This is a genomic window from Streptomyces sp. NPDC090032, assembly GCF_044748025.1.
Taxonomy (GTDB): Bacteria; Actinomycetota; Actinomycetes; order Streptomycetales; family Streptomycetaceae; genus Streptomyces.
On sequence record NZ_JBIVFF010000016.1, the window covers coordinates 56168 to 113687 of the forward strand.

The window sequence follows — 57520 nt, forward strand, 5'->3', positions numbered from 1 at the left end:
CGCTCTCCGGCGTCACCGTGAAGGCCACGGGCCCCGCCTCGACCCGCACGGTCACGACCTCGGCCGACGGCACCTACCGGCTCACGCTCCCGGCAGGCACGTACGACTTCGCCCTCAGCGGCTACGGCTACGCGAACGGCTCCGCCTCGGGCGTCACCGTCACCACCGGCGAGCAGGCCACCGAGGACTTCACCCTGAACGCGGTCACCTCGCATGCCGTGTCCGGCACCGTCCTCGACGTCACCGGCAAGCCCCTCGCCAAGGCCACCGTCCAGGTCGCGGGCACGCCCGTCGCCTCCGTCACCACGGACGCATCCGGCCGCTTCACCCTGCCGAAGGTGGCGGAGGGTTCGTACACCCTGACCGCCACACCCACCGCGCCCGTCCTGTGCAACGGCGTCTACAGCGGCGCCCTCGCCGTCGACGGCGACGAGACACTGACCGCCCGCCTCCCCGCGCGCTCCGACGCCGCGGGCAACAGCTGCACCCCGGGGACGTACTCCTGGATCGCCGGCAGCGGCAAGGTCGCGCTCAGCGGGGACGAGGACGCGAAGACGATCGCGCTGCCCTTCCCCGTGAAGCTGTACGGCGTCTCCTACTCCACCGCGAGCGTCACCACGAACGGCCTGGTCAACTTCCTCGAGCCGCGCCTCGGGGACTACGACAACGTCGCGCTCCCGTCGGTGGACAAGCCCAACGGCACCGTCGCCGCCTTCTGGGACGACCTGACCCTGGACAAGAAGTCCACCGTGCAGACCTCGACCACGGGGACGGCCGGCAGCCGGAAGTTCGCCGTCGTCTGGAACAACGCCGCCTTCGCCGACGGGCGTTCCGGCCGCCTCACCTTCGAGGCCGTCTTCGACGAGGCCACCGGCGCCGTCACCCTCCAGTACCGGTCCGTGCCGGGCGCCGGAGCGAGCGCCACCGTCGGCATCGAGAACCAGTCCGGCACCGACGCCCTCCAGTTCTCCTTCAACGAGCCGGTCCTCAAGGACCAGGCCGCCATCCGTATCGCGCAGGGGACCAAGTGATGAGAATCAACTCCCGGCGGGCGCTGCGGCTCGCCTCCGCGCTGGTCGCGGCCGGCCTGGCGCTCAGCGCCGCGCCGCCCGCCCTGGCCGACGACGACGGCAGCTCCCTTCTCACGCTGACCGACAGCCAGGCCGAGAAGCTGGCGGACCACGCCCAGCTCGACGCCTACGCGGACGCCGACCGCGCGACGGTCGACCCGCAGGGCGCGACCGAGGGCTCCGGCACCTCCGGTACGGACGGCCATGGTTCCGGCTCCCACCTCGACGAAGGCACCGGTACCGGCACCGACGGCGCCGTCACCATCTCCACCAAGTCCACGCTGGAGGGCGTGCGTGGCCTGGCCGCCACCGTCCCCGCCGGAGGCAAGGACGGCGACTACTTCACCCTGCACAGCCTCGGCAGCGTCCAGCGCAGCAAGGCCGACGGCACCGCCCTGTGGCGGCGCGACAACGCCTCCCTGTACGCGGACTGGGGCGTCAAGAACTCCCGGCCCTGGCAGACCGAGCCGTACCCGGCGCGCATCGTGATGGGCTACAACGCGGTCAGCCCGTTCACGCCCGCCTCCGACCAGGGGTACGTGACCGGCGACCTGACCGGTGACGGCGTGGACGACGTGGTGTTCTCGGCGAGCGTCGGCGTGAGCCCGTACCGCCCCTTCACCTCGCCCGGCTCCACCCTCGCCAACGGCACCTTCGTCACGGTCCTCGACGGGAAGACCGGCAGGACGCTGTGGTCGAAGCTGTACGCGTACGCCTACAACGTGAAGCTCGTCGGCAAGACGCTCGTCGTGACGGACGCGCCGTACTACAACCTCAACTCCCCGGCCGACGCCACCGCCACCGTCTCCGGCATCCGCTTCTCGTACGCGGACAGGGCGCTCAAGCCCACCGACACGTGGACGTACGACACGGGAGTGCGCGCCGGTACCGCGTGGGGCGCCCTGGAGGACATCGGCGGCGGTCTGGTCGCGGCGTCCTACAACCAGCGCAGGACCGCCACGGCGGCGGGCCGCGGGCGCACCCTTGTGCTCGACACCGCCGACGGGAAGGTCAAGTGGCAGGCCGACAGTGCCCTTTACTCCCGCCAGCTGCACCTCGACAGCGCGCGCGGACGGCTCGTGGCCCTGGAGCAGTCCGACCCGAACGACGGCATGAAGTACGAGATCGACTCCTACTCCCTGGCCGACGGCAAGCGGACCACGCTCGACACCCGGATCAACGCGCTGCCCACCGACATGACGATCGGTGACCTGCGGGGCGACCGGAAACCCGAGTACGTGGTCAGCGAGTCCACCCTCGACCCCTACCTGTACATCAACTCCAACACCGTCCGGGTCGTGGACGGCGCGGACCCGGCCACACTGCTGTGGTCCTCCACCGTCAAGCGCGCCGCCGACAACGGCCATGACGGCCCGAGCGCGTGGAGCCTGGACGTCGTCGGCGGCAGCCTCGTGACGACCGCCCAGGACGACACCGGCATGAACTCGGCGGAGAACCCAGGGGGCGGGCAGTACGCCTCGCTCACCGTGTTCTCCGGCAGCGGTGACGTGCGCTGGCGGGAGAAGGGGGTCGGCGCCTCACCGATGTTCGCCCAGGTCTACCGCGACAGCGGCGGGCAGCACGTGCGTACCGTCGACCAGAACCAGAACATCCACACCTACGGGTTCGGCAACGGCAAGCAGCAGGCGGTGCTGCCGCTCCAGGGCGGCCTGTCCTCCTCTGCGTCCGCCGACCTCGACGGCGACCGGAAGAACGACCTGGTGGTCGGCGGCACGTCCGACGGCGTGTGGGCCTACTCGGGTCCCTCGCTGACCGCGGGCAGGCCGAAGCTCCTGTGGAAGGCCACCGTTCCCGGCCAGGTGCACCGGATCGAGAAGGGCGACGTCAACGGTGACGGCCACGCCGACTTCGTGGTGGCCGCGGACACGGCGGTCGCGGTCATCGACGGCCGCAGCGGCAAGGTCCTCGAACGCATCGACGGGAACGGGCAGTTCGTCCGCTCTGTGACGGTCGCCGACCTCGACGGCGACAAGCGGGCCGACATCCTCGTGCCCACCGACAAACTGCGCGCCTACCGGGGCAACGGCTCCGCGCTGTGGACCCACGCGGCGCCCACCGCCGCGGGCAGTGTCGTGTTCGGCGACCCCGCGGTGGGCGAGGGCCGGGTGTACGCGCAGTACACGAGCAGCAACTCCCTCGGCAAGGACTCGCCCGTGGTCGACGGCGTCGCACTCGACGCCAAGAAGGGCATCGTGCGCTGGACCGCCTCGCCGAAGGCCCCGGCGGATATCCCCGGCGGCAAGCTGTACGGCGCTGCCCTGAGCCGGGGCGTCTTCACCTCGCCGAAGATCCCGTACGCCGACGGGCACGCGGTCGTCTACACCTGGATGGGGGCGACCTCCACGACCGCTTCGGGCGCGCCGGACGCGACCAGCCTGAGCAACATCGTCGAGATCCGCGACAGCCGCACGGGTGAGGTCCTCCACCAGGGCCTGGCCGGCGGCGCCTGGACGCTCGGGAACTACTTCACCGGGCCGGAGGGGCTGAACCTCGCGGGGACCGCGTCGTTCCGCACCTACGCCGCCGGCGGCCAGGACTACTCGATCTACACACTGCCGACCGTGGAGACCGGTGGGTTCCTCACAGGGCCCGGCGGACGTCGCCTCCTGATCGGCGGCACCCAGGCAGGCGCCTACCTGTGGGACCCCACCGTGCTGACGGCGGGGCACAACTATCCCGACGGCATCGCCGACATCACCCTCCTAGGCGCCCGGGAGTACTTCTCCGGCGACCTGGACGGTGACGGCGTCGACGAGATCGTGAACCTCGGCTTCGACGAGACGGGCTTCGACCGGACGACCGCGCTGCTCGGCGGCCGGTATCTCAACCAGTTCACCGCGATCTCGCAGCTGACGGTGAACACCCTCTCCTGACCGTCACCATCGCCCGCCGGCCTCCCGGACCTCTGTTCGGGGGGCCTGTGGTGTGTCCGGAGAAGGGGGTTAAAGTGCGCCCTTATGGGCGCGGACGGCACGGACCACGGCACGGAGTCCGCTCCTCCACTGCTGCGTCTGCACCTTTTCGGCGGGTTCCGGGTGACTCGCGACGGCGGGCCCGCGCTCGCCGAACGCTGGCCGCGCCCCAGCGCCCGCGCCCTCGTCAAACTCCTCGCGGTCTCCCCCGGCCACAGCCTCCACCGCGAACAGGCCATGGACATCTGCTGGCCCGACGCCGACGCGCCCGCCGCGCTCGGCAGCCTGCGCGTCGCCCTGCACGCCGCGCGCCGCGCCCTGGAACCGGAGCTCGCGCCGCGCGCGGCCTCCTCGTACCTCATCGCGGACGGCACGCTCCTGCGCCTCGATCCCGGGGCGGTCTGGATCGACGCCGACCACGCGGAGCGACTGGCGGAAGCGGCGCTCGATTCAGGCTCCTCCTCTCAACTCGCCGCAGCGCTCCGCTCGTTCACGGGGGAACTGCTGCCGGAGGACAGATACGCGCCGTGGACCGAGTCGCGGCGCGTACGGCTCGCCGTGGTGTGCGAGCGGCTCCGGATCGCGCTCGCCGAGGCTCTGCTCGACGACGGTTCCGCCGACGAGGCCGGGACGGTGGCCCGGTCGGCGCTCGACGAGAACCCGGCAGACGAGCGCGCCCATCAGCTCCTCATGAGCGCCTATCTGCGCCAAGGACTGCGGCGGCAGGCCGTCCGGCAGTTCCACGCGTGCCGCGAGGCGCTCGACTCCGAACTCGGAGTACGGCCGGGGCCGGAGACGCAGCGGCTCCATCTGCTCGCACTCGACGCGGGCGGAGCGGCGGCCCGGGTGGCGCGGCCCGCCGCGGGATTCACGCCACCGGGGGCCGTGCGGGGGCCCGCGCCGGCGCCGCTGCGGGGACGTGACGAGGTCCTCGACCGGCTGCTCGCGCCGGACGCCCCCGCCGTACAGCTGATCCGCGGCGAGGCGGGGCTCGGCAAGACGCGCCTGGTGAGCGAGGCGGCACGACGCGCTCTCGGCGAGGGCGCCGCGGTGCTGTGGGGCGCGGGCCACGACGCGGAAGGGCACACGCCGTTCGGCGCGTTCGTGGAGGCGCTCGACGGCTGGCTCGCCGACCGGCCACCCGCGGAGCGCGCCAGGGCCGGTGCCGAGTACCCCGAACTGGCCTCACTGCTCCCGTCGTTGGGGCAGGCGGGCGGGGGCGCGGAGCGCAGTCCGGAGGAGGAGCGGGAGCGGCTGTTCCGGGCGGCGGCCGGGCTGCTCGGCGACCTCGCTCGGACGGCGCCCGTCCTGGTCGTCCTCGACGACCTGCACGCGGCCGACGCGGGCTCGTTCCAGCTGCTCGGCCATCTGGCCCGCCGCGCCAGGACGACCCGTGACCCCGTCCGCCTCGTGGCGACGTACCGGGCCGAGGAACTCACCGAGACCGACCCGCGCCGCACGGGCCTCGAATCCCTCGTGCGCCAACGACTCGCGCGCCACGTGGACCTGCCCCGCCTGGGCCGCGACGACTGCCTGACCCTGGCGGCGGACGCACTGGGCCTGCCGACAGGATCCGACGTACCCGAACGGGTCTGGGACCTCTCACTGGGCAACCCCCTCTTCGCCCTGGAACTGGCACGGGCATTCGGAGACGGGCGCGGGGGCGGGCTGGGCGGAGACGGGAGCGGCGTCGGGCTCGGCACGGACGCGGGCGGACGCGGCAGCGAGCTCGGAACGGGCGCGGATGCGAGGGGCGACGGCTTCGAGCCGCAGACTCCTTACGGCGTACGGCAGTTGGTGGCCGCCCGGCTCGCGCGGCTCGGGCCCGGCGCGCGCCGGGTCGTGGAGGCCGTGGCAGTGGCCGGCGGGGACGCCGCGCTCGCCGAAGTGCTGGACGTCGCGAGCGCGGGGCTGCACCCGCTGCTCTCCGTGGCCGAGGCGACATCGGGCGCCGACGCCGCGGTCGCCGCCTCGGTCCTTGCCGAACGGGACGTCGTCGCCGACGGGCGCACCGTGCCCGGCCTCACCTTCCGCCACCCCCTCGTACGCCTCACCTGCTACGAGCGCCTCTCCGCCGCCCGCCGCCGCCTCCTCCACTCGGCGTACGCGGAGGCCGTGCTGCGGCGCAGGCCCGACGCCGTGGACACGCTCGCCGCCCATCTGACGCGCGCCGACGATCCGCGCGCCACCGGCTACCTCCGGCAGGCCGCCGAGCGGGCCGCCGCCCTGTGCGCGAACGACACCGCAGACCACTACTACGCCCAGCTCACCGACCGTCTCGACGAGTTCGCCGCCGAGTCGGCGCGGGCCAGGATCGACCGGGCGGCCGTACTGCGCCGCATGGCGCGGTACGAGGACGCGGCGCGGGTGCTGCGCGAGGCGCTCGACGACGTGACGCGCCGCGGCGATGCGGACGGGCGCGTCCTTGCCTCGGCCCGGCTCGGCGAGGTCCTCGCGAAGACCCGGTCCACGGAGGAGGGGCTCGCCCTCCTCGACGCGGCGCCGCCCGCCGCCGGCACCGCGCCCGAGGCGGCCACCGCGCACCATCTCGCCCGCTCGATCCTGTGCTTCGTCACCGGGCGCTACCCGGAAGCCGTCACCGCGGGAGAAGCAGCGCACGCGGCGGCGCTACGGGTGACGGGTCCCGAGCAGCGCGGCCTGCTCGGACGTTCGCTCGCCACGCAGGCCACATCGCTGGCACTCGCCGGGCGCTTCACGCAGGCCAGACCGGTCGCGGACCGTGCTCTGCCGCACGCGGAGGCGTACGGGGATCCGCAGTTGCTCGGCTCGGTCCTCTCCGTCCTGCGGGAGCACGCACGCCGGTCGGGGCGACTGCGGGAGGCCGTCACGACGGGCGAGCGCGCCCTCGCGCTCGCCGAGCGCTCCGGCGACCCGACGGCGGCGGCCTTCGAGCGGGCCAATCTCGCCGAACTCCACCTGCTCCTCGAGGAGTACGACGCGGCGCTCGACCTCGCGCAGGACGCCGTACGCGAGTCGGAGCCGCACACGGGCTGGTGCGCGCCGTATGCGCTGGCCGCGCTGGCGCGGGTACGGATGCGGTCGGGTGACGCGGAGTCCTGCGCCGCCCTCCTGGACCGTGCGGGCCGTACCGCCGATGCGCAGGGCGACCGGCAGGCCCAGCAGGAAGTACGGCTGGCCCGGGCCGAGTTGGGCGTGCGCCGGGGCCGTCCCGAGGAGGCACTGGCCCTGCTGGCCGGCGCGACGGACGCGGGACATCTCACGGCCTGGGCCCACTTGGAGGCGGGCCGCGCGGCCCAAGCAGCAACCATTGCCGAGGCCGAGGCCACCCGCGCCCACGAGGCAGGCGAACGCCTGGCGGAGGCGGAGGCCAGGGCCATACACGGCCGCGCGCAAGCAGCACTGGGGCGTAGCTAGCCCCTCCGGCGTTTGAGGAGCGGGGTCCGGGGCGGAACCCCGGTTCGGGAAGGGGCCGGCCTGGGGAAGAGACCCCGCCCGGAGGACCCCCCACCCCCACCCCGCAGACCAACTCCCGCCGCCCCCACCAGCAACACACCCAGCATCAGGAACGGCGCCGCAACCCCGGCGACACCCGCCACAAGACCGGCGGCGGCCGGCGCCGCCACCTGCCCCAGCCGATTGCCGGTGAGCCGCAGCGCGAGCGCCGTGGACCGCGCCTCGTCAGGCGCCGCCTGAACCACCGTCGTCATCGAAAGCGGCTGCCCGACCCCCAGGCAGAACCCGAGCACGGCAAGCATCAGCGCGAGCGCCCACACCGGCACGGGCAGCGCGATCCCCGCGCACATGACCCCGGCGGCCAGACAGGTCGTGGCGAGAAGTGCCGCCCGGCCGAGGCGCCGCAGCATCGGCGTCATGACAAGCCGGCAGGCAATCGTGGCGGCGGCCCGCAGGCTCAGCAGCAGACCGACGACGGACGGCGCGATCTCCCGGTGCTCGCCGACGACCGGCAGATACGCCGTGAGGATGTCCGTCGCGGACAGCACGGCGAGGGAGATGAAGATGCCGCCGGGCACACCCCTGGTTCGCAGGATGCGGCCGACGGGGACGCGCGGCCCGGCGGGTACGGCCGCACCCGTCGTCGGACGAGGGTGCTCGATGCGCCACAGCGAGGTGAAGGAGACCGCGGCGACGGCGGCCGCGACGAGCAGCGCGAGCGCACTCGTGGACCCCAGGTCCGGCCCGCCGATGAGCGCGCCCGCGGCGATCGGCCCGACGAGCTGGCCCAGGGAGGCGCCGATCGTGAAGTGGCCGAAGTTGCGGTCCTGTTCGGCCGGGGCCGACTGGCGGGCGACGATCGACTGCGCGCCGATCACGAACGACAGATGGCCGAGGCCCATCACGCCGCTCCAGGCCGCCATCGCGGCGAGGGAGTCGGCCGTGCCGCTGAGCGCGCAGCCACCGGCGATGAGGACGACGCCGATCGGCAGCAGGGGCGCGCACCGGCCGTGGTCGGTGCGGCGGCCCAGCGGTACGGCCGCGAACAGCGGAAGGAGCGCGTACACGCCCGCGATCACACCGACCGCGCGCTCGTCCGCCCCGAGCGCGAGAGCCCGGTAGGAGACGGCGGGCCGCGCCATCGACACCGCCCCCTGCGCGAAGCTGAAGGCGATGACGAGGCGGAGCAGCCAGCTTCTCCTGCCGGGCTCTGTCGTGAGACTCATCGGGGTCAGAGGATCCCGAAGAGGAATCCGGCGCCGAGCATCACCAGCGCGGTGAGCGCGGCCCATTTGACCGTGAATTTCGTGTGGTCGCCGAACTCGACCTTGGCCATGCCCACGAGGACGAAGACGGCGGGGACGAGCGGGCTCGACATGTGCAGCGGCTGGCCGATGAGGGAGGCGCGGGCGACCTCCAGGGTGGAGACGCCGTGCGCGTTACCGGCCTCGGCGAGGACGGGCAGGATGCCGAAGTAGAAGCCGTCGTTCGACATGAAGTACGTGAACGGGATGGACAGGACGCCGGTGACGAGGGCCATGTGCGGGCCCATCCAGTCGGGGATGCCGCCGACGACCCACTTGGCCATGTGGTCGACCATGCCGGTGCCCTGGAGGACGCCGGTGAAGACGGCGGCGGCGAAGACCATCCCGGAGACGTTCAGGACGTTCTCGGCGTGGGCGGCGATACGGGCCCTCTGGTCGGGCATGTGCGGGAAGTTCACCGTGAGGGCGAGCGCGGCGCCGAGGATGAACAGGACCGGGATCGGCAGCCACTCCATGATCATCGCGGTGAGCAGCGTGACCGTCATGAGCGCATTGAACCAGTAGAGCTTGGGACGCAGGGTGGCGCGGTGCGGGTCGAGGGCCGCGAAGGTCTCGCCGTCCTCGTTCTCGTACGAGGGCGCGGCGGAGCCGCCGGAGGCCTTCTTGCCAGAACCAGAACCGGAGCCGGAACCGGAACCCGTACCACCGGAAGCACCGGCACCGGCGCCGACGAGCACCTTCTCGTCGGAGGTCTCGGTGACGGTCTCGGTGGCCTCGTCGAGGGAGAGGTAGCCGAGGCGCTTGCGCTCGCGGCGGCCCAGCACGTAGGCGAGGGCGAAGACGAAGAGCAGGCCGACGGCGAGCGCCGGGATCATCGGCACGAAGATGTCGCTGGCGTCGAGCTTCAGCGCGGTCGCGGCGCGGGCGGTGGGGCCGCCCCAGGGCAGCGTGTTCATGACGCCGTTGGCGGTCGCGGCGACACCCGTCATCACGATCAGGCTCATCTTGAGGCGCTTGTACAGCGGGTACATCGCCGAGACGGTGATCATGAAGGTGGTGGAGCCGTCACCGTCGAGGGAGACGATCGCCGCGAGGACGGCGGTGCCGACGACGATGCGGACCGGGTCGGCCTTGGCGAAGCGCAGGATGCCCCGCACGATCGGGTCGAAGAGTCCGACGTCGATCATCAGACCGAAGTAGACGATCGCGAACATCAGCATCGCCGCGGTGGGCGCGAGGTCACCGATTCCAGCGACGACGTAGTCGCCGAGCTTGGCTCCCTTGCCCACGAAGACGCAGAACAGAGCCGGGATGAGCACGAGCGCCGCGATCGGCGACACCTTCTTCATCATGATCAGCACCAGGAAGGTGGCAATCATGCCGAAGCCGAGGATCGTCAGCATGAGGTTCCTATCGTTCGCCGTCGAACTTTCGCCTGTGATGGCGGTCAGCGAGACGCTAGGGCTCACCACATCGCGTTAACAAGATGTTGACGTGCGAGCAATAAGCGCAAAACTCCAGGTCACGGGATCGAGGATGTGGCCGACCTAACGTTCGCCCGTCACTGCCCGGGAAACTCGTCCCGGACTTGCTACTCGCGTCGTCGATGGCTTCGACGGGGCCCGGCTGCGTCCAGCCCTACGCGATGAGCGCGAGGGCAGGGGCCTGTGACTCGGCCCCGCGAACCCATGCCCACCAACCGCGTGCGGCGATGTTCTGGGACGCATTCAGGTCGGCATGCTCAACGAGGCCGCAGACCCGGCAGGCGAACTCGGCCCGGGAAGGCCGGTTGCGCCGGTCGATGTGATGGCACTGGGAGCACTCCTGGCTGGTGTAGGTCGGATCGACGTACACCACAGGAACACCGGCCCGTTTTGCCTTGTAGACGATGGACTGACTGAGCTGACGGAAGGACCAGGAGTGCAGTCTGGCGCGTTGGGGCTTCCTTAGCCGTACCCGTTCACGAATGCCCGTGAGGTCTTCCAGGGCGATACCGCGTCCGGTGCGTTGGGCCTCCGCCACAATGCACTTGCTGATCTTGTGGTTGATGTCGCGAGCACGTCGGGATTCCTTGCCCGCATGCTTCTTCGCCCGCCGTTTCGCGGACTTGGTGTTCTTCTGCTGGAGCTTGGAGCGCAACTTTCCGTCGCGCTCACGGGTGCGGTTGATGCGGCGGCCGCCGTGCCGGACACCGGTAGAAACGGTCGCGATGTTGACGACGCCGAGATCCACCCCGAGGAACCCGTCCGGTGCGCCATTCGGTTCCGCCTCAGGGACCTCACACGTGGCCACCAGATACCAGCTGCCGCGCCGGTGGAGCAGATCGGACTCGCCTTTGCGATGGGCAGCCAGGAACGCAAGGTGATCGGGAGCGCCCGTGAAGCCAATGTTCTTCAGTCGCCCACGGGTGGTCCAGATCGAGACCGTCCTCTTGTCCGTCTGCCAGGACAAGCAGCGATCGTCGAACGGCTGCGCCGCTCCGGGCCGGAAGACGACCGGCTTGCCGACAGCGGCCTCGGTGCTGCGCTTGCTCGCTCGCCCGGCGTTCAGCTTCGCCCCCAGCGCGGTGTAGGCATCGGCCACCTTGCGCACCACGTGCAGCGCGGGCTGCGCTGACAGACCCCGCGCCTTCAACTCCGTGTACGCCGAAGCCTGCAGGGCCGCGCGTGACGTGACGCCCGCGGAATGTGCCTGCCGGGAGAGCCAGTTCGCTGCCTCGTTACAGGTCTGCAGGGTCTCCTCGAGCGCCGACGCCTGCACAGACGTTGGCAGCAGTTTCACCCGCACGACCAGCTTCACAGGCGTGACGTTATCCGTACGCGCACCACCTGGTATTCGAACATGCAAAGTCCACGCCAAGCCGTCGGACACCGGACGCCGCTCGTTGCCACAAGGCCCTCAGTCCAGCACCCGCCCCAGATAAGCCCGCAGCAGCTCCCGTGTCTCCGCGATGACGTTCTCGTCGCCCGCCGGGTCGAGGCGGAACGCGAGGCGGACCAGGGCGTCCGCCGATTCCACGGCGACCAGGAACGTACGGCGCAGGGCGTCGTCGGGTGGGCGGGCGAGGTGGGCGGCGAGCAGTTCGGTGAGGCGGTCGGTGAGGCGGTGGTTGGGGCCGGCGTCGGGCGCGCCGACGGGGATCTGGTTGCCGAAGTCGACGAGGGAGAAGCCGGGAGCGGTGCGCTTCATGGCGAGGTACTCGTCGAGGACGGCGTCCATCGCGCCGCGCCAGTCGGCCGTGGGGACCTCCGCGATCCGCTCGGTGATCCGCTCGGCGTAGCGCTCCAGGTTGCGCTCGGCGAGGGCGTCGACGAGGGCGCGCTTGTTGCCGAAGAAGCGGTAGACGGAGCCGATGGGCACTCCGGCGCGGATCGCCACGGCCCGGGTGCTGAGCTCGTCGTAGCCGCCTTCGTCGAGCAGCTCCGCGCAGGCGTCGAGTATCCGGCTCAGGCGTTCGGCGCTGCGCTGCTGGACGGGCGCGCGGCGCAGGGAGGCGGTGTGGGGTACGGGGTCCACGATGGTCACCCGCTCCCTGGTCCCGCGCTCACGAGCACCCCGCAGTGCGCGGCGGCGTGCGGGGCCACCCGCGTCCACGGCAGTCCCGGCGGCGTCCACGGCATGCCCCGGAGAGTAGAGGACTGTTCAGCTTCGCGGTGCGCTCTTGCGCGAGGAAAAAGGGAATCCTACGGTTGAGCATAGGAATCATGGACGAGGGAGCGACATGCGTGACGCGAGGAAGACCGCCGAGGGGCTTGCCTACCTCTCGGGCTTCGGCAACGAGCACAGCTCGGAGGCGGTGCCCGGTGCTCTGCCCCACGGACGCAATTCGCCGCAGCGCGCCCCGCTCGGTCTGTACGCCGAGCAGCTGAGCGGCACCGCGTTCACCGAGCCCCGGGCGCACAACCGGCGTTCGTGGCTGTACCGGATCCGCCCGTCGGCCGCGCACCCGGCGTTCGTGCGGACGGACAACGGCGCGCTGCGCACCGCCCCCTTCACCGAGTCGGTCCCCGACCCGAACCGGTTGCGCTGGAACCCGCTGCCCGAGCCGGCTCCCGGCACGGACTTCCTGGCGGGTCTGTGGACGCTCGGCGGGAACGGGGACGCGACCCAGCGCACCGGTATGGCCGTGCACCTCTACCACGCCAACTCCTCCATGACGGACCGGGTGTTCAGCGACGCGGACGGCGAGCTCCTGATCGTCCCCGAGCGTGGCGGCCTGCTGCTGCGCACGGAGTTCGGCCTGCTGCACGTGGAGCCCGGCCATGTCGCGGTGATCCCGCGCGGGGTCCGCTTCCGCGTCGAACTCCTCGACGCCGCGGCCCGCGGCTACGTCTGCGAGAACTACGGCTCCCCCTTCCGCCTGCCCGACCTGGGCCCGATCGGCGCCAACGGCCTGGCGAACGCCCGTGACTTCATGGTCCCCGTCGCCGCGTACGAGGACACCGAAGGGCCGGTGGAGGTGGTGAACAAGTTCTGCGGAAACCTCTGGCGCGCCACGTACGACCACTCGCCGCTCGATGTCGTCGCCTGGCACGGCAACCATGTCCCGTACGTCTACGACCTGCGCCGTTTCAATGTCATCGGGTCGGTCAGCTACGACCACCCGGATCCGTCGATCTTCACGGTCCTCACCTCGCCGAGTGACACCCCGGGGCTCGCGGGCGTGGACTTCGTCGTGTTCGCGCCGCGCTGGCTGGTCGGCGAGGACACGTTCCGGCCGCCGTACTTCCACCGGAACGTGATGAGCGAGTACATGGGCCTGATCGAGGGCGCGTACGACGCCAAGGCCGAGGGCTTCGTTCCGGGCGGTGGTTCGCTGCACAACATGATGTCTGCGCACGGTCCTGACCGTGAGACGTTCGACAGGGCGTCGGCCGCCGAGCTGAGGCCGCAGAAGGTCGATGACGGGCTCGCCTTCATGTTCGAGACCCGGTGGCCGGTGACCGCGACCGCCCAGGCGGCGCAGGCGGATCACCTCCAGCACGGCTACGACGACGTGTGGAGCGGGCTTGAGCGGCACTTCAGGACGTCGGACTGAGCCGCGGCACTGAGCCGTCGCATTGAGCCGTTGCACTGAACGCGCCCGACCGATACGGATAGCCCCGTGACCTCTTTCGCCCCGGACTCGATCGTCCTGAACCGCAAGCTGCCGCTCTGGTATCAGGTGTCGCAGTCCCTGCGCGCCTCGATACTCGGGCGCTCCCCCGACGACCCGCTGCGCCTGCCCACCGAGGAACAGCTGGCGGGGCACTACGGGGTGAGCGTCCTGACGATGCGGCAGGCGCTCAAGGAGCTGGAGGACGAGGGGCTCATCACCCGGCACCGCAGGCGCGGCACCTTCATCGAACCGGCCGCACTGCGGGGAGCGCCGGTGCGCCTGCTCGGTTCGGTCGACGCCATCGTGGCCCAGCAGTCCGGCATGACGACCGAACTGCTCGGCCACGGCCCGGTGCCGGTGCCCGGCACGCTCGCCGAGTACTTCCCGGGGGCCGAGACCGTGGCGACGTACCACCGGCTGCGCTGCGACGAGAAGACCGGTGAGCCGACGAACCACGCGCGCAACTACATCCGGGCCGAACTCGCCGACCGCGTCGATCTGGAAGACCTGGTGCGCTGGCCGATGACGAAGGTGCTGCGCGACGTCGTCGGCGTGCGCATCAGCCGGATCACCGACACCGTCGAGGCCCGGCTCGCGGACCCGGAGACGGCCCGGCTCCTCCAAGTTCCGCTGCTCAGCCCGATCCTGCACTACACGGGCATCACCTATGACGAGGACGGCCGGCCGCTGGATGTCGCCGTCATCCACTACCGCGGCGACCGGTTCTCGTTCACGGTCACTCTCGACGCGCACTGACCGCGTCGTACGATGCCGGGCGTGACGCCCGACAGCCTCGAAAGCCATGTTGACGCGCCGCTGCTCGCGGACCTCATGCCGTGGTCCGTCGCGCCCCTGCGCCTCGGCCGCGCCTGGCCGCTGGCGCCGGACCCGGCTTCTCTCAAAGCCCGTTGGTCCGCGTTCGTGAAGGCCGCAGAGGCGGAGCGCGAGGCGCTGCTCGAACCGAGCCGGGCGCGCACCCTGCGTACGGCCGTCGCCCAGCTCCCCGGCCGGCGCACCGCGACGGACGACCTGACCCATGCCGAGGGCCCCTGCCCGGAACCGGTCCGGGTGCTGCACGCCCCCTTCGACGAGCAGTGGCTGATACCGGACCACCGGCTGATCGACGCGGCCCGGCCCGAGCTGTGGCGGGTGGCCGACGAGGACCAGCTGTTCGTCGTCGAGCAGGGGTTCGTGCCCGGGGCGGGCGGCCCGGCGGTGCTCGCCTGCGCGATCCTTCCCGAGGGCCGCTCCCCCGCGGGACGCCCCGGCCGCATCCGCCCGCTGTACCGGCGTCCTGGGGGCCTTGAACCGAATGTCACGCCCGGTCTGCTCACCGAGCTCTCCGGCCGGTTCGGTCACGAGGTCGGGGCGCGGGACCTGCTCGGCTGGATCCTCGCCACGGCGCGGCCCTCCCCGCAGGGCCCGCGGGTCCCGCTCCCTGACGACGCCGGACTCTGGGCCTCGGGCACGGCCCTCGGCGAGCGGATCCTGTGGCTGCTGCGCCGCGGCGGCGAGGGCGACCGCCCCAAACTCCCCGGTGGCCGCCGCCCGTACGTGCGCGCCCCGTTCCCGGACAGCCCCACCGAACTGCTCTACGACCGCGAGGAGCAGGCCCTGCTCATCGGCGACGGCCGCATCTCCCCGGTCCCCGCCGAGTCCTGGGACTTCCAGGTGAGCGGGGTTCGGGTGATCGAGCAGTGGTTCGCCCGCAGGACCACGGCCGCCGAGCCGGGGACGCTGGCCGGGATCCGCCCCAGGACCTGGCCGCAGCCCTGGACGTCGGAGCTCCTGGAGATCGTCACGGTACTGACGCTGCTCGCCGAACTGCGCACGCGGCAGGACGAGTTGACGGCGGACCTCACCGCGTTCATCACCGCGACGGATCTGCGCGAGGCGCGCGTCCTGCCGCCGGCGCCCGCCACCCGCAGGCCGGCCTCGGTCCTCGACCACCAGGAGGAGGGCCCGGGCGGCCAGTTCGCGCTCCTTTAGGACTCAGCGCCCTGAAGACTCAGCACCCCTCCGAGGCGCTCTCGCAGGACTGAGCATCCTCCGAAGCTCAGGAGGAGACGAAGCCGTCGAGCGTGCGCCCGAGGGCCCGCTCGAAGGCCTCCTCCATGTCGACGGGCCCGGTGCTCTGGGCGAACGCGGCGGCCAGGTGCGGATACTCGCCCGTGGCGATCCGGCTCACCAGGTAGGCGGTCCGCGCGGCGTACTCCTGCTCCTCCGACCAGGGCAGGGAACGGGTCCGCTCGGCGGAGGCGATCTCGGTGGCGACGTAGAAGGTCACGACGCCGGTGAGGGACGCGACGAGTTCCATCTTGGTGGCGGCCGGCAGGTCGACCGGTTCGAGGCAGGCCATGCAGTGCTCCAGGTACCGCAGGGCGTTGGGACTGAAGCCGTAGACGGGTGACATGAGCCGGGGCATCCACGGGTGCCGGATCATCAGGGCGCGCGCCTGCCGGGCGATGTCGAGCAGGTCGGCGCGCCAGTCGCCGGTCGGCCCGGACAGGTCGTACTCGGCGCTCACCGCGTCGATCATCAGCTCGTAGAGGTCGTCCTTCCTCGGCACGTAGTTGTAGAGCGACATCGTGCCGAGGCCGACCTCCTGCGCGACCCGCCGCATCGACACGGCGTCGATCCCGTCCGCGTCCGCGACGCGCACGGCGGCGGCCGCGATGTCGCTCCTGCCGTAGGCAGGTTTCGGGCCACGTCCCGCGCGCTCGGGGCGCGCCCAGATCACTTCGGGTTCGGCCGGTCGGCCCGTCATCGGTCATCACCTCGCCCACCATCGTAGTTACGTACACCGTACGTAGTGCGCTACGGTGTCCCCATGACTTCTACGTACGCTGTACTTAGTGAAGGTCTGGAGAAGCGTTACGGTTCCGGGGACCAGGTGGTCCACGCCCTGCGGGGCCTCGATCTCGCCGTCGAGCAGGGCATGGTGTGCGGGCTGCTCGGACCGAACGGCGCGGGCAAGACGACGGCCGTCCGGGTGCTCACCACCCTGCTGCGGCCCGATGCCGGGTCCGCGCGTGTCGCGGGCCACGACGTCCTGACCGAGTCCGCGGCCGTACGCCGCCGGATCGGCGTCACCGGGCAGTACGCCTCGGTCGACGGCGACCTCACCGGGCGCGAGAACCTGCGCCTGTTCGCCCGCCTCCTGCGTCTGCCGCGGACCCGCGCCGACGAACTGCTCGACCGCTTCGGCCTCGCCGCGGCGGCCGACCGTACGGCCCGTACGTACTCCGGCGGCATGCGCCGCCGCCTCGACCTCGCGGCGAGCCTGCTCACGCGCCCTGCCGTGCTGTTCCTCGACGAGCCGACGACCGGACTCGACCCGCACAGCAGGAACGGCATCTGGGACGCGGTCCGCGAGCTGACCGGCCAGGGCACCACCGTGCTGCTCACCACGCAGTACCTGGAGGAGGCCGACCAGCTCGCCGACTCCGTGGTGCTGATCGACGGGGGCCGCGCCGCCCACCGGGGCACCCCCGCCGAACTCAAGGCACAGACCGGCAGTTACGCGGAGGTGGTGGTCGCCGAGGACGCGGCCCTGCACGCCGCCGCCGTCGTCCTCGACCAGCTCACCGGCGCCGAGCCGGCCCTCGACCCGGACCGCAGGACGGTCGGCGTCGTCACCCTCGACCAGACCCTCACCCTCCCCCGCATCGTCCGCGAACTGGACGCGTCCGGCGTCCCGATCGTGGATGCGACCCTGCGTCCGCCGACCCTCGACGAGGCGTTCCTGCGCCTCACCGGCGGACGGGAGCTCGTCGCATGACCGCACCACCGCCCACCGGCCCCAACTCCCCTGCATTGGAGACCCGATGACCACCGCGCTCCTGTACGACGGCACGGCGATGCTCGGCCGGCACCTCCAGCGGATCCGGCACGCGCCGGCGATCCTCGTGATGACGCAGACGATGCCGATCGTCTTCCTGCTCTTCTTCGGGTACGTCTTCGGCAGCGCCCTCGCGATGCCCGGCGCGGACTACCGCGCCTTCCTGGTGCCGGGCATGCTCGTCGCGACCGCGGCCAACGGGATCATGACCGGGATGTTCACCGCCGCCCAGGACTCGCACCGGGGCGTCATGGACCGCTTCCGCACGCTGCCGATGAGCCGCGCGGCCGTCCCCCTCGGGCAGGCGGCGGCCGACCTCGTGACGACGGCGGCCGGTCTCGTGCCGCTGCTCCTCGTCGGGCTCGCGATGGGCTGGCGGATCGAGGGCGGTGCGCTCGAAGCGGCGGGCGGCTTCGGCCTGTTGCTGCTGTTCCGCTTCGCCACGACGTGGGTCGGCATCCTGCTCGGACTCCTGTCGCGCAGCGAGGAGGCGGCGGGCCAGCTCGGCGGCGCGACGTTCATGCTTCCGCTGCTGTCGAACGCGTACATCCCGACGGCGGGATTCCCCGGCTGGGTGCGGGTGCTCGCCGAGTGGAACCCGATCAGCGCCGTGGCCACGGCCGTACGCGACCTGTTCGGCAACGCCCCCGTACCGGGCGGCTCCTCGTGGCCTGTGGCGCACCCGGTGGCCGGGTCGCTCGCCTGGTGCGCGGTGCTGCTCGCGGTGTGCGTGCCGCTCGCCGTCCGCCGGTACACGACCGGCGGACGCTGAGCGAACTGCGGGCCGGCCTACTTCTGCGGGGCCAGCTCGGGTCCGAGCGAGGAGAACTTCTCCTTCGAGACGACCCGCTGGGGCGGCCAGGTGATGTTCTTCGGGGGCCACTTCTGGCCGGTCTTCGCCAGGAACCACTGCGGGGGCTCGTACATGGGCGGCTCATAGCCGTCCGGCAGGGCCGTCTTCCACTGAAGGCCCTTGGTGCGCTCCGCGAACTCGTCCTTGATCGCCTTCAGCCTGGCCGGCTGGGTGAGCAGGTCGACGGCCGTCGCGGCCAGGTACTTCGCGGCGGCGACGACAGCGGCCTGACCGGGTGCCGCCGCCGCGCAGGCAGCGGTGGACCAGGTGTGCATCTTGGTGCCGATGGGGGCGAGCGCCGCGCCCATCGAGACGGTCGGCACGTTCCAGCTGATGTCGGCGACATCGGTCGAACCACCGCCCATGAACACAGGGTTGGGCGCGGTCAGCTCGCCGATCTTGTCGTGCATGCCCTGCTGGGGCAGGCCGAGCGACTCCTGGAGTTCCTTCGCGAGCCGGTGCGCGTCCGCGCCGAACTTCGGCGGTCCGATCTGCCGCATGTTCTCGTGGAGGAGCTCCGCGAACGACTTCGCCGGGAGCTGGTTCCAGCAGGCCGAGGTGACGCGGTGGCGCACCGTGGTCTGCGAGGCCTTGGCCGCCGCCTCGGAGACGGCGATCACCTTGTCGAGCAGGACCTGTACGCGGGCGGGGCTGCCCTCGCGCACGTAGTACGAGATCTCCGCTATCTCCGGGGTCACGTTCGGGATGTCGCCGCCGTTGTTGATGACCCAGTGGAGGCGGCCGGACGGGGCGAGGTTCTCCTCCCGGAGGAACTCCGACATGGTCGCCATCATCACGGCGGCGTCCAGGGCCGACTTGTTGCCCAGCGGGGTGCCACCGTGGCCCGCGACGCCGAGGAACGTGAAGGTGACGGCGGTCATCGCGGTCGTGCTGCCCCAGCCGGTCGCGTTGGCCGTCGAGGGGTGCCAGTCGAGGAACGCGTCGAGCCCCTCGTAGACGCCCTTGCTCACCGCGTACGTCTTGCCGATCAGGGTCTCCTCGGCGGTGGAGCCGAAGAACTTCACGGTGACGGGCAGCTTGTGCTTCTGGGCCGCCTGCGCGACGGCCGCGGCAGCGGCGGCGGCCGCCGTACCCAGCGCGCTGTGCCCGCAGCCGTGGCCGGGCCCGTAGCTGGGCGCGAAGGGGTCGTGGATGTACTCCCGCGGGTCGTGGTGGCCGACACCCTTGTTCTGCGAGAGGCCGGGCAGCGCGTCGTACTCGCCGCTGAACCCGAGGGCGGGGCCGCCCTTGCCGTACGTGTACGTGGCGGTGAACGCGGTGGGGAACCCGGCGGTGCCGAACTCGACGTCGAAGCCCGCCTTCTCCAGGAACGCGGCCTCGGCGAGGGAGGACTTCCACTCGCGCAGGGAGAGCTCCGCGTTCTCCCAGATCTCGGCGTTCAGGCCGGTGATGCGGGCCTCGTTGGAGGCGATCCAGCCCAGGGCCGCGGTCTTGGCGGGGCTGTCCTCGGCGAGCCCTTCGGGGGCGGTGTAGCCGGCCGGGGTGACGTCGGCGGAGGCGGCCATCGCCGGGTCGGCCTCGGCGGTCATGACGGCGCCGGTGACACCGGCCGCCCCGAGCAGCTGCATGATGCGGCGCCTGCTCAGGGCGGGGCCGCTCATGGCCGGGATGTCGTGGTCGTGCTGGTCGTGCAGGTCACACACGCGCGTACCTCCGGGGGTGAGGTTTCCGTGTACAGGCCAAACGATCAGGATCAGGCGCAACATTGGCCCCGCGACATTGCCCCGTCAACATCCGTGCATGACAAAGCTGTTACGCACCGGACATGGATGACTGCGTGTGGCGATGCCTGCGGGGGCGTCAACAGGCCCCGGAATGGCGGAAAGACGACCGTGCGGAGGGCGCGCGAGGCGGAGGAGCGGCGCGGCGGCGCAAGGTGCCGGAGAGGAGGGGCGGGGCGGCGCACCGGGAGTGGGGTGGGTGCGGCTCAATCGCCGTGTCGACGTGGCACTGACGCCCTGTTGAGGCCGTGTCAGTGCCTGCTCATTGCCGGGGCGGTCCGATGGGGAGAGCGGTGCCGGGGTGGCAGGAGATCCCTGTCCCGCGTCAGGCGAGCACACCTGGGCGACGCCGCGTGCCGTGGGGATGACGGTCGCGGAGATCGCGGCGCCGTGCCGGTACGGCATGGTCGCCTGAGCGCGGAATCGGGCTGTGCCGGTGATGACCGCCTGTCAGCGGCGGCCGCCGAACAGCGAGCGGCGCAGTCGCCGCAGTGGTGCGAAGAGCGAGACACGGCTCACTCGCGCGCCCCTGCTGCTGCGCTCGTGCGCGGCGTCACGCGAGGTGAGCTCACGCATCAGCAACGTCGCCTCCGCCGCCTCGCGCTGCGGAACGGCGGGACCGCCCAGCACCGAGAGATGGCGGTCGAGACGCGAGCTGGTCGCGCTGCTCCCGCAGGTGATCGCAGGCACACGTGGCCTGCTGCGCACTGTTATCTGTTCCATGTCACTCCCCACCCGTACGAGGGCACCCGGCCCGGGCAGGTTAACCCTATCGCCCCGCCGTGACACTCGTGTATCCCGGTCGCAGGATTCACCTCCCCTATAAGGAGGTTGACGATTACTCACCGAATTTAATTGATTCCAGGGCGAGTTGGACATGACGGGCAGGAACGGGCACGTCCGGAACGTGGGCGATCTCACGGACACTGGGCTAGCTTTGTGAAGAATCGCACCGCTACGGATGGGGGTCGCCCGTGAGCGAGAATCCGGGCAGTCGAGAGGCCGGCGAAGCGCGTGTGATCGCCGGGCGGTACCGGCTGCTGAGCCCCTTGGGCGAGGGCGGCATGGGCACCGTATGGCGCGCCCGCGACGAGGTCCTCGGCCGTGAGGTCGCCGTCAAGGAGGTCCGCGCCCCGGCCGGGCTCCCGACGGGCGAGATCGACCGGATGTACGCGCGCCTGGAACGGGAGGCCTGGGCCGCGGCCCGCATCTCGCACCGGAACGTGGTCACCGTGTACGACGTGGCGACCGAGGACGACCGCCCCTGGATCGTGATGGAACTGGTGCGCGGGCTCTCCCTCTCCGACCTCATCGACGCCGAAGGCCCGCTGCCTCCACGGCGCGCGGCGCACATCGGGGCCGAGGTGGTCTCCGCACTGCGCGCCGCGCACGAGGCGGGCGTGCTGCACCGGGACGTGAAGCCGGGCAACGTACTGATCGCGAACGACGGACGCATCGTCCTGACCGACTTCGGCATCGCGACGGTCGAGGGCAGTTCGGCGCTCACGATGACGGGCGAGATGGTCGGCTCCCCCGAATTCCTGGCTCCCGAACGGGCGTTGGGGCGCACGCCGGGGCCCGAGTCCGACCTGTGGTCGCTCGGGGTTCTGCTGTACGCGGCCGTCGAGGGGCAGTCGCCGTTCCGGCAGCAGACGCCGCTGAGCACGCTGCGGGCGGTCGTGGACGAGGAACTGCCGCCCGCCCACCGCGCCGGCCCCCTGGCCCCCGTCATCGAGGGCCTGCTGCGCAAGGACCCGGCCGAGCGGACCCCGGCGGCCGACGCCGAGCGCGATCTGAGGCAGGTGGGCGCGGGCGGCACGCCCCGCGCGGGCACGGTCCTGGCGTCCCCGGGGCCGTCGACGCCGACGCAGACGTCGTGGCAGGGGACGCCGCCTACTCCGGTTCCCACCGCGTTCCCCTCGGGACAGGAGACGACGACTTCCCCGGATCCGGCCACCACACATCCGGAGCGCCCCCGCAGGTCCGTCGCCGTCCTGCTCGCCGGCGTCGTGGCGCTGCTCCTGGCGCTCGGCGGACTCACCTACGCACTGATGAACCGCGGCGACGGGAGCGACAACTCCGCCAGTGGAAGCGGGAGTTCCGGCGGAAGCTCCTCCAGCGCGTCGCGCAGCCCTTCGGACGATGATTCGAAGGGTGGCGCAGGCGGCTCGCCGAGCGCGGACCACAGCACCGGCAAGGGTGGCGGCGGAGAGCACTCGACGCCGCCACAGCAGTCCGTGAGTGTCAGCGTCTCCGCGGTGCGCGGGAGTTACAGCGGCACCTGTCCGCCGCCGGCGGGCGAGGCACCGGCTTTCAGGGCGACGTTCACGGTGGGCCGCGTGCCCGTCGACGTCCAGTACCGCTGGGTGACGGCGAGAGGCGAGTCGAGCGACCCGGGATGGAAGAAGCTCAGCTTCACGTCCGGCGGGCCGAGGACGAGGTCGGTCGACCATGTCGAGACGGGCTACACGGACGGGGCCACGCTCCACAACCAGGTGAGTGTGGAGGTGCGTGCCCCCGTCCGTGCCACGTCGAACTCGGTGGCGTACGCGGTGACGTGCAAGACGGAGTCCCCTACGGGCGGGACTTCCCCCTCACCGTCCTCGTCTCACTGAGCCTTACTGAGTCGTGCAGCGCCTTACTGAGTCGTACCGAGCCGTGCTTGCTAGGCGGCCGCGCTGAACACAGGGAGGTAGCCGCCGGACTGGCCGGCCGCGGTGGGGTGGTAGGACTCGCTGGGGTCCAGCCAGTTGACGCTGTGCAGCCAGGCGCTGCCCGAGCAGATCTCGTGACCGGTGAAGGTCGAGGTCACGTTGCCGAACGCGAAGCCGTGGTCGGCGGCCCGCTTGGCGGTGGTGGAGTTGATGAGGTCGGCCGCGCCGTTGATCGCGGCGCGCTCGGTCTCGGTCAGGCCCGCGACGCAGGAGCCGTTGAGCTGGTAGAAGCGCGGGTAGCCGAGGACGACGACGTGGGCGGCGGAGGCCTTGGCGCTGATCGCGTCGTACACCTGGTCGAGTTTGGCGGGCAGGGTGTTCTGGACGTACGCCTTGGCCTCGTTGACGCGGGCGACGCAGGTCGACTCGGACTGCAGGACGCAGGTGGTCATGACGTCCGCGAAGCCCGCGTCGTTGCCGCCGATCGAAATGGAGACGAGGCCGGTGCCGGGGCCGAGCGGGCCCAGCTGTCCGGACAGGACATCACCCGTACGCGCACCCGAGCAGGCGGTGAAGTTGAAGGTCGAGGGTGAGTGGGTGGCCGCCCATAGTGCGGGATAGGCCTTGGTGCTGCGCTTGCAGGAGCCGCTGGAACTGTCGTAGCTGCCGGAACCCACGCCGGACGAGTACGAGTCGCCGAGGGCCACGTAGCCCGTGGCCGCGGCCTGTTCGGATGCCTGGGCCGCTGTCGCCCCGGTGAGGGCGAAGCCGGCCGCGAAGAGGATTGAGGTCACGTACGCCGTAAATCTGAAACGTCTCATGAAAACCTCCCTTAGCAGGATCTCTGCCACAACTGTGGTAGCACGCCCCACAGTTCACGGGAAGTGTCCATGTCAACCTTTTCCCGCGCACCTCACGAGAGTTCGCCCGACGTTCGATTGCAGGTACATGTCAGACTTATGACATACCCTCAATTTCCTTGCGCTACGCCCGTAGACCGCCGGATCCGAGCCAGAACAGAGCCGGATCCCGGCCGGATCCCAACCGACCCTGTGTGAACGTGAGTTCCCCCTGGGCGCACCAGGTCTCCGGGGAACGTGCGTATGACATCTGCACACTCCCTCCGCATCTTGACTGGGGCCCTGGGACTGCGCGACATTGAAGCCCGGCATCCGGCGCTTCGGGGGGCAAAGTCGCCAATGCAGACCATCGGCATCAAGCCACCGCCATCAGACAGAGCACCGTCACCTGCGCAGTGGGGACGCAGCAGGGACGTATCACCCCTGGCAGCAGGGGTGGCCGCGGCCGTCGCAGGGGTCGGCGCGGCATTGGCGCTCGCGGACATCTCGTCGCCGCTGCGCGGCCCGTTGACGCTTTTCTTCCTGATCGCGGCGCCGGGCGCCGCGATCGCATCCGCACTGCGCGGACTCGATCCCTGGGGCCGCTGGATCTGTGCCGTCGCGGGAGCGGTCGCGCTCGACCTGCTCGTGGCCGAGGCGATGCTCGCCACGCACCGCTGGTCGGTGACCGGCGGGGTCGTCACGATCGCGTCGATCAGCGTCGCCGGCCTCGTCGTTCCGATGATCCCCGCGCGGCGGCTCCTCGGCCGCGCACCGGGAAGGCGGGACTCCTGACGTGGACGTCACCCTGCACCGGCCCGGTGAGCTGACCGCCGCCGACCGGGCCGCCTGGACGGCCATGCAGTCCAAGGCGCATCTGCACGGCATGCCCGAGCTTGCGAACCCTTTCCTCTCGCCCGAGTTCACCCTCGCGATGGGCCGCTGCCGGCGCGGTGTGCGGATCGCCGTCGTGCGCGAGGACGGCGAACCCGCGGCGTTCTTCCCGTTCCAGAGATCCGTCACCGGCGTCGGCAGAGCCGTCGGCCTCGGCGTCTCCGACAGCCAGGGCCTGGTGCACAGACCCGGCTTCGAGTGGGACGCCCGTGACCTGCTGCGGGCCTGCGGGCTCTCGGTATGGGAGTTCGACCACCTGACGGGAGGCCAGGAGCCGTTCGAGGCAGAGGCCTCCGGCAGCTTCCCTTCCCCGGTCATGGACGTCGACCAGGGGTACGAGACATATCTGCGCCTGCTGCGCGAGCGGTCGCCGAAGTTCACCAGGACGACACTGGCCAAGGACCGCAAGCTGGGCCGGGACGCCGGCGAGGTGCGCTACGTGCACGACGAGCGCGACCCGCGGGCCCTGGCGACGCTGATGGAGTGGAAGTCGGCCCAGTACCGCAGGACCGGCCGCAGCGACCGCTTCGCGCACGCCTGGATCAACCGCCTTGCGCAGCAGCTCTTCCACACCTCCTCGGAGCCGTTCGCCGGGATCCTGTCGGTCCTGTACGCGGGCGGGCAGCCGGTCGCCGCACACTTCGGGCTCCGCTCGGAGCGCGTGCTCGCCTGCTGGTTCCCGGCCTACGACCCGGCGTTCGCGAAGTTCTCGCCGGGGCTGATCCTGCATCTGCGCATGGCCGAGGCGGCCGCCGCCGACGGCATCGCCTATCTGGACCTCGGCCGCGGCCAGAAGGAATACAAGGACTCCCTCAAAACACGGGAACTGACCGTGCACGAGGGTTGGGTGACGCGCCGTCATCCGGTCGCTCTCGGACATCGGGCGCGCCGCGCTCCGGTCCGGGCGCTGCGTAACACCGTGCTGTCCCGGCCCGAATTCTTCGAGCCGGCCGACAAATTCCTCAAACGGATGGGGAAAATCCGTTCGGGGAGTTGAAGACAAGAGTCAGGTAAAGGTCAAAAACAACAGAAAAGCGGGGCCTCGTTGCAGGTCTTGCCATACAGTCTCAATCATCAATACCGTCGTACATCCACCCGCATCGGACCATCAATGCAATAGCGATCCAGGGGAGGGCTCAAGATCGCGATGGTCCGGCGCGGGGCGCGGTAGGGGGGTGCCGTGCTCGGTGACCGAGTTTCAGCCGAGTCGCGTGCCGCGTGGCCGATTTAGTCGATCGGTCTATTTTGCCAGCTCACCTGGCCTGTACAGAGCTGTATTTGTCATGGCCGTAGGTGAGCACCCCCCTTTCGAACCGGATAAACAATCGGACCGCCCGGGGGCGGGCGGTCCACCGGACGAGAGGGACCAGACTCATGAGTTCTTTTGTGCGTCCTGCAATACCCAGCCAGTACAGGGCGATCTCGACCCATCTCGCGATTGCGCCGCCGGTGAGCGTCGTGATCCCGGCCATGAATGAGGCGGAAAACCTTCCGTACGTCTTCAAAACACTTCCCGACTGGATCCACGAAGTGGTTCTCGTGGACGGGAATTCGACCGACAACACGGTGGAGGTCGCCCGCGAACTGTGGCCCGACGTGGTCGTCGTCCCGCAGCGCGGCAAGGGCAAGGGCGACGCCCTGATCACCGGCTTCGCTGCGTGCACGGGAGACATCATCGTGATGGTCGACGCGGACGGTTCCGCGGACGGCCAGGAGATCGTCTCCTACGTCTCCGCCCTGGTCTCGGGCGCCGACTTCGCCAAGGGCTCCCGCTTCGCCAACGGCGGCGGCACCGACGACATGACGCCGATCCGCAAGCTCGGCAACTGGGCGCTGTGCGCGGTCGTCAACAAGAAGTTCGGCGCCCGCTACACCGACCTCTGCTACGGCTACAACGCGTTCTGGAGGCGCTGCCTGGACCAGATCGACCTCGACTGCACCGGCTTCGAGGTCGAGACCCTGATGAACATCCGGGTCGTCAAGGCCGGCCTCAAGGTCCAGGAGATCCCGAGCCACGAGTACCTGCGCATCCACGGCGCGAGCAATCTGCGGGCCGTACGGGACGGGCTGCGGGTCCTCAAGGTGATCCTCAAGGAACGCTCGACCCGGCGCGCGCAGCGCCGCCGGACGCAGGCGAGCATGCTCAACACGGGCCGGGGAGAGGTGTCTTGAGCGCTCACGCCCCGCACGGCGGCGTGTCCGTCGTGATCTGCGTCTACACCGAGGACCGCTGGGAGGACATCCTCGCGGCGGTGGCCTCGGTGCGGGCGCAGTCTTTGCCGGCGCTCGAGACGCTGCTGGTGGTCGACCACAACCCGGCTCTCCTGGAGCGTCTCGGCCAGGAGTACAAGGACCACGAGAAGTCAGCCGACGTCCGCGTGCTCGCCAACGCGGGCCCGCGCGGCCTGTCGGCGGGACGCAACACGGGCATCGCCGTCTCGCGCGGCGGGATCGTCGCGTTCCTCGACGACGACGCGGTCGCGGAGCGGGACTGGCTGCGGCACTTCGCGGCCGGGTACGAGGATCCCCTGGTCATGGCGGTGGGCGGCCGCACGGAGCCCGTCTGGGCCTCGGGCCGCCGCCCCATGTGGTTCCCCGAGGAGTTCGACTGGGTCGTCGGCTGTACGTACAAGGGGCTGCCGCGCGGGAAGGTGCGGGTGCGCAACGTGCTCGGCGGGAACGCCTCGTTCCGGCGGTCCGCCTTCGACGCCGCGGGCGGCTTCGCGACGGGCATCGGCCGCGACGGCGACAAGCGGCCGCTCGGCTGCGAGGAGACGGAGCTGTGCATCCGGCTCACCCGTGCAAGGCCGGACGCGGTGCTCCTGATCGACGACCGCGCGGTGATCCACCACCGGGTCCCCGCGGGCCGCGAGCGCTTCGCCTACTTCCGCACGAGGGCGTACGCCGAGGGTCTGTCCAAGGCGCTGGTCGCGCAGAGCGTGGGCGCGGACAAGGGCCTGGAGTCCGAGCGGCGCTACGTGACACGGGTGCTGCCGGCCGGAGTTGCGCGCGGGGTACGGGACTTCGTCCTGGCGCGGCCGGGGGGCGCGGGGCGGGCCGGGGCGATCGTGGCCGGAGTCCTCACGACGGCCGGTGGGTACGCGCTCGGCAGTTTCCGGGCGCGCAGGACGGGTGCGACGTTCTCGGTCGTGGAGATCGGGGACGCGGGGGCCGCCGAGGGGGGCGGAGCGTCATGAGCACGCCTGTGCCCATCCTCATGTACCACTCGGTGGCGCGTGAGCCGAACGACGCGACGCGCGAGCTGTCGGTGACGCCCGAGGCGTTCGCCGAGCAGCTCGCGGCCGTCGCCGACCTCGGCCTCACTCCCCTGACGACCGCCGAACTCGCCGCGATCTGGCGCTCCCCCGGGCGCGCCCTGCCCGAGCGGCCCGTCCTCATCACCTTCGACGACGGATACGAGGGCGTGCACCGCCACGCCCTCCCCGTCCTCGCCAAGCACGGCTTCCCGTCGACGCTGTTCGTGTCGACGGGCTGGCTGCGCGGGGCGTACGACACCGGGGGCGGGCTCGACACGATGCTCGGCTGGCACGAGGTGCGCGCGCTCGCCGACGCCGGGACGGAGATCGGCGGGCACAGCCACACGCATCCGCAGCTCGACCAGCTCGACGACGACGCGCTCGGGTTCGAGCTGCTGCGCTGCAAGGAGATCGTCGCCGGCGAACTCGGCGCGGTGCCGGTGTCGTTCGCGTACCCGTACGGCTACTCCAGCCGGCGGGTGCGCGCCGCGGTGCGCGGGGCCGGGTTCGCCCAGTCCCTGGCCGTCGGCAACGGACTGGCACGGCGGCGGCAGGGCCCGTACGCCCTGCAGCGCGTCACCGTGCGCCGCGCCACCGGAATCGAGGAGTTCACGCGGCTCGTGGAGGGCCGCGCGATCGCCCGTAACTTCGCCAAGGACCGTGCCCTTACCAAGGGGTACGCCCTGGTCCGCAGAGCCCGACAGGTCCGCCGGAAGGCAATCCGAACCCGTGTCTGACACGACCACCGCCCAGGCCGCCACGACCCCTCCGACGACCGAGCCCCCGCAGCCGGCCGGCCGCAGACTGCGGCTGCCCGGCATGGGCTCGGGGAGCGGCAACCAGCTGTTCCGCAACGCCTATGCCCTGATGCTCAACACCGGCATCTCCGGGGTGCTCGGCGTCGGCTTCTGGCTCGCCGCGGCCCGCTACTACACGGCGGACTCGGTGGGCCAGGGCTCGGCGGCCATCGCGGCGATGAAATTCCTCGCGGGGCTGACCGCGGTGACGCTCACGGGGGCGCTGGCGCGCTTCATCCCGATCGCGGGGCGGCGCACCGGCAGTTTCATCTTCCGTACGTACGCCGGAAGTTCATTCGCCGTCGCGTGCGCGGCGCTGGTCTTCCTGCTGACGCTGGACGTGTGGGGGCCGTCGTACCGGTTCCTGCACGGCCCGCTCAACGGGCTCGGGTTCATCGCCGCCGTGGTCGCCTGGTCGCTGCTCACGCTCCAGGACGGCGTGCTGACCGGACTGCGCAGCGCACTGTGGGTGCCGGTCGGCAACACCGTCTTCTCGACGGTGAAGCTGGGCCTGCTCATCGCGTTCGCCGTGGCGATCCCCACGACCGGGGTCTTCGTCTCGTGGGTCGTGGCCATCGCGACGTCGGTGATCCCGTTGGGCTGGCTGGTGTTCCGGCGTCTGGTGCCGCGGCACGTCGAACTCACGGCGCACCGCACGGACCCGCCGACGCTGCGCGAGGTGGGCCGCTTCCTGGCGGGCGACTACACGGGCTCCCTGTTCTCGCTCGCCGTCGTCTATCTCGTCCCGGTCCTGATCGCCTCGCAGGTCAGCTCCGCCGACAACGCGTACTTCTACATCACCACCACCATCGGCGGCACCGTCAACCTGCTCGCCATCAACATGGGCGCCTCGCTCACGGTGGAGGGCTCCCACGACCCCGCGCAGCTCGCGGCCAACACCCGGGCGGCGCTGCGCCGGATGGCGCGGATCATGCTGCCGGTCTGCGGGCTGCTGTTCCTCGCGGCGCCGCTGGTCCTGCACGTCTTCGGCGACGACTACGCGCACGCGGCGACGCCGCTGCTGCGCTGGTTCGCCGTCGGCGCGGCACTGCGCGTGGTCATGGAGACGTACTTCGCGGTGCTGCGCGCGCAGAGCCGGACGGCCGGCCTCGCCTGGCTGCAGGGCCTGTTGTGCGTCCTCGTCCTCGGCCTGACGCTGCTGCTCCTGCCCCGGATGGGCCTGACGGGCGCGGGGGTCGCGGAGATCTCCAGCCTGGCCGTGATCGTGGCGCTGGCCGCGCCGAAGCTGTACCGCATCGTGCGGACCGCTCCCCCGGCCACGTCGCCCCTCGTGGCGGCCCCGGACGGCGATCTGGCCGACCTCGGCTGTTCGGACGTGGCCGCCGGGGGCAAGCGGCAGGGCCCCGGACAGGCGCTGCGCGGCACACTCGACTCGGACACCCTGCACCTCGCGGTGCAACTCAATCTGGACCATCAGGAGCGGCGCCCCGACGTGCGGCCGGGGCCCGCGACACCCGCGCACGGGACGCCGGCGGCGGGGGGCGGGGAGGACGACATGGGGCACCGGCCGACCTGGGCGCTGAAGTCCCCGTCCCCACCGACGCCGAGACCGCCCGCCGAGCCGGACCTGGAGGTGGACCTGGGCCCGGCCCCAACTTCGGCCTCCGGCACCTCTGACACGTCGGTCACCGCGGTCCTCCCCTCGGCCACGCGGGCCCCGGACGCGCCCGCCGCCCGCGGCCCGCGGGGCCGGCTCGCGCCTCTGAGCCCGCGCGTCGTCGCCCTGGGGCTGCTGCTCGTCGCCGCGCTCGGCCTGTACTGGGGACCCGTACTGGGCCTGGGCGACGGCGATCTCGACGCGATGGGCGGGCTCGGGCTCATCTCCGTGCTGCCGCCCGCGACGCTGCTGGGCGCGGCACTCCTGATCGTCGTGTTCGCGTCCCTCCTGTGGCTCGAACGCCCGCACAAATGGCTGCTGTTGCTGACCTTGGTCGCCACGGTCGTCTCGCTGCACGCGCTGCCCGCCGTGATCGAGGCGGAGCCGCGGTTCGCTACGGCGTGGCAGCACCTGGGCTTCATGGAGTACATCGACAGGACCGGCTCGGCGGTGCCCGACCTGGACGCGCGCTGGAGCTGGCCCGGGTTCTTCGCCACCGCGACGTTCGTCGCCAAGGCGTGCGGTGTCACGGACATGACCGAGGTCATCCGCTGGTGGCCGCTCGCCATGCAACTGCTCTACCTCGCGCCGATGTTCCTGCTCACGCGCTCGATGCGGGCGAGCTGGCGCGCGAAGTGGACCGGGCTGTGGATCTTCGTACTCAGCGGCTGGGTCGGCCAGGACTACTTCTCCCCGCAGGGCTTCACGTACCTCCTCTACCTGGCCTTCGTCGCCATCCTGCTGGTGTGGTTCCGGGCGCCGCGGGTGCTGTGGACCAAGCGGCGGCCCGGCGAGCTGGAGGTCGAACCCACCGACCGGCGCCAGCGGGCGGTACTGCTGCTCGTCCTGATCGGCCTGTTCGCGGCGACGGTCCCGGCCCATCAGCTCACCCCGTTCGTGATGCTCGGGGTCCTCGCGGTCCTGGTGCTCGTGGGCCGCTCCGAGCTGCGCGGTCTGCCGATCCTGTTCGCGGTCCTGGTCGCGGTATGGGTCTCGTTCCTCGCCGAGCCGTACTGGTCGGGCCACTTCGACGAGCTGTTCGGCGGGCTCGGCGGCGTCGGCGGCAATGTGTCGTCGTCGGTCTCCGGGCGTATCCAGGGCGGCAGTTCGGCTCACAAACTCGTCCTCTACGCGCGCGTGCTGCTCGCCGGCGGCGTGATGGCGTTCGCGTGCTGGGGCTGGTGGCGGCGGCGCGACGCCAAGTACCGGGAGCGCTCCCTCCTCGTCCTGACGTTCGTCCCGTTCCTGGGCTTCGGCATGCAGTCGTACGGCGGCGAGATGGCGCTGCGCGTCTTCATGTTCGCGCTGCCGGGCGCCGCGCTGCTCGCCGGCCTCGCGCTGTTCCCGCGCACCGGGGTCACCGCGAAGGAACGCGACCGCGACCGGGTGAGCCTCGCGCCGCTCGCCGCGCTGATGGCCGGCCTGATCCTGATGGGCGGCTTCCTCGTGGCGCGCTGGGGCAACGAGGCGTTCGAGCGGGTCAGGCCGGGCGAGGTCGCGGCCATGGACTACGTCTACGCACACGACGACCCGACGGTCCGCCTCCTGTGGATGAGCAACGACACCGTCGACAACGTCACGCCCGCGCTGCCCTGGGGCACCCGTGACATGGAGAAGGTGCAGTACGTTCCCACACTCGCGCCCGTCGACCCGGTGCTCGTCTCCAGCCTGGTGAAGGCGCTCAAGGACGCGGGCCCCAACTCGTACCTCATGATCAACAAGAGTCAGGTCGTCTATCTGCAGATGGACGTCGGGTACGCGAAGACCTGGCAGACGCGGCTGATCCACAACCTCGACGACCGCCAGGAGCTGACGAAGGTCCTCGTCAACGACGACGTCACGATGTACGCGCTGCGCAAGCAGCCGAGCGGCCAGGTCCCGAAGGCCGAGCCGGGGCCGATCGGCCCGCAGATCACCTGGACCCCGTGGTCCGTGGTGGGCGGCCTCGCGGCGGTCGCCCTGGTCCTGCTGCTCGGGGCGCGCGAGATCGTGCGGGTGGCGGTGCGGCCGGGCGTGCGGCAACTGCGCTGGCTGCAGAGCACCTTCTGGTTCTCGCTGCCGCTGCTCGCGGTGCTGCTCGCCTCCATCGTCCAGAGGTTCCTGACGATGGCGTAGGCCCTTGCACGACGGGAGGTGGCTCGGGCGGACTACTTCCGCTCGAGCCACTTCAGTTCGTACGCACCCATCTCGAACCGCTTCCCGTCGACCTGCGCGCTGATCTTCCGGTTCAGGGTGTTCACCACGAGGACGGTCTTGTCGTCGGCGAGCACCCGCACGTTCGGTACGTCGTCCGCGGCGACCGGCACCGTCTCGTACGTGGTGCCTGGCGGGAACGCCTTGTGGAAGCGGGAGATCAGGTCGTACATGGGCAGCTTCGCGCCGCCGTCGCCCGACTGCGTCGGCGTCCACAGACAGCCGGCGCACGTCGCGCCCGTCTCCTCCTCCGGGTTCCAGTAGAAGCCGGACGACGCGCCGCCCTTGGCCATCGCGACCAGGCCGGACGCCTGGACGGCGACGCGGTGCGACTCGCTCCAGCCCTTGCGGTCGTCGTTCCGGTCGCCGGGCTCCACGTAGTACTCGGCCCACCACAGGGGCAGGTCACCGGTCTGCCGCTCCACCCACTCGCCGACGGCGGTGAGCTTGTCGGTGGCCTTGAACTCGTCGGGCAGCAGCTCGTCGTCGACGGTGTAGCTGGAGCCGTCCACGACGACGAAGTCGGCGCCCGCCTTGTTCTTGTTCCAGTAGTCGAAGGCGTCGAGGACGCGCTGGTCCATGCTGCCCCAGGGCCCCTTCACGTCCGCCGACGCGTTCTCGGTCTGGCGCGGGTCGACGCTGTCCATCACCAGGTAGGGCCCGCCGACCATGATGTCCTTGTCGACCTTCTTGAGGGCCTTGTAGACGAGGTTGTACAGCTCCGTGTAGCCCTCGTAGTCCCAGCGCTGCTTCCCGTTGTTCCAGAAGCCCTTGAACTCGTTCCACACGATGAAGTGCCGCACGTCCGGGTAGCGCTTGGCGACCGTCGCGGCGAGCGCGGCGAAGTCCTTGTAGTGCGCGCGGTCGGGCGCGGTCTCCAGGGACTGCTGGCTCCAGTCCGTGTTGTCGACCCCCGCCTTGCCGCCCTTCATCCAGTCCGGGGAGCAGCACAGGGTGACGACGGGGGTGCCGCCCGACTTCCTGATGAAGTCGATCCTGCGGTCCATCTCGTCGAAGTCGTAACGGCCCTCGACGGGCTCCGGGTTCCCCGCGCCCCAGCCCATGATGTGCTGGATCTGCGGAACCCCCTGGCCGGAGAGCAGGTCCTCGACCCGCCGCGTCGCGCCGCCGTCGCCCTCGTCCGCGCTGTACTGCGTGTGCGTGAAGCCCCACCCGACCGCCGGGCCCCGCTGTCCCTGGTCGGACGGGGAGCCGTGCACCTTGTCACCCGCGCTCGTGGTGCCCCTGTCGTCGGCCCGGTCGTTCGGCAGTGTGCTGATCACCGTCAGCACCAGGGCCAGAGCGGCCGCCCCCACGCCGAGCAGAGCGGTGAGCCGCCACCGCTGTGCCCCCGAATTCCACCCATGACGTGCCATCAAGGGCAAGAGTAACTACGGTCGTTCGCGGAGGGACAGACTCCGCTGCGACAGCGTTGTAACGGTGCGCGGGGCCGGGACGCCGTGCGGGCAGGCGTGTGACGCGCTGCGGAAATCCCGTGCGGGAGCGCCGTACGTGGCGGATCATGGCGGCATGTCTGGGAACCCACACGACGCGCTGCCGATCCGGCTCAACGTCGACGACAGCGACTCTCCTGCCGACGTCGTCGACGCGCTGTTCCTCGGCCGTTTCACGACGGGCGAGCAGCCGCACTCGCACGCGGCGAACATCGACCGGGTGCGGTCGGGGGCCACCCTCCTGCCGCCCGACGCGGTGGTCCTGCGCTCCGCGCGCGACGACGACCGCAGCGCGACGCTCGCCGAGGGCGACGGCTGGACCGTCCTCGTCTCCCGCTGGAACAGGGGCGCCGACGTCACGGTGACGGCGACCACGCCGGAGCTCGCCGAGAAGGTGCTCGGGCAGGCCACCGACGGCGCCGCCGACGAACCCGAACCCCAGCCGGAGAACGTGACGATGGGGTTCTGGTACGTCTCGCCCCGGCGCGGGCCGCATCGCACCACGCGGCAGATCTCGGCCGGTACGTGGGAGGAGGTGCGGGAGAACTACACGGCGCCGGTCGCAGGGGTCATGGACCAGCTGATGAAGACGACCCCGGAGGACATCGCGGGCCGGCTCCTCCTGCTGCACGGGCCGCCCGGCACGGGCAAGACGTCGGCGCTGCGCACCCTGGCCCGGTCCTGGCGCGACTGGTGCCAGGTGGACTGCGTACTCGACCCGGAGCGGCTGTTCTCCGACGTCGGCTATCTCATGGACATCGCGATCGGCGAGGACGACGGCACGGCGAAGGGCCGCTGGCGCCTCCTCCTCCTGGAGGACTGCGACGAGCTGATCCGCGGCGAGGCCAAGCACACGGCGGGGCAGGCACTCTCACGCCTGCTCAACCTGACGGACGGCCTGCTCGGGCAGGGGCGGAACGTCCTGGTCGGCGTCACGACGAACGAGGACCTGGAGCGCCTCCACCCGGCGGTCGTACGCCCCGGCCGCTGCCTGGCCCGTATCGAGGTCGGGCCTCTGACCCACCGCGAGTCGGTGAACTGGCTCGGCAGCGAGGAGGGCGTGAGCCGGGACGGCGCGACACTCGCGGAGCTGTACGCACTGCGCCGCGGCACCAGCCCGGCCTCGGTCCCCGACCCGCGCGAGTCGGCGGACGCGGGGCTGTACTTGTAGGCGCGGACTGCGTGTGGTCGTAGGCGCAGGGTTGCGCTTCCGGCTTCCCGCTAACCCTTGTCCCCGTACGACGCCCGCAGCGCGTCCCGTACCGCGGCGAGCGCCTGCGGTTCGGAGAGGCCGAGGCGGTGGGCCCGTTCCGCGAACGCGGCGGCCGCCACCGAGGCCTCCCGGGCCGAGGCGTCACCCGCGGCGGCGACGAACGTGCCGTTGCGGCCGCGCGTCTCGATCACGCCGTCCGACTCGAGCGCCCGATACGCCTTGGCCACCGTGTTCGCGGCCAGGCCGAGCGTCTCGGCGAGCCCGCGCACCGTCGGCAGTTTGTATCCCACGGGCAGGGTCCCGGAGAGGGCCTGCCCGGCGATCTGGGCCCGTACCTGTTCGTAGGGCGCCGTCGCCGCGCCCGCATCGATGTCGATCTTCAAGGTCACGCGCCGATTGTCCCGCACCGGGGAAAAATGGGAGGCACCCCGGCGCGACCCGCGCGTAGCGTGCGGCCGTATGACTGTGATCGTCCGGGCCCTGCGCCCCGAAGACGCCGCGGAGTTCGCCCGGGTGCGCCGCGCCGCGCTGCCCTCCATGCTCGCGACCGCCGATTCGGTCGCCTTCGATCTGGCGCACGCCCATCCGGACGCCCGGTACCGGCCGCTGGTCGCCGAGGCCGACGGCGAGGTCGTCGGCACGGCGCAGGTCGGGATCGCGTACGACAGTCCGGACCCGGGGCAGGGCTATGTGAACGTCTATGTGGACCCGGGGCGCCGTGGGCTCGGGGCCGGGTCCCTGATCGTGCGCGCGGCGGAGGAGTATCTCGCCGCCGAGGGCGCCGTCGCCGTCTACTCGTGGGTGCTCGACACTCCGCGGGACCTGGCGTTCGCCGCCCGCCGCGGCTACCGCGCGAGCCGCTCCGCCCATTTCCTCCGCCTCGACCTGGCGCACGGCGCGCTGCCGCCGCTCGCCGCGCCGCCGGCCGGAGTGACGCTGCTGACCGGCGCGGACTTCGCGGACGACCCGCGTCCCCTGTTCGACCTGGACGCGGAGACGGTCAGCGACGAACCGAGCGACGTGGCCACGGAGTTCACGGACTACGAGCACTGGCTCGACGAGACCTGGCACCATCCGCTGACCGACCACGGGCTGACGTCGGTCGCCGTGGCCGGCGGCCGGCCCGTGGCGTTCAGCCTGGCCCGCACCGACGACGAAACCCGCTACACGTCGGGCATGACGGGCACCGCACGGGAGTTCCGCGGACGGGGCCTGGCCAAGCTCGCCAAGAACGACTCCCTGCACCGCGCCCGCAAGGCCGGCATCACGGAGGCGTTCACGGGCAACGACGCGGGGAACGGCCCGATGCTCGCGATCAACAAATGGTTCGGCTACGAGATCTGCGCCTCGGAGGTACGCCATGTCCGCCCCCTCACCTGAGCCGGCCGAGGCCTTCGAGGTGGTCATCGTCAAGGCGGGCCGGCTCAAGATCCGTTACCCCGCTGATGTCGTCCGTGACGACGGCACGCGCGTGACCGTCACCGCCGCCTGGGCCTCCCCCGGGGTCAGGGACTTCGGCTTCGTGCGCTTCGAGCCGGGCGACGTCTTCACCGAGCACTACTGGCGGGACCGGTGGTACGCGGTCAAGGAGGCGCGCACCGGCGCCGGCACGCTCAAGGGCTGGTACTGCGACGTGACCCGGCCGGCGGTCCGCGAGGGCGGCGAGCTCCGCGTGGAGGATCTCGACCTCGACCTGTGGGTCTCGGCGGACGGCAGTGACGTACTGCGCCTCGACGAGGACGAGTTCGCGGCGAGCGGGCTCGCGGCGAGCGACCCGCACGCCGCGGCGGCCGCGCTCCGCGCCCTCGACGACCTCGAACTCCTCGCGCGCACCGAGGGGTTCGGCCGGCTGCTCGCCTAGCGCTTACGCGTCGCGACCACCGCGTACCGGTCGTCCTCGACCTGCCTCCCCCACAACAGCGCGTCGCCGGAGAGCCGTTCGTGCCGGACGTGGGCGGCGAGCGGGGCGAGGGCGCCGGTGAGCCGGGCCGCCGGGATGCCGACGGGGCTGAGCGTTCCCCAGACGCCCTCCACCAGGATCAGCCGCCCGCCGGGGCGCAGCAGCGAGAGCCAGTGCGCGAGGGCGCCGTCGAGGTCGGGCAGTGTCCACGCGACGTGCCGCACGAGTATGACGTCGAAGGTCCCGCCCGCGACGGGCGGCGCCGCGGCGTCCCCGGCGAGCACCCGCGCGGCGCGGCCCGCGAGCTTGGCGCGCGCGAGGTCCACCATGGCGGGCGACAGGTCGACCGCGGTCACGCTGTGCCCCTGGTCGGTGGCGAGCAGCGACATGCTGCCCGTGCCGCAGCCCAGGTCGAGCACGTCACAGGGGTGGTCCGGCAGCCAGTCCCGCAGGCGCGCGGCCCAGGCCCCGCGCACGGCGGGATCACGCAGGCCGTGGTCGGGTTCGTCGTCGAACGCGGCGGCCTCGGCGTCCCAGTCGACCGGCTCGAGGGGCGCCATGTCCCGATTCGTGGTGTCCTCGCTCGTCGTCATGCCCAGATCGTGACACCTGCCACTGACAATCACGCTTCGATGCGGCACGCTCCGGGGAACACGTCTACAGCGGTACCGCAGTGGAACCGGGGTAGGCACAGGAGGCAGTCATGCGCCGTGTGACCATCAACAAGCCCGTGGCGAAGACCAGCACCACCCGCCGGCAGCAGTACGACGAAGACTCCGCTGCCGAGCGCCGCCGCGACCGTCCGGAAGTGCGCAAGGACATCCGGCGCACGTGGTGGCCCGACGAGTGAGCGGGCCGGGTGGCCGGCCGCCCGGCCAAGGGCGGCCGCAACCCCTCTGCGGCTCGGACTCCGGAACGTCGCCGCTTCGAACGCCCGGCGTCATTCACGCCCGGCGTCACCCCTCGCTGCGGAAGTCCAGCATGCAGAAGACCTTGTCGTAGCGGCGTTCGCCGACGGCGACGAAATCGGGCAGTCGGCCGTATTCGGTGAAGCCCAACGACCGGTAGAGGCTCAGGGCGTTGCTGTTGTCGCCCCGTGCGTCCAGAGTCAGGACCTCGATTCCCGCCCGCCTGGCGTCCGCGACCAACGCAGCCGTCAGGGCCCGGCCGACTCCGCGGCCTTGGGCCGCGGAGTCCACCGCGATCTTCTCCACGTCTGCGTGCGGGCGGTGTGTGGGCCTCGCATAGCGCTGCCAGTAGCCCAGCCCGACCAGTTGACGGCCGATGTACGCGGCGCGCAGGGCGGCGTTGCCGGCGTGCGCCTCTGAGGTGACGTGGTCGAGGAGTTCGGCGACCTCGTCCCGCGACGGAGGATCGACCCACCCGAGGGCGGCACCTCCCCGGACCAGGTCCGCCAGGATCCGGTGGGCCGACTCTTCGAACCGCGCGCCGAGATCCGGATCGGACATCACCTCCGCGGCGTCAAGGACGATGGGCTCGCGGGTCCCGTTGCCGGTGATGGCCGTATCCATGACGAGCAGCCTAATCAGCGACGACCTGCCAGCATCCGGGGAGCCCCCATTGCGCCCGCATCGCCCTGATGGACGTCAGCCCACCCGGTCCACGAGTGGACCCACAGCGGCCACGCAGTGTCACGATTCCGCGGGGGCCCCGATGCCGCCACCGGCGTTCTCCTCAGCCGGCCGTTCATCAGTGGTGCTCAGTCCGCCAGCCCCTCGATGGCCACAGGAAGACGGCGCGGGCCGCGCAGCACCGCGTTGGCACGGTACGGCGGCGGGTCCTCGAGCAGCCGGGAGAACTTGACCCGGCGAAAGAGTTCGGGCACAGCCAGATGGAGTTCCATGCGGGCGAGAGGGGCGCCGAAGCAGTAGTGGATGCCGGTGTAGAAGCCCAGGTGCTCATTGTCCTTGCGGTCGGGGTCGAACCGGTCGGGGTCCTCGAAGCGCCGGGGATCGCGGTTGGCCGCGGCCACCATGAGCCAGACCGGAGAGCCCTTGGGGATGGTGGTGTCGGCGATGTCGATGTCGGCCAGGGCGGTGGTCCACGGGACGAACTGGACCGGGGGCTCGTACCGCAGCACTTCCTCGACGATGGGGACGGCCAACTCCGGGTCCTTCTGGAACCGCTCGAGGATGTCGGGGTGGCGCAGCAGCGTGAGGGTCGTATTGGTGATCGCGTTGACGGTGGTCTCGTGGCCGGCGACCAGGAGCAGCACCGCGGTGGCCTCCAGGTCCGCCGGTGTCATGTCGGGGGCGAGCGCGCTGAGCATCCCGGGGCCTGGGTGGCGGCGTTTGGTCTCGATCAGCTCTGCCAGGTAGGCGCCCAGCTCCTGGCGTGCCCGCTGTGCCTTTTCAGCGCCGCCGTCGTCGCCGGAGCCGGGATCGAGCGACGACGCCAGGGCATCGGCCCAGGAGTGGAAGAGCGGTTCGTCCTCGCGCGGCACGCCCAGGACCTTGCAGATGGCAGTGACGGGAAGGGGGTAGGCGAAGTCCTCGACGATGTCGACCTGGTCCTTGCCTTCGAAGGCGTCGAGCAGCTCGGTGACGACCTCGGCCAGCTCTCCGCGCAGGCCGTCGAGGAATCTGGGGCTGTGCGGGGGGCCGAACGGCCGGTTGATCGTGTCGCGCAGCCGGTCGTGCACGGGCGGGTCGGTGAAGATGAAGCTGGGCGGCAGGCCACCCTCCGCCGGTTGCCCGGGGCGTTCATGGCCGGCTGGGCGGTTGCTCGTGTCGTTGCTCAGCCGCGGGTCGTTGGCCAGGCTCCGCACCTCGTAGTAGGTGCTGACCACGTAGGTGCCGTCGTCCTCGCGTCTGACCGGAGTCTTGCGCAGCTCCGCGTAGAGCGGGTACGGATCGGCGCGATTGGCGTAGTCGGTGATCTGAGCGACGATACTTCCGGACGTCATGCTGACTCCTGAGGGCTCCGGGCGGTACAGGGCAGGTGATCAGGCATGCGACGGAACGAACACGACGCGCCGCTCGCTCGGCGAGTGGCCCGTCAGCGTGACCGTGGCCCCGTGGGTGGGCAGATGGGGGTCGGGGAAGGCCGGGTCGATCGGATGCAGCGTCTCGGTCCGGCGGTCGACCGCGCGGTACTCCGGCGGGAACGGGGCGCCGGACGCGATCTGCTGCTCGTAGAACCCCAGCCACTTGGCTCCGTCGAAGGCGGCGGCGGCGACGATGCGGCCGCGGTACCCGTACACCGCGACGAACCGCTCCTCGGCGAGCGCCCCCTGGGCGACGACCAGCTGGTCGCCCAGCGTGGGAACGCCCACCGACTTGATGTTGACACCGAACTGGGTGGACCAGAACATCGGCAGCCACAGGTGCGGACGGCGATCCGGACCGGCACAGATCATGTTGTGGGCGGCGATCTCGGCCTGTTCGACAGCGTTACCCCAGTGCTCCAGCGCCAGGAACTGGTAGTCGAACAGCGGGTGGGGGCTGCGTGCGACATCACCGGCGGCGTAGATGTCGTCGGTGACGATGCCGTTGATGTCGAACACCCGGCACCCTGCGTCGCACGCGATGCCCCGGGGACCCGCGGCCACTCCCGAGCCGGCGAGCCATTCCGTGTTCCGCATGGCCCCGAGCGAGACGACCGCCACCTCCACGTCGATCACCGCACCGTCCGACAGATGGGCGCGCTTGAGCCGTCCCACATCGTCGCCTTCGAGGGCGGTGACGCTGACCCCGCAGCGCAGGTCGACTCCGTGCTTGCGCTGCAGCCGCTCCGCGACCGAGCCGATCACTCCGCCGAGGGCGCCCACCAGCGGCGCCGGGCCGCGTTCGGCGACTGTGACCTCGAGGCCGAGCTCCCGGCAGGCGGAGGCGACCTCGGAGCCCGTGAAACCGGCGCCGATCACCAGCACCCGGGACACACCCCCGGTCAGCTTCCGTAGCAGGCGGGCGGAGTCGTCGCGGGTACGCAGCACGAACACCCCGTCCAGCGCGGCCTCCTCCGGGTGGAACCAAGGGCGCGCTCGGGTCCCCGTGGTGATCAGCAGGCGGTCGTAGGGGACGGTGTCGCCGTTCGTCAGGCGTACCTGCTTGGCGTCCCGGTCCAGGCCCTCGGCGGCGACGCCCAGTCGCCACTCGGCATCGATGTCCCGCCGCCGCGGAAGCGCGGTGTCCTCGGGCCGTGCCCGCCCGAGCAGTGCCTGCTTGGACAGCGGCGGCCGGTCGTAGGGCTCGTACGGCTCGTCGCCGATCATGGTCAGCGATCCGGTGAAGCCCTGCTCGCGCAAGGTCTCCGCCGCGCGCAGACCGGCCAGCGAGGCACCGACCACGACAATGCGGCCCTCGCGCCGCAGGACCTCGACGTCCGTGTCAGCCGACATGGGGCTCCACCCGCTTCGTCGGCTCATCGGAGTAGTCGACGAGGATGGCCTGGACCGGGCAGGCGGCAGCGGCCTTCTCCACCCGGTCACGCTGCGCCTCGTCGAAGCGAGGGGAGAACAGCAGCGACTCTTCCCCGTGCAGGGCGAAGACGTCCGGGGCGAGGAAGACGCACTGTGCGAACCCCTGGCACCGGTTGAGATCGACGACAAGCCTCATTGGAATCCGCTCCCTGCACGGGCTGCGGTGGCCGAGCCCCGCAGCCGTCTGCGCTCGGTCCATGCGGGCGGCAAGCACCCCTCGTCTTCAGGTTCAGCCCCCCGCCCAGGTCTCGCAACGGGAGGCGGCGCTGGAAGACCAGGCCTCGCTCGATGCGCCGGTCGACCGATCCCACCCGGCCACGGCGATCTCTTGCACCGTGGGGGCCTCCGTGATCGGCGATGCGGGCGTGTATCACAGCGAGCACCGACCGCTGGCGCTCCGTGATGGCCCAAGACCGTCGGGCGCGGGTCACCGTTTCTCCTCAGCCTGCCGGCGCAGGCCATCGGGCTCTGCGCAAACGCCCAGTCTGAGCCCCCGATTAGCCCTCCCTTAACCGCACCATAAAGATCGCCATCACCTGCCCTCAGCAGGCGATTTCGCGGTTTTCAGGGGCTAGCTTTCTCACCGCCGGGGCCGTCGTCGCGGCCCTTCCCCCCACCCCTGAACCGCCGTTGAGGAGTTCCACTCATGACAGTTCGCCGCAAGGTCGCCGCGTTCGCCGTCGCAGGTGCCGTTCCGTTCGCCCTGACCGCGCTGGCCGCCGCGCCCGCGTCGGCGCACGGCTCGATGACGGATCCGGTCAGCCGCGTCTCCGCCTGCTACGCGGAGGGCCCGGAGAGCCCGCAGTCGGCGGCGTGCAAGGCCGCGGTCGCGGCCAGTGGCGCGCAGGCCTTCTACGACTGGAACGCGGTCAACATCGCGAACGCCGCGGGCAAGTCGAAGGAGATCATCCCCGACGGCAAGCTGTGCAGCGCGGGCAACGACAAGTACAAGGGGCTCGATCTTCCGCGCGCCGACTGGCCGTCGAGCCCGATGTCGGCGGGGAGCCACACCTTCCACTACAAGGGAACGGCCCCGCACAAGGGCTCGTTCGAGCTGTACATCACCAAGGACTCGTACGACCCGGCGAAGCCGCTGAAGTGGTCCGACCTGGAGGCGCAGCCCTTCGTCAAGGTCACCGACCCGAAGATGGAGAACGGCGACTACGTCTTCGACGGTGACGTCCCGGCGCGGTCGGGCCGCCACCTCATCTACTCGATCTGGCAGCGGTCCGACTCCCCCGAGGCCTTCTACACCTGCTCCGACGTGGTGTTCGGCAAGGACAGCGGGGCCGGTGCGGCCGCTCCCGCCGCGTCCGCGCCCTCCGACCAGGAGATCGCGGACGGCGCCGGCAAGTCGTCCGTGGAGCACCACCACGGTGGCGCCGGTGACGCCGGTGCCGGCGCGGAGCCGCAGGCCGAGGAGTCCGCGGCCCCCGCCGCCGACGCCGCCGACGACTCGACGGGTGGCAACGGGCCCGAGCCGAAGGGCGGCGCCGCGAAGCCGCTCGCCGACGAGAACCTCGCCGAGACCGGCGGCGACAGCACCACCCCGTACATCGCGATGGGCGGCGCCGCGGTTCTGGCGGTCGGTGCCGCGACGATGTTCGCGTCGGTGCGGCGCCGCTCCGTGGCGGGCGGGCGCCACAGCCGCTGACGTCCTTGAGGACCGGGCCGCCGCTTTCCGGGGGAAGCGGCGGCCCTTTCGCGCCCTGGTGCCGTCAACTGATCACGGACGCGCAGGTGGTGGGGGTGGCGTGGGCCGGGTCGAGGGCGTTGGCGACCTCGTGGAAGGCGACACGGTCGATGGTGCCGATGGCGACGTGCTCGGACAGGTCGACGGCGCACAGGTCCTGGAGCTTGACGTTGTGGACGTCGGGGCCGCTCAGGAACTGGGTGGCGTAGGGGGTGACGACCTCGTCGTACTTGGTCGCGATGACGGTGTAGTGGACACCGGGGACGGTGTCCCCGCCCTGGTTGAGCCTGGTGATGAACGGGGAGCCCGCCATCTGGTCGGCGAGGCCGGGGGTGGCGAGGGTCAGCAGGTCGGCGGCCCCGGGGAAGTACGGCAGGAGATTCGTCAGGCCGTTCAGGGTGGTGCCGTGGTTGTCGGGTGCGATGCCGACGAGGGAGTTCACCTTCGCGGCGCCGCCGAGGAACTTGAGGTAGTAGCGGGGCATCATGCCGCCCTGTGAGTGGCCGACGAGGTCGGCCTTGGGGGCGCCGGTGGCGGCGAGCACCTTGTCGACGAAGGTGTCGAGTTGTCCGGCCGATTTGTCGATGGGGCCGAGACCGTTGAAGAACGGGACGCCGGGCAGTTGTCCGTAGTCGAGGGAGAAGACGCAGTAGCCGCGGTTCACCAGGTAGGGGGCGAGGACCAGCCAGTTGTCGACGGAGTTCCCGAAGGTGCCGTGGACGAGGACGACGGGGCGCGGGTGGGCGGCGGAGGGTTTGCAGGAGTAGTTGTTCCAGCCGCTGGTGGGAGCGGAGTCCGCGTGGGCGGCGGCGGGGACGGTGGTGGCCGCGGCCGTGAGCAGCAGGGCCGCGGTCAGGGATCTGACCGCACGTTTCCAGTTCCGGGGCAGCATCGTGTGATCTCCTTGCGGCTCAAGGGAGTTGCGATGTGGGGTGCGTGCCCTGTGATCCGGATCACGAGGATGCCGTACTGCCAGCCAAATTACGCGCCAGTAGTAAAAGAGTGAAGTTACGCGTCAGTAAAAACTTGCAGTGGTAGCTGGACGCGCACGGTGCTGATGCATCGTCACCAGGCGGGCCTGATCGGGCCGTTGGGTGCGACGGCCAGCAACTGGTCCAGCAGGGCACGCGCCTTGCGCTCGCCGAGCCGGTCGACCCACGGCCGCACCGCGTCGGCGGCGGACTCCTCCGCGGCCCGCGCGCACGCCCACCCCCGCTCGGTCATGACGACGAGCCGGGCGCGGGCGTCGGCCGGGTGCGGCCGGCGCTCGGCGTAGCCCTTGCGCACCAGCTCGTCGACGAGCTGGCTCGCGGCCTGCTTGGTGACCCCCAGATGCGCGGCGAGGTCGGTGACGGTGGCGCCGTCCCAGGAGAGCCGCGCGAAGGCGAATCCGTGCGCGGGCCGAAGCCCCTCGAAGCCACGGGCGACGACGCCCTCGTGGATGCGTTGCGTCAGCTCACCGGCGGCGGCGAGCAGGGCGGCGGACAGGGCCATGGCCTCGGAGTTCTGCACGGGGCCATTCAAACACCCTTGACGACTTGGTCAAGCTGCCTGACTATGTAGTCAAGTTGCTTGACCAAATGGCCGCTCGGCCGAACCGCTCAAGGGAGTCGACATGCCAGTCGTCCGCGCCTCCGAGGCCGTCGTCCACGAGATGCACGGCGTCCGCTTCGTCTCGTACGCCACACCCGCCGCAGGCAGCAAGGAGCTGTGCGCCTGGCGGACCGAGATCCCGGCGGGCACCCCGGGCGTCGCCCACACGGTGTCCCGCGAGGAGATCCTGCACGTGCTCAGCGGCAGCCTGCGCTTCACGATCGACGGGCGCACGGACACGCTCGTCGCGGGCGACACCGCGATCGCCACCCCGGGCGCGACCCTCACGGTCGAGAACCCCGGCGACCTGCCCGCCACCATGTGGACCACGACGTCCGTGGGCCTGGAGGCGGTACTGGAGGACGGCACCCGCCTGTCGCCGCCCTGGGCTCACTAGGGGGCCCAACAGGGGCCTAGTGGGGGCTCAGTAGAGGCTCAGCCAAGGGGCTCATGCGGCGAGCCGTCCGGGCACGATCGCCCCGGGGCCGAACTTCGCCCGGGCCCGGTCGGCCACCGCCTCCAGCGCCCGCGCCTTCTCGTCCGCGGGGTCGAAGGTCAGCTGGCGGGCGGCCCCCTCCACCGGACGGAGCCCCTCCGCCCGCAGAGCGAGCGCCCGCACCCTGGCCCGTTGCAGGCCGAGCGCCTCGTACATCCGGTACGCGGCCGTGGACAGCGCGGTCGTGTGCCCGGTGGGCTCGGGGAGCGTACGGCTGCGGGTCGTCGTGGACCGGTCGGCGTAGCGCACGGTGAGGGTCAGCGAGCGGCACACCTGCTTCCCGTCGCGGAGCCGGGCGCCCAGCTCGTCGGCGAGGGAGAGCAGGGCGCGGCGGTGCCGGTACGGGTCGAGTTCGTCGCGCGGGAAGGGGCGTTCGGCGGCGGTGGACCGCGCGGCGGCGTTGGGTGTGACCCGGGTGCGGTCGACGCCGCGCGCCTTCTCGTACAGTTCACGGCCGATGCGGGCGGTGGTGAGCCGCTGCAGGGTGCCCTGGGGGGCGGCGGCCACCCTGTCGAGGGTGTCGAGCCCGTACTCGCACAGGGTGCGGGCGGTGGCGGCGCCGACGCCGGGCAGCGCGGCGACCGGCTGCCCGGCGAGGAACTCCGCCACGGTGCCGGGGTCCCCCGGCACCACCCGGGTCACCCCGGGCGAGGCCGTCCGCGCGGCCATCCGCGCCAGCATCGGTCCGGGGCCCGCACCGATCACGCACTCCACCCCGTACAGGGCGAGCGCCCGCACCCGGATCACCGCGGCGAGTTCGACGGCGTCCCGCCCGAAGTAGCGCACGGCGCCGCCCAGGTCCACGAGGGCGGCGTCGGGCGGCAGCGCCTCGACCGCCGGGCTGAACTCGCCGAGCAGGCCGATCAGTTGGGGCAGTGCCGCCTCGTACATGGGCGGCAGCAGGAACCGTACGTACAGGATCGTCATCCCGCGCTCCCGGGGCTCTGGTGCCACAGTTTGCGCGGTGGTCCGGACTGACCGTCGCCCGCCGGGCGCAGGTCCGCCCAGGGGTGCATCTCGTATCCGGTGGCCAGGTGGATGCGGCGGCCGTCCATCGGGTCTTCGTCGTCGGACGGCGGCTGTTCGGGCGGCTCCGCCAGGCGCAGCGCCACCGCGTCGAGGCCGCCCTGCCGGCGCACCTCCACCAGGTCGGCGAGGTTCCACGCGGCCGCGCCGACCACGCTGAGGCTGCGCGGTCCGCGCCGCTGGACCGTACCGCGGACGAGGAGCAGCCAGGAGTGGAAGACGGTGTGCGCGCACGCGGCGTGCGCGTCGTCGAAGAAGGCCAGGTCGACCAGGCCCGTGCCGTCGTCCAGGGTCGTGAAGATGACGCGCTTGCCGGAGCGGATCGGCGGGGTCTGCGTGGCGACCTTGGCGCCCGCGACCAGTACGACCTTGCCGTGCTCGGCCTCGCGCAGGCGGCGCGCCGTCAGCACCCCCAGCTCCTCCAGGAACTTCTCGTGGTCGCCCATGAGATGGCGGGAGGCGTCCATTCCGAGGACCCCGAGTTCGGCGCTGAGCCGCTCGGCGTCGCCGAGGTCGGGCAGGCCGGCCGGCGCGGTCCCGTGGCCGCCGGACAGGGGCAGTTGGGCGCCGCGGGCGCCCTGGGACCCGCGTGTTCCCCGGTGGAGTTCCGTCAAGTGGAGTTGCAGGTCGCGCCGGTTGGCGCCGAACGCGTCGAGCCCGCCGACCTGGGCGAGCCGCTGCGCGAGCGGCCGGCTGGGCCGGGCCCGCTCCCAGAAGTCGAGCAGCGAGGAGTAGGGCTGCCCCTCCTCGATGCGGGCCGCCTCGGCCTCGCTGATGCCGTGCACGTCGGAGAGCGCGAGCCGCACGCCCCACTTCTCCCCTTTGTGACCACCACTTTCGTGACCACTGCTTTCGTGACCACCACCCCCATTATCAGACACCAGTTCGATACGGTGAGCGACCGCGGACTTGTTCACGTCCAGCGGAAGGACCGGCACCCCGCGCCGCCGCGCGTCCGCGAGAATCAGCCGCTTCGGGTACATCCCGGGGTCGTGCGTGAGCAACCCCGCGTAGAACGCGGCCGGGTGATGGGCCTTCAGCCACGCCGACTGATAGGTCGGCACCGCGAAGGCGACGGCGTGCGCCTTGCAGAACCCGTACGACCCGAAGGCCTCGACGATCTCCCAGGTGCGGGTGATGGTCTCGGCGTCGTATCCGTGCGCCGCCGCCTGCTGCGCGAACCAGAACCGGATGCGGCCCTGCGACTCGGGGTCGGACAGCCCTCTCCTGACCCGGTCCGCCTCGTCGCGGCCGCACCCCGTCATGATGTTCACGATCTCGATGATCTGCTCGTGGAAGACGACGACCCCGTACGTCTCCTTCAGGGGCCCCTCCAGGTCGCGGTGCGGATAGCGGACCGGCGCGCGCCCGTGCCGCGCCTCGATGAACGGGCGCACCATGTCGGCGGCGACGGGTCCCGGGCGGAACAGCGAGATGTCCACCACGAGGTCGTGGAAGGTGGCCGGCTGGAGCCGTCCCACCAGGTCCCGCTGGCCCGGCGACTCGATCTGGAAACAGCCCAGCGTCTCGGTGGACTTGATGAGCCGGTACGTCGCCGGGTCGCCGGGCGGCACCGCGTCCAGGTCCACCGTGGAGCCGGTCGCCCGCTCGGTCTCCGCGACCGCGTGCGCCATCGCCGACTGCATCCGCACTCCGAGGACGTCGAGCTTGAGCAGGCCGAGGTCCTCGACGTCCTCCTTGTCGAACTGCGACATGGGGAAGCCCTCGCCGCTGGTCGGCACGACGGGCGTACGGGCGAGCAGCGAGGCGTCCGAGAGCAGCACCCCGCACGGGTGCATGGCGATACCGCGCGGCAGCGCGTCGAGCGCCTCGACCAGCTCCCACATGCGTCCGTACTTGTCCCCGCCCCGCCGGGACTCCCCTGCCAGTTCCCGCAGTTCGGGCAGTTCCTCCAGCGCGGCCCGCGCGTCGCGGGCACGGATGTGCGGGAAGGACTTGGCGATCCTGTCGATGTCGGCCGGGTCCATGGACAGGGCCGCGCCCACATCGCGTACGGCGTGGCGGACGCGGTACGTCTCCGGCATCGAGACGGTCGCGACGCGCTCGGCGCCGAACCGGCCGATGATCGCCCGGTAGACCTCCAGGCGCCGGGCCGACTCCACGTCGATGTCGATGTCGGGCAGGACGGAGCGGCGCTTGGACAGGAACCGCTCCATGAGGAGGCCGTGTTCGACCGGGTCAGCGTGCGCGATGCCGAGCAGGTGGTTGACGAGAGACCCGGCGCCTGAGCCGCGGGCGGCGACCCGGATGCCCATGCCCCTTACGTCGTCGACGACTTGGGACACCGTCAGGAAGTAGGTGGCGAAGTCGTGGTACGCGATGATGTCCAGCTCGCGGTGCATCCGCTCCCAGTACTCCCGCTTCCGGTCGTACCCGAGGCGCAGCATCCCCGCCGCAGCCCGCGACGCGAGGACCCGCTGGGCGGTGCGGCGGCCGGCGCCGACGAGCCGCGGTTCGGGGAAGTGCACGGAGCCGACGCCGAGGTCGTCCTCGGGGTCGACGCGGCATTCGGCCGCCACGGCGCTGGTCTGTTCGAGCAGCCGGTACGCGGCGTCGCGACGGAAGCCCGCCGCCTCGACCACCCGTTCGGCCGTCATCAGCATGGCCGCGGCGTCCTTCAGCCAGCGCTCGCCGCTGTCGAGTTCCCTGCGGGGGTCGACCGGGACGAGGCGGCGCGCGGCGTCGAGGACGTCGGCGACCGGGCCGAGGCCCGGGTCGGCGTACCGGACGTCGTTGCTGAGGACGGGGCGGATGCCTTGTTCGGCGGCGAAGCCGACGGTGCGGGCGGCCAGGCGCAGGGATCCGGGACCCGTTCCCTCGCGGCCGTGGTGGACGGCTTCGAGGCGCAGGGCGTCGCCGTAGATCTCCCGCCAGGGGGCGAGGAGGCGCGCGGCCCTGTCGGGGCGTCCCGCAGCGAGCGCGCGGCCGACGTCGGACGCGGGTCCGAGCAGCACGGTCAGGCCGTCGCCGTGGTTGTCCTCCCAGGTCAGCCGGGTCTCGCCGGCGGCGTGGGCGGCGGTGACCAGGCGGCACAGGGAGGCCCAGCCGGTGGCTCCGTCGCGGGCGAGGAAGATCACGCGCGGGGTCGACTCATCGATGAAGGCGCCGCCGCGCACGGGCTGCCTGCGCCGCTCGGCCGGAGCACGGCCCGGCGCGGTGGATCCGGCCGGCGGGGGTCCGCTCACCGCGAGGTCCGTCCCGAACAGCGGCCGCACCCCTGCCTTGGCGCAGGCCTTGGCGAACCTGACCGAGCCCGCGAGGGTGTCCCGGTCGGTGAGGGCGAGCGCGTCCATGCCCCGCTCGGAGGCACGCTCGGCCAGCCGCTCCGGGTGCGAGGCCCCGTACCTGAGGGAGAACCCGGAAACGGTGTGCAAATGCGTGAACCCTGGCACACGCACCTCCTGCACACCTCGAACCGACCTGCTCTCGCCTCCCCACCACCACCATAGACCAAGTATCGAACGCATGTGCGACATCCGAGCGAGGTCACTCCCCCGGGCACCCGTTCAGCCGCACCCCACCTGCACAAACACCGGGTTCCCCGGACCGTGGGGTCATGATCCAGACAGCCGCCGCCCCGCCCGGCCCCCGAAGCAGCCGGAACACCCGAAGCCCCCGGAACACCCAGAGCACCCGGAACGCCCGAACCGCTCAGAACGCGAGGGGCCGACCCGTCGATGACGGGCCGGCCCCTGCGGCTGGCTGTCCAGCTTTCGGACTGTCTCGCTGTCGTTACATCAGCCGTCGTTACGTCAGCCGATCTCGGCGCCGAACGTGGACAGCGCCTCCGTCACCGGCTGGAAGAAGGTCTCCCCGCCGGAGCTGCAGTCGCCGCTGCCGCCCGAGGTGAGGCCGATCGCGGTGTCGCCCGAGAAGAGCGAGCCGCCGCTGTCGCCGGGCTCGGCGCAGACGTCGGTCTGGATGAGCCCGTTGACGATGTCGCCGTTGCCGTAGTTCACGGTGGCGTCCAGGCCGGTGACGCTGCCGTCGTGGACCTGGGTCGTGGAGCCGCTGCGGGTCACCTTCATGCCGACGGTCGCGTCGCCCGCCTTGGCGATCTGCTGGCTGGAGCCGTTGTAGAGGTCGACCTCGCTCGGGTGCGCGACGTCGGCGGTGTACTTGACCAGGCCGAAGTCGTTGTCCGGGAAGCTGGACTGCTCGTTCGTGCCGATCTTCTGGCCGCTGGAGTCCGACCAGGTCGAGATCGCCTCGGTGCAGTGGCCGGCCGTGATGAAGTACGGCTGGCCGCCCTTGACCACGTTGAAGCCGAGGGAGCACCGGCCGCCGCTGCCGGTGATGGCGTCGCCGCCCGCGATCAGGGGTTTGAACTCACCCTTGGTGCGCTGGAGTTCGGCCTTGGAGCCGAGACCGTCGACGACCTTGCTCAGCTTGCTCCACGCGGCCGCGTCGACCGTGCGGTCGGCGGTCACGACGACCTTGTTGGTGGCCGGGTCGACCGCCCACGACGTGCCGGGGATCGTCGCGTCCTGCTTCAGGGTGGTGCGGGCGCCCTTCAGTTCGGCCAGGGAGTTCTCGACGACTCTGGCCTTGGCTCCGGCCGCCCGCACGATGTCCGCGGCGTCCTTGTTCAGGACGTTCACGACGAGGTGCTTGGCCTTCGCGTCGTAGTACGTGCCCGCCGAGTCCGCGCCGAGGTCCTTGGTCAGGGACGAGGCGAGATTTCCGGCCTTCGCGATCGACAGGGTCTGCGGGGCCACATCAGGGGTGTCCGTGCTCGCGTTCGCAGTCTGGAAAGTGACTCCCGCGGCGACCAGGGCGGCGATGCCCGCTCCTACCGCGGCGGCACGCCGCTTGGGTATGCGTCGGTGCTTCAACTCTCGTCCTCCTGTGGGGGGTCGGAACCGACCGCTGTGGGGTGAGCCGGTCCCGTAGGTTGACGCGCCCACTATCCCGACGGCCACAGGGGACACACAAGGTCGACTTCAGGACGCGCGTGCGACTGACGCTATGCGCTCCCCCGGCCGCGTGCACCCCCGTCATGCGCCCTTCGCACCACGTCGGTTCCCACTGCAAACACTCCGCGCAGAGGTACGGTCCGCAATGCGTGAGGTCTAGTCCTGTCCTGATTCCGATGCCGCCGGACCGGAAACCGACGGCTGCTCTGCTACCACCGGGCCGGGAATCGGCTGCTGTTCGGCGGCCGGCTGCCGCGCCGCGTCCCCCGGGGTAGCCCGTTCCAGGAAGCGCAGGAGCTCCACCGGGAAGGGGAGCACGAGGGTCGAGTTCTTCTCGGCGGCGACGGCCACCACGGTCTGCAGGAGTCTCAGTTGGAGCGCCGCGGGCTGCTCGGACATCTCCGAGGCCGCCTCGGCGAGCTTCCTGGAGGCCTGGAGTTCGGCGTCCGCGTTGATGATCCGGGCGCGCCGCTCACGTTCCGCCTCGGCCTGCCGGGACATCGAGCGCTTCATGGTCTCGGGCAGCGACACGTCCTTTATCTCTACGCGGTCGATCTGCACGCCCCAGCCGATGGCCGGGCTGTCGATCATCAACTCGAGTCCCTGGTTGAGCTTCTCGCGGTTCGAGAGCAGGTCGTCGAGGTCGCTCTTGCCGATGATCGACCGCAGTGAGGTCTGCGCCATCTGCGAGACGGCGAACCGGTAGTCCTCCACCTGCACGACGGCTTCGGAAGCGTCGACGACCTTGAAGTAGATGACGGCGTCGACCCGCACCGTGACGTTGTCCCGGGTGATGCCGTCCTGCGCGGGCACCGGCATCGTGACGATCTGCATGTTGACCTTACGGAGCCGGTCCACGAACGGCACGATCATCGTGAACCCCGGGCCACGCACATCCGGTCGCAGCCGCCCCAGGCGGAAGACCACGCCCCGCTCGTACTGTTTGACGACGCGCGCCGCCGCAGCCGTCACGCAGATCACCGCGGCGGACGCGACAGCGGCACCCGCCACCACCAGCTCCTCGACCATGGAGGCCTCCAGGGGTCGGACCCAGGCACTCAGGGACGTTTTTCGACGGTTTCCCCTTCGAAGGTAACTCCGGAACGCGCACAAGAGGGAGCCCCCGCACGGCAGTTGCCGTGCGGGGGCTCCCTGCTGCTGGCCGCAGGTCGGACTGCCCGCCGGCCGGTCAGCGCCGGCCGGTGGACACGGATCAGTAGACGCTCACTCCGTACGCGCTCAGCGCCTCGGTGACCGGCTGGAAGAAGGTCGTACCACCGGAGGTGCAGTCGCCGCTGCCGCCGGAGGTCAGGCCGTACGCGGTGGAGCCGCCGTAGAGCGGGCCGCCGGAGTCGCCGGGCTCGGCGCAGACCGTGGTCTGGATGAGGCCGGAGACGATGTCGCCGCCGCCGTAGTTCACGGTGGCGTTGAGCGCGGTGACGCGGCCGCTGTGGATCCCGGTGGTCGAGCCGCGCCGGGTGACCGTGGTCCCCACGGACGGCGTGGCCGCACCGGTGATGTCCTGGCTGCCGACCGTTCCGGGCGGGGTCCCCGTGCTGGTGTACCTGACGAGGCCGTAGTCGTTGCCCGGGAAGCTGGATCCCGCGGTCGAACCGATGGCCGTCGAGTGCGAGGAGTTCGACCACCAGGTGCCGGCGCCGTCGGTGCAGTGGCCCGCGGTCAGGAAGTAGTAGGTGCTGCCCGAGCGGACGTTGAAGCCGAGCGAGCAGCGCCAGCTACTCGCATAGATGGCGTCGCCGCCGGAGACCAGCTTCTTGAAGGTGCCGGGGCTGCGCTCGATCTTCAGGGCGCCCGCGTTGCTGCCGGCCGCCTTCTGGATCCTGGCGATCTCGGCCTGGGAGACCGTGCTGTCGGCGGTGACGACGACCTGCTTGGTCTTCTGGTCGACCGCCCAGGCGGTGCCGGGTACATCGGACTTCAGGACGGACGTGCCGGCCTGGGTGAGCTGGGTCGCGCTGAAGGTGTGCGCGACGGGCGCGTCCGACGCGCTGGCCGTGGGGACGGCGAGTGCGCCGATGGCGACGAGTCCGGAGGCCACGGAGATCATCCGGGCGCGTCTCGCTATGCCACTGCGGGGGGTGGTGCGCTTGATCCTCACTGGTCGTTCCCTCCCGAGGGAAGTCGGGGGCCCGCGTGGGGTCGGGGCCCGTGAGGCGCAGCCAGCGGCCCGCCGTTCGGATTCCGGATTCCGGAGTGTTCCGAAGATGCGGTGCCCCTGACAAGCGCTGCTCGGGAGTATTCGGCGTTTCAACTGACCGGCACAAGGGCGCCTTTCGGCCGTCCGTCCGGTACACGACCACATGCCCCGACGGCTGCTGCTGTGGTGCGCAGGCCGCCGGGGCTCGGCTCCCCTGTCAGACGGAGTTGTGGCCGACGAGGTTCCGTTCGCCCGCCTCGATCTTGACCGGCAGGGTGTTGCCGGGCGGCGGGAAGGGGCAGATGAAGTGGTCGGCGAAGGCGCAGGGCGGCAGCACCGCGCGGTTGAAGTCCACGTTCGTACGGCCTTCGGCGTCGGGCGCCGCGGCCCGCAGGAAGCGGAACCTGAAGGTCCCGTCGCCGCTGGTCACGTCGGCGAACACGGCCCACAGCGAGCCGTCCGCCTGCACGGCGACCTGGAGGGTGAGGTCCTGTCCTTCGAGGGTGAAGGCCAGTTCGCCGCCGAGGCCGAGGCCGCGCTCCTTGCCGTCGGCGTTCTCCACGCGGACCGTGCGGCTCTCCTCGTACGGCGTGAAGCGGCCCTCGACCGACCAGCGCGGGTCGTGGGCGGTGGCCTCGATGCCGCGGAAGGCGCGCCGCGGCCCCGACTGCGGGTCGAAGTCGCGTACGGCCCACAGGCCTTCGCGCACGATCGCGACCAGACGGCGCTCGCCGAGGCCGACCTGCGCGTCCGCCGTGAGCCGCACCTCGCCGGTCAGCGGCTGTCCGTCGCGGGTGAGGCCGTCCTCGGGGGCGGCGGTCAGGACGGCCGAGTCGCCGTCGGCCCGCCACTTCCCGGGAATAGCCGGAAGTGTTCCTTCCGGATAGTCGTCGAGCCAGTGGGTGCCGGTGAGGGCGAGCGGTCCGTAGGGCTCTGAGACGGACGCGGTCCGCTGTTCGTGCCACTGCTGCCAGGCGCCGGCTGCGCCGGTCGCGTCGTCGGTCATACGGTCAGGCCTTCCTCGCGTGCGGGGCGTACGGGTTCTTTCAGCCCCAGATGGGAGCGCAGCGTCGTACCGGTGTATTCCGTGCGGTACGCACCGCGCTCCTGGAGCAGGGGCACCACCTGGTCGACGAACTCGTCCAGGCCGCCCGGGGTGAGGTGCGGTACGAGGATGAAGCCGTCGGCCGCGTCGCTCTGCACGAACTCGTCGAGCTCGGCGGCGACCGCCTCCGGGGTACCGATGAACGACTGGCGTGTGGTGGTCTCGATGACGGTCTGCCGGATGGACAGGCCCTTGGCGCGCGACAGGGCGCGCCACTGCTCGGCGATGGCACGGGGATCGCCGCGCTTGGTCCGGCCCTGGGAGAGCCCGGAGTCGACGACCGGATCGATGTCCGGCAGCGGCCCGTCGGGGTCGTACGAGGAGAGGTCGACGCCCCAGATCTGCTCCAGCGTGAGGAGCGCGTTCTGCGGGGACACCTGCTGGCGCCGGATTCCGGCGGCCCGCTCCTGAGCCTCGGCCGCGGTGTCGCCGAGCACGACGGTGACACCCGGCATGATCTTCAGGTCCCCGGCGGTACGCCCGTACGCCGCGAGCCGGCCCTTCACATCGGCGTAGAACGCGCGGCCCGCCTCCAGCGTGCCGTGCCGCGTGAAGATCACGTCGGCCGTGGACGCCGCGAACTCGCGCCCCTCCGGGGAGTCCCCGGCCTGGATGACGACGGGGTGCCCCTGCGGGGAGCGCGGCAGGGTGAACTCGCCCTCGATGTCGAAGTGCCGGCCTTGGTGACGGACCGCCCTGCCGAGGCCCGCGTCCCACAACTCCCGTGCAGTCTCCACGAATTCGGCGGCCCGGGTATAGCGGTCCGCCCGGTCGAGATAGCCGCCGCGGCGGAAGTTCTCGCCGGTGAACGCGTCGGAGGAGGTGACCACGTTCCAGGCGGCGCGGCCCCCGCTGAGGTGGTCGAGCGTGGCGAACCTGCGGGCGGTCTCGTAGGGCTCGTTGAACGTCGCGTTGACGGTCGCGGCGAGGCCGAGCCGCTCGGTGACGGCCGCGAGGGCGTTCAGGACGGTGATGGATTCGGGCCGCCCGACGACGTCGAGGTCGTGGACGCGCCCCTTGTGCTCGCGCAGCCGCAGCCCCTCCGCGAGGAAGAAGAAGTCGAACAGGCCGCGCTCGGCGGTGCGGGCGAGGTGCTCGAACGACGCGAAGTCGATCTGGGAGCGGGAGCGCGGATCGGTCCAGACGGTGGTGTTGTTGACTCCGGGGAAGTGGGCGGCGAGATGAACGGTCTTACGCTGATCGGCAGTTGAGGTCATGAAGGGTCCCCCGCGAGCGCGGCGTACTGGTTGGCGGGCCGGGCGATCCCCAGGTGCTCCCTGAAGGTGCTGCCCGGATAGAACGTGCGGAACAGGCCGCGGTGCTGGAGCAGCGGCACCGTGCCGTTGACGAGCCGCTCCAGATCACGGCGTGGCTCGACGGGTGTGAGGTGGAAACCGTCCACGGCGCCGGCGCGGTGCCAGGCGGTGACGAGGTCGGCGAGGTCGACCGGGCCGCCCCGGTAGAGCGGGCCGTCCGCGCTCGGCAGCGGCCCTCCGCCGCCGTGGCCGGCCACGGCCGCGCGCTCCCCGCCGCCCAGGTCGATGCGCAGCGTGGCCAGGACGCGCAGCGCGTCGGGATCGCGGCCGTACTCGGCGGCCCTGCGGCGCAGTCCGGCGCGGACGGCGGCGGCCTGGGCCGGACCCGTCGCCTTCACCAGGGCGACGTCGGCGTGGCGGGCCGCGACGTCGTACGCGTGCGGCTCCGCGGTGTCGACGACCGTGACGGGGTGGCCCTGCGGCGGGCGCGGCACGATGGACGGGCCGCGCACGGAGAAGGTGCTGCCCCGGAAGTCGACGTGGTGCAGCTTCTCCCGGTCGATGAAGCGTCCGGTCGCCACGTCGCGGATCTCCGCGTCGTCCTCCCAGCTGTCCCACAACCGGGTTGCCACGTCGGCGACTTCACCGGCCTCGCGCCACAGCTCCGTGGCGGGCGCGGCGGCCCTGCGGCCGAAGAGGCGGGTCTCCTCCTCGGTGGTGGACACCTCGGGCCGCCAGCCGGCGCGGCCCCGGCTCACCCAGTCGAGGGTGGCGACGGCGGCCTGCACGTGGAAGGGCTCGGTGTGGGTGGTGGTGACGGTGGGCACGAGGCCGATGCGGCCGGTGGCCGGGGCGACCCGGGACAGTACGGCGAGCGCGTCGGGCCCCGGGCGGCCGAAGGAGTCGCCGAGGGTGACGAAGTCCAGGGCGCCGCGTTCCGCGAGGCGCGTGAGCGTGACGTACGGATCGGCGTCGTAAGTGTCGGGCTGGTCGACGGCCGCCGCGAGATGCAGCAGGCCGCGCCCGGTTGACGTAGTCATGAGCAGGTCCTTGGGCGAGGAAGAGGAAGAGGGGGAACGGAGGTACGGAGGTGCGGACGGCCCCTACGGCCTGGGCGGACCCCTACGGCTTGGGCAGGCCGGGCGGGTTGATCTCCGACTTCTCGACCGCCTCGGTCGACAGACCCCAGCGCTTCAGGACGCGCCCGTACGACCCGTCCTTGATCACGTGGTCGAGGGCGGCGGCGTACGCGTCGACGAGTCCGCTGTCCTTCTTCGTCGTGGCGGCGATCTTGCCCTGGATCTTGTCGCCGGCACCGGAGAGCGTGCCGATGATCTGTGACTGGCCCGCGGACTGCACGTGGTAGGCGGCGCTCGGGCTCGGGCCGAGGTAGGCGTCGATGCGGCCCGACTGGAGAGCCAGGTAGTAGTCGGTGTCCTTCTGGAAGTACTTGATGGTGACCGGCTTCAGGCCCGCCTTCTCGTCCTGCTCGCTCCAGTCGACGAGGATCTTCTCCTGGTTGGTGCCGGAGGACACGGCGATGGTCTTGCCGGCCACGTCCTTGGGCTCCTTGACCCGCCAGTCGGTCCCCTTCTTCGCCTCGAACGCGATGTTGTCGAGCCGGTAGGTCGCGAAGTCGTACTTCTCCTTGCGCTCCTCCGTCACGGTGACGTTCGAGAAGACGGCGTCGAACTTGCCGCTGTCGAGGCCGACGAAGAGGTTCTCCCAGGACACCGGGGAGAACTCGACCTTCAGGCCG

General features: G+C 71.3%; 47 protein-coding genes (2 of these 47 cut by a window edge). 21 read left to right on the forward strand and 26 right to left on the reverse strand.

What is annotated here, in order from left to right:
• The 3 genes from ACIPWY_RS33500 to ACIPWY_RS33510 all read left to right on the forward strand — a co-directional run.
• On the forward strand, positions 1 to 1031 hold the end of the coding sequence (locus ACIPWY_RS33500; RefSeq protein WP_362908762.1) for a S8 family serine peptidase. It extends 1540 nt beyond the left edge of the window; 1031 of the gene's 2571 nt are visible here — the last part of the coding sequence; its start codon lies off the left edge, out of view; the stop codon is at positions 1029 to 1031.
• On the forward strand, positions 1031 to 3964 hold the full coding sequence (locus ACIPWY_RS33505; protein WP_401536290.1) for an FG-GAP repeat domain-containing protein: 2934 nt from the start codon (positions 1031 to 1033) through the stop codon (positions 3962 to 3964). Before ACIPWY_RS33500 ends, ACIPWY_RS33505 begins: the two co-directional genes overlap by 1 nt.
• Before the next feature lie 84 nt (positions 3965 to 4048).
• A complete protein-coding gene (locus tag ACIPWY_RS33510) occupies positions 4049 to 7399 on the forward strand; it encodes an AAA family ATPase (RefSeq protein WP_362908765.1) in 3351 nt (1116 codons plus the stop codon).
• On the opposite strand, the gene ACIPWY_RS33515 is transcribed toward ACIPWY_RS33510, so the two are convergent.
• The 4 genes from ACIPWY_RS33515 to ACIPWY_RS33530 all read right to left on the reverse strand — a co-directional run bounded on the left by ACIPWY_RS33515 (position 7396) and on the right by ACIPWY_RS33530 (position 12219).
• A complete protein-coding gene (locus ACIPWY_RS33515; protein ID WP_362908766.1) occupies positions 7396 to 8664 on the reverse strand; it encodes an MFS transporter in 1269 nt (422 codons plus the stop codon). The genes ACIPWY_RS33510 and ACIPWY_RS33515 overlap by 4 nt on opposite strands.
• A gap of 5 nt (positions 8665 to 8669) precedes the next feature.
• Positions 8670 to 10106: a CitMHS family transporter gene (locus ACIPWY_RS33520; RefSeq protein ID WP_401536293.1), complete on the reverse strand. Its 1437-nt coding sequence runs from the start codon at positions 10104 to 10106 to the stop codon at positions 8670 to 8672.
• A gap of 235 nt (positions 10107 to 10341) precedes the next feature.
• Positions 10342 to 11502 carry an RNA-guided endonuclease InsQ/TnpB family protein gene (locus ACIPWY_RS33525; protein ID WP_401536295.1) on the reverse strand — a complete coding sequence of 387 codons (1161 nt, stop codon included), beginning with the start codon at positions 11500 to 11502 and terminating at the stop codon, positions 10342 to 10344.
• A gap of 99 nt (positions 11503 to 11601) precedes the next feature.
• Positions 11602 to 12219 (reverse strand): TetR family transcriptional regulator, encoded by a 618-nt coding sequence (locus ACIPWY_RS33530; protein ID WP_393704852.1) that lies wholly within the window; start codon positions 12217 to 12219, stop codon positions 11602 to 11604.
• Between the two features lie 205 nt (positions 12220 to 12424).
• Between ACIPWY_RS33530 and hmgA the strand changes: the two genes are divergently transcribed.
• The 3 genes from hmgA (at position 12425) to ACIPWY_RS33545 (ending at position 15790) form a co-directional block, all read left to right on the forward strand.
• Positions 12425 to 13741 carry a homogentisate 1,2-dioxygenase gene (gene hmgA, locus ACIPWY_RS33535; RefSeq protein WP_362908768.1) on the forward strand — a complete coding sequence of 439 codons (1317 nt, stop codon included), beginning with the start codon at positions 12425 to 12427 and terminating at the stop codon, positions 13739 to 13741.
• A 66-nt stretch (positions 13742 to 13807) separates the two neighbouring features.
• Positions 13808 to 14557 (forward strand): GntR family transcriptional regulator, encoded by a 750-nt coding sequence (locus ACIPWY_RS33540; protein WP_393704788.1) that lies wholly within the window; start codon positions 13808 to 13810, stop codon positions 14555 to 14557.
• A 12-nt stretch (positions 14558 to 14569) separates the two neighbouring features.
• Positions 14570 to 15790, forward strand: coding sequence for a type ISP restriction/modification enzyme (locus ACIPWY_RS33545; protein WP_393704786.1), 1221 nt, complete (start codon positions 14570 to 14572; stop codon positions 15788 to 15790).
• A gap of 67 nt (positions 15791 to 15857) precedes the next feature.
• Here ACIPWY_RS33545 and ACIPWY_RS33550 read toward each other — a convergent pair whose 3' ends face one another.
• Positions 15858 to 16568 (reverse strand): TetR/AcrR family transcriptional regulator, encoded by a 711-nt coding sequence (locus ACIPWY_RS33550; RefSeq protein WP_362908771.1) that lies wholly within the window; start codon positions 16566 to 16568, stop codon positions 15858 to 15860.
• A gap of 63 nt (positions 16569 to 16631) precedes the next feature.
• Here ACIPWY_RS33550 and ACIPWY_RS33555 point away from each other — a divergent pair, with 63 nt between their 5' ends.
• Both ACIPWY_RS33555 and ACIPWY_RS33560 read left to right on the forward strand, forming a co-directional pair.
• Entirely contained in the window at positions 16632 to 17582 is a 951-nt protein-coding gene (locus ACIPWY_RS33555) for an ATP-binding cassette domain-containing protein (protein WP_362908772.1), read from the forward strand.
• A 46-nt stretch (positions 17583 to 17628) separates the two neighbouring features.
• Entirely contained in the window at positions 17629 to 18414 is a 786-nt protein-coding gene (locus ACIPWY_RS33560; protein ID WP_393704783.1) for an ABC transporter permease, read from the forward strand.
• A gap of 17 nt (positions 18415 to 18431) precedes the next feature.
• Here ACIPWY_RS33560 and ACIPWY_RS33565 read toward each other — a convergent pair whose 3' ends face one another.
• The gene (locus ACIPWY_RS33565; protein WP_393704781.1) at positions 18432 to 20159 is read right to left on the reverse strand and encodes an amidohydrolase; all 1728 of its coding nucleotides are present in this window, start codon (positions 20157 to 20159) and stop codon (positions 18432 to 18434) included.
• 528 nt (positions 20160 to 20687) lie between these two features.
• Positions 20688 to 20960 (reverse strand): hypothetical protein, encoded by a 273-nt coding sequence (locus ACIPWY_RS33570; RefSeq protein ID WP_362908775.1) that lies wholly within the window; start codon positions 20958 to 20960, stop codon positions 20688 to 20690.
• 341 nt (positions 20961 to 21301) lie between these two features.
• Between ACIPWY_RS33570 and ACIPWY_RS33575 the strand changes: the two genes are divergently transcribed.
• On the forward strand, positions 21302 to 22852 hold the full coding sequence (locus ACIPWY_RS33575; protein WP_393704850.1) for a serine/threonine-protein kinase: 1551 nt from the start codon (positions 21302 to 21304) through the stop codon (positions 22850 to 22852).
• Between the two features lie 50 nt (positions 22853 to 22902).
• Here the strand turns inward: ACIPWY_RS33575 and ACIPWY_RS33580 are convergent, their stop codons facing one another.
• Complete coding sequence (locus tag ACIPWY_RS33580; protein WP_393704778.1) at positions 22903 to 23712, reverse strand: SGNH/GDSL hydrolase family protein; 810 nt, start codon at positions 23710 to 23712, stop codon at positions 22903 to 22905.
• A gap of 474 nt (positions 23713 to 24186) precedes the next feature.
• Here ACIPWY_RS33580 and ACIPWY_RS33585 point away from each other — a divergent pair, with 474 nt between their 5' ends.
• The 6 genes from ACIPWY_RS33585 (at position 24187) to ACIPWY_RS33610 (ending at position 32411) form a co-directional block, all read left to right on the forward strand.
• Complete coding sequence (locus ACIPWY_RS33585) at positions 24187 to 24525, forward strand: hypothetical protein (protein ID WP_362908778.1); 339 nt, start codon at positions 24187 to 24189, stop codon at positions 24523 to 24525.
• 64 nt (positions 24526 to 24589) lie between these two features.
• Complete coding sequence (locus ACIPWY_RS33590) at positions 24590 to 25621, forward strand: GNAT family N-acetyltransferase (RefSeq protein ID WP_393704848.1); 1032 nt, start codon at positions 24590 to 24592, stop codon at positions 25619 to 25621.
• A gap of 377 nt (positions 25622 to 25998) precedes the next feature.
• Entirely contained in the window at positions 25999 to 26796 is a 798-nt protein-coding gene (locus tag ACIPWY_RS33595) for a glycosyltransferase family 2 protein (protein ID WP_362908780.1), read from the forward strand.
• Positions 26793 to 27821, forward strand: coding sequence for a glycosyltransferase family 2 protein (locus ACIPWY_RS33600; protein WP_393704775.1), 1029 nt, complete (start codon positions 26793 to 26795; stop codon positions 27819 to 27821). The genes ACIPWY_RS33595 and ACIPWY_RS33600 overlap by 4 nt, the downstream gene beginning before the upstream one ends.
• On the forward strand, positions 27818 to 28618 hold the full coding sequence (locus tag ACIPWY_RS33605) for a polysaccharide deacetylase family protein (protein ID WP_362908782.1): 801 nt from the start codon (positions 27818 to 27820) through the stop codon (positions 28616 to 28618). Before ACIPWY_RS33600 ends, ACIPWY_RS33605 begins: the two co-directional genes overlap by 4 nt.
• Positions 28611 to 32411 carry a lipopolysaccharide biosynthesis protein gene (locus ACIPWY_RS33610; RefSeq protein WP_393704772.1) on the forward strand — a complete coding sequence of 1267 codons (3801 nt, stop codon included), beginning with the start codon at positions 28611 to 28613 and terminating at the stop codon, positions 32409 to 32411. Before ACIPWY_RS33605 ends, ACIPWY_RS33610 begins: the two co-directional genes overlap by 8 nt.
• Before the next feature lie 32 nt (positions 32412 to 32443).
• Here the strand turns inward: ACIPWY_RS33610 and ACIPWY_RS33615 are convergent, their stop codons facing one another.
• The gene (locus ACIPWY_RS33615) at positions 32444 to 33865 is read right to left on the reverse strand and encodes a xylan 1,4-beta-xylosidase (RefSeq protein WP_401536301.1); all 1422 of its coding nucleotides are present in this window, start codon (positions 33863 to 33865) and stop codon (positions 32444 to 32446) included.
• A gap of 154 nt (positions 33866 to 34019) precedes the next feature.
• On the opposite strand from ACIPWY_RS33615, the gene ACIPWY_RS33620 reads away from it, so the two are divergent.
• On the forward strand, positions 34020 to 35114 hold the full coding sequence (locus ACIPWY_RS33620) for a DUF5925 domain-containing protein (protein WP_362908785.1): 1095 nt from the start codon (positions 34020 to 34022) through the stop codon (positions 35112 to 35114).
• A gap of 50 nt (positions 35115 to 35164) precedes the next feature.
• Here the strand turns inward: ACIPWY_RS33620 and ACIPWY_RS33625 are convergent, their stop codons facing one another.
• On the reverse strand, positions 35165 to 35545 hold the full coding sequence (locus ACIPWY_RS33625) for a GntR family transcriptional regulator (protein WP_362908786.1): 381 nt from the start codon (positions 35543 to 35545) through the stop codon (positions 35165 to 35167).
• A 70-nt stretch (positions 35546 to 35615) separates the two neighbouring features.
• On the opposite strand from ACIPWY_RS33625, the gene ACIPWY_RS33630 reads away from it, so the two are divergent.
• Together ACIPWY_RS33630 and ACIPWY_RS33635 are read left to right on the forward strand one after the other, a co-directional pair.
• Complete coding sequence (locus ACIPWY_RS33630) at positions 35616 to 36536, forward strand: GNAT family N-acetyltransferase (protein WP_401536304.1); 921 nt, start codon at positions 35616 to 35618, stop codon at positions 36534 to 36536.
• Entirely contained in the window at positions 36517 to 37017 is a 501-nt protein-coding gene (locus tag ACIPWY_RS33635; protein WP_362908788.1) for a DUF402 domain-containing protein, read from the forward strand. The genes ACIPWY_RS33630 and ACIPWY_RS33635 overlap by 20 nt, the downstream gene beginning before the upstream one ends.
• Here the strand turns inward: ACIPWY_RS33635 and ACIPWY_RS33640 are convergent.
• Positions 37014 to 37649, reverse strand: coding sequence for a class I SAM-dependent methyltransferase (locus tag ACIPWY_RS33640; RefSeq protein WP_362908789.1), 636 nt, complete (start codon positions 37647 to 37649; stop codon positions 37014 to 37016). The genes ACIPWY_RS33635 and ACIPWY_RS33640 overlap by 4 nt on opposite strands.
• Positions 37650 to 37759: 110 nt before the next feature.
• On the opposite strand from ACIPWY_RS33640, the gene ACIPWY_RS33645 reads away from it, so the two are divergent.
• The gene (locus ACIPWY_RS33645; protein WP_362908791.1) at positions 37760 to 37906 is read left to right on the forward strand and encodes a hypothetical protein; all 147 of its coding nucleotides are present in this window, start codon (positions 37760 to 37762) and stop codon (positions 37904 to 37906) included.
• Positions 37907 to 38012: 106 nt separating this feature from the next.
• Here the strand turns inward: ACIPWY_RS33645 and ACIPWY_RS33650 are convergent, their stop codons facing one another.
• From ACIPWY_RS33650 to ACIPWY_RS33665, 4 genes are all read right to left on the reverse strand, one after another.
• The gene (locus ACIPWY_RS33650) at positions 38013 to 38588 is read right to left on the reverse strand and encodes an N-acetyltransferase (RefSeq protein WP_362908792.1); all 576 of its coding nucleotides are present in this window, start codon (positions 38586 to 38588) and stop codon (positions 38013 to 38015) included.
• Positions 38589 to 38776: 188 nt separating this feature from the next.
• A complete protein-coding gene (locus tag ACIPWY_RS33655; protein ID WP_393704762.1) occupies positions 38777 to 39982 on the reverse strand; it encodes a cytochrome P450 in 1206 nt (401 codons plus the stop codon).
• 39 nt (positions 39983 to 40021) lie between these two features.
• Entirely contained in the window at positions 40022 to 41416 is a 1395-nt protein-coding gene (locus tag ACIPWY_RS33660) for an FAD-dependent oxidoreductase (RefSeq protein ID WP_362908795.1), read from the reverse strand.
• Positions 41406 to 41633 (reverse strand): ferredoxin, encoded by a 228-nt coding sequence (locus ACIPWY_RS33665; RefSeq protein WP_362908796.1) that lies wholly within the window; start codon positions 41631 to 41633, stop codon positions 41406 to 41408. The genes ACIPWY_RS33660 and ACIPWY_RS33665 overlap by 11 nt, the downstream gene beginning before the upstream one ends.
• A 510-nt stretch (positions 41634 to 42143) precedes the next feature.
• Here ACIPWY_RS33665 and ACIPWY_RS33670 point away from each other — a divergent pair.
• Positions 42144 to 43151 carry a lytic polysaccharide monooxygenase gene (locus ACIPWY_RS33670; protein ID WP_362909732.1) on the forward strand — a complete coding sequence of 336 codons (1008 nt, stop codon included), beginning with the start codon at positions 42144 to 42146 and terminating at the stop codon, positions 43149 to 43151.
• 64 nt (positions 43152 to 43215) lie between these two features.
• On the opposite strand, the gene ACIPWY_RS33675 is transcribed toward ACIPWY_RS33670, so the two are convergent.
• Together ACIPWY_RS33675 and ACIPWY_RS33680 are read right to left on the reverse strand one after the other, a co-directional pair.
• On the reverse strand, positions 43216 to 44082 hold the full coding sequence (locus tag ACIPWY_RS33675) for an esterase/lipase family protein (protein WP_401536309.1): 867 nt from the start codon (positions 44080 to 44082) through the stop codon (positions 43216 to 43218).
• Positions 44083 to 44255: 173 nt separating this feature from the next.
• The gene (locus tag ACIPWY_RS33680; protein WP_362909728.1) at positions 44256 to 44702 is read right to left on the reverse strand and encodes a MarR family winged helix-turn-helix transcriptional regulator; all 447 of its coding nucleotides are present in this window, start codon (positions 44700 to 44702) and stop codon (positions 44256 to 44258) included.
• Between the two features lie 103 nt (positions 44703 to 44805).
• On the opposite strand from ACIPWY_RS33680, the gene ACIPWY_RS33685 reads away from it, so the two are divergent.
• Positions 44806 to 45180: a cupin domain-containing protein gene (locus ACIPWY_RS33685; protein WP_362909726.1), complete on the forward strand. Its 375-nt coding sequence runs from the start codon at positions 44806 to 44808 to the stop codon at positions 45178 to 45180.
• 51 nt (positions 45181 to 45231) lie between these two features.
• Here ACIPWY_RS33685 and ACIPWY_RS33690 read toward each other — a convergent pair whose 3' ends face one another.
• The 9 genes from ACIPWY_RS33690 to ACIPWY_RS33730 all read right to left on the reverse strand — a co-directional run.
• Complete coding sequence (locus tag ACIPWY_RS33690; RefSeq protein ID WP_401536312.1) at positions 45232 to 46206, reverse strand: DNA polymerase thumb domain-containing protein; 975 nt, start codon at positions 46204 to 46206, stop codon at positions 45232 to 45234.
• On the reverse strand, positions 46203 to 49718 hold the full coding sequence (locus ACIPWY_RS33695; RefSeq protein WP_401536314.1) for a DNA polymerase III subunit alpha: 3516 nt from the start codon (positions 49716 to 49718) through the stop codon (positions 46203 to 46205). The genes ACIPWY_RS33690 and ACIPWY_RS33695 overlap by 4 nt, the downstream gene beginning before the upstream one ends.
• 360 nt (positions 49719 to 50078) lie before the next feature.
• On the reverse strand, positions 50079 to 51161 hold the full coding sequence (locus ACIPWY_RS33700; protein WP_401536316.1) for a S1 family peptidase: 1083 nt from the start codon (positions 51159 to 51161) through the stop codon (positions 50079 to 50081).
• Positions 51162 to 51398: 237 nt separating this feature from the next.
• Complete coding sequence (locus tag ACIPWY_RS33705) at positions 51399 to 52271, reverse strand: slipin family protein (RefSeq protein ID WP_362909719.1); 873 nt, start codon at positions 52269 to 52271, stop codon at positions 51399 to 51401.
• Positions 52272 to 52455: 184 nt separating this feature from the next.
• Positions 52456 to 53361, reverse strand: coding sequence for a S1 family peptidase (locus tag ACIPWY_RS33710; RefSeq protein ID WP_401536318.1), 906 nt, complete (start codon positions 53359 to 53361; stop codon positions 52456 to 52458).
• Positions 53362 to 53617: 256 nt separating this feature from the next.
• The gene (locus ACIPWY_RS33715) at positions 53618 to 54406 is read right to left on the reverse strand and encodes a DUF1684 domain-containing protein (protein ID WP_393704755.1); all 789 of its coding nucleotides are present in this window, start codon (positions 54404 to 54406) and stop codon (positions 53618 to 53620) included.
• Positions 54403 to 55722: an LLM class flavin-dependent oxidoreductase gene (locus ACIPWY_RS33720; protein WP_393704753.1), complete on the reverse strand. Its 1320-nt coding sequence runs from the start codon at positions 55720 to 55722 to the stop codon at positions 54403 to 54405. The genes ACIPWY_RS33715 and ACIPWY_RS33720 overlap by 4 nt, the downstream gene beginning before the upstream one ends.
• Complete coding sequence (locus tag ACIPWY_RS33725) at positions 55719 to 56801, reverse strand: LLM class flavin-dependent oxidoreductase (protein ID WP_362909711.1); 1083 nt, start codon at positions 56799 to 56801, stop codon at positions 55719 to 55721. Before ACIPWY_RS33725 ends, ACIPWY_RS33720 begins: the two co-directional genes overlap by 4 nt.
• Before the next feature lie 82 nt (positions 56802 to 56883).
• On the reverse strand, positions 56884 to 57520 hold the 3' portion of the coding sequence (locus ACIPWY_RS33730) for an ABC transporter substrate-binding protein (RefSeq protein ID WP_362909708.1). Its footprint extends 335 nt past the window's final position; only the last 637 of its 972 coding nucleotides appear in the window; its start codon lies off the right edge, out of view; it ends in the stop codon at positions 56884 to 56886.

Bases quoted from the DNA above. Each gene is read 5' to 3' on its own strand.
- ACIPWY_RS33665 (WP_362908796.1), bottom strand. From the start codon at position 41,633: ATGAGGCTTGTCGTCGATCTCAACCGGTGCCAGGGGTTCGCACAGTGC.
- ACIPWY_RS33590 (WP_393704848.1), top strand. From the start codon at position 24,590: ATGCAGTCCAAGGCGCATCTGCACGGCATGCCCGAGCTTGCGAACCCT.
- ACIPWY_RS33580 (WP_393704778.1), bottom strand. From the start codon at position 23,712: ATGAGACGTTTCAGATTTACGGCGTACGTGACCTCAATCCTCTTCGCG.
- ACIPWY_RS33560 (WP_393704783.1), top strand. From the start codon at position 17,629: ATGACCACCGCGCTCCTGTACGACGGCACGGCGATGCTCGGCCGGCAC.
- ACIPWY_RS33715 (WP_393704755.1), bottom strand. From the start codon at position 54,406: ATGACCGACGACGCGACCGGCGCAGCCGGCGCCTGGCAGCAGTGGCAC.
- ACIPWY_RS33545 (WP_393704786.1), top strand. From the start codon at position 14,570: ATGCCGGGCGTGACGCCCGACAGCCTCGAAAGCCATGTTGACGCGCCG.
- ACIPWY_RS33510 (WP_362908765.1), top strand. From the start codon at position 4,049: ATGGGCGCGGACGGCACGGACCACGGCACGGAGTCCGCTCCTCCACTG.
- ACIPWY_RS33555 (WP_362908772.1), top strand. From the start codon at position 16,632: ATGACTTCTACGTACGCTGTACTTAGTGAAGGTCTGGAGAAGCGTTAC.
- ACIPWY_RS33630 (WP_401536304.1), top strand. From the start codon at position 35,616: ATGACTGTGATCGTCCGGGCCCTGCGCCCCGAAGACGCCGCGGAGTTC.
- ACIPWY_RS33720 (WP_393704753.1), bottom strand. From the start codon at position 55,722: ATGACCTCAACTGCCGATCAGCGTAAGACCGTTCATCTCGCCGCCCAC.
- ACIPWY_RS33620 (WP_362908785.1), top strand. From the start codon at position 34,020: ATGTCTGGGAACCCACACGACGCGCTGCCGATCCGGCTCAACGTCGAC.
- hmgA (WP_362908768.1), top strand. From the start codon at position 12,425: ATGCGTGACGCGAGGAAGACCGCCGAGGGGCTTGCCTACCTCTCGGGC.
- ACIPWY_RS33635 (WP_362908788.1), top strand. From the start codon at position 36,517: ATGTCCGCCCCCTCACCTGAGCCGGCCGAGGCCTTCGAGGTGGTCATC.
- ACIPWY_RS33705 (WP_362909719.1), bottom strand. From the start codon at position 52,271: ATGGTCGAGGAGCTGGTGGTGGCGGGTGCCGCTGTCGCGTCCGCCGCG.
- ACIPWY_RS33615 (WP_401536301.1), bottom strand. From the start codon at position 33,865: ATGGCACGTCATGGGTGGAATTCGGGGGCACAGCGGTGGCGGCTCACC.
- ACIPWY_RS33640 (WP_362908789.1), bottom strand. From the start codon at position 37,649: ATGACGACGAGCGAGGACACCACGAATCGGGACATGGCGCCCCTCGAG.
- ACIPWY_RS33515 (WP_362908766.1), bottom strand. From the start codon at position 8,664: ATGAGTCTCACGACAGAGCCCGGCAGGAGAAGCTGGCTGCTCCGCCTC.
- ACIPWY_RS33725 (WP_362909711.1), bottom strand. From the start codon at position 56,801: ATGACTACGTCAACCGGGCGCGGCCTGCTGCATCTCGCGGCGGCCGTC.
- ACIPWY_RS33655 (WP_393704762.1), bottom strand. From the start codon at position 39,982: ATGACGTCCGGAAGTATCGTCGCTCAGATCACCGACTACGCCAATCGC.
- ACIPWY_RS33520 (WP_401536293.1), bottom strand. From the start codon at position 10,106: ATGCTGACGATCCTCGGCTTCGGCATGATTGCCACCTTCCTGGTGCTG.
- ACIPWY_RS33685 (WP_362909726.1), top strand. From the start codon at position 44,806: ATGCCAGTCGTCCGCGCCTCCGAGGCCGTCGTCCACGAGATGCACGGC.
- ACIPWY_RS33670 (WP_362909732.1), top strand. From the start codon at position 42,144: ATGACAGTTCGCCGCAAGGTCGCCGCGTTCGCCGTCGCAGGTGCCGTT.
- ACIPWY_RS33570 (WP_362908775.1), bottom strand. From the start codon at position 20,960: ATGGAACAGATAACAGTGCGCAGCAGGCCACGTGTGCCTGCGATCACC.
- ACIPWY_RS33550 (WP_362908771.1), bottom strand. From the start codon at position 16,568: ATGACGGGCCGACCGGCCGAACCCGAAGTGATCTGGGCGCGCCCCGAG.
- ACIPWY_RS33505 (WP_401536290.1), top strand. From the start codon at position 1,031: ATGAGAATCAACTCCCGGCGGGCGCTGCGGCTCGCCTCCGCGCTGGTC.
- ACIPWY_RS33690 (WP_401536312.1), bottom strand. From the start codon at position 46,206: ATGACGATCCTGTACGTACGGTTCCTGCTGCCGCCCATGTACGAGGCG.
- ACIPWY_RS33660 (WP_362908795.1), bottom strand. From the start codon at position 41,416: ATGTCGGCTGACACGGACGTCGAGGTCCTGCGGCGCGAGGGCCGCATT.
- ACIPWY_RS33645 (WP_362908791.1), top strand. From the start codon at position 37,760: ATGCGCCGTGTGACCATCAACAAGCCCGTGGCGAAGACCAGCACCACC.
- ACIPWY_RS33575 (WP_393704850.1), top strand. From the start codon at position 21,302: ATGGGCACCGTATGGCGCGCCCGCGACGAGGTCCTCGGCCGTGAGGTC.
- ACIPWY_RS33675 (WP_401536309.1), bottom strand. From the start codon at position 44,082: ATGCTGCCCCGGAACTGGAAACGTGCGGTCAGATCCCTGACCGCGGCC.
- ACIPWY_RS33595 (WP_362908780.1), top strand. From the start codon at position 25,999: ATGAGTTCTTTTGTGCGTCCTGCAATACCCAGCCAGTACAGGGCGATC.
- ACIPWY_RS33605 (WP_362908782.1), top strand. From the start codon at position 27,818: ATGAGCACGCCTGTGCCCATCCTCATGTACCACTCGGTGGCGCGTGAG.
- ACIPWY_RS33650 (WP_362908792.1), bottom strand. From the start codon at position 38,588: ATGGATACGGCCATCACCGGCAACGGGACCCGCGAGCCCATCGTCCTT.